At 60.6% G+C, this 57,418-nt stretch carries 51 protein-coding genes and 2 tRNA genes (1 of these 53 cut by a window edge); 27 read left to right on the top strand and 26 right to left on the bottom strand.

What is annotated here, in order from left to right; all coding sequences use genetic code 11:
* From glnA to ntrC, 5 genes are all read left to right on the top strand, one after another.
* Positions 1–653, top strand: the 3' portion of a protein-coding gene (glnA, locus tag AC1Q6I_RS25325) for a glutamate--ammonia ligase (protein ID WP_024072899.1). 754 nt of this gene lie to the left of the window's left edge; the window shows 653 of its 1,407 coding nt (coding positions 755–1,407); the start codon falls outside the window, past its left edge; the stop codon is at positions 651–653.
* Between the two features lie 119 nt (positions 654–772).
* Positions 773–1,312 carry a chorismate mutase gene (locus AC1Q6I_RS25320; protein ID WP_102625462.1) on the top strand — a complete coding sequence of 180 codons (540 nt, stop codon included), beginning with the start codon at positions 773–775 and terminating at the stop codon, positions 1,310–1,312.
* 98 nt (positions 1,313–1,410) lie between these two features.
* Positions 1,411–1,836, top strand: coding sequence for a cupin domain-containing protein (locus AC1Q6I_RS25315; protein WP_069075086.1), 426 nt, complete (start codon positions 1,411–1,413; stop codon positions 1,834–1,836).
* 295 nt (positions 1,837–2,131) lie between these two features.
* Positions 2,132–3,217, top strand: coding sequence for a nitrogen regulation protein NR(II) (gene glnL, locus AC1Q6I_RS25310; RefSeq protein WP_024072896.1), 1,086 nt, complete (start codon positions 2,132–2,134; stop codon positions 3,215–3,217).
* Positions 3,214–4,650: a nitrogen regulation protein NR(I) gene (gene ntrC, locus AC1Q6I_RS25305; RefSeq protein WP_024072895.1), complete on the top strand. Its 1,437-nt coding sequence runs from the start codon at positions 3,214–3,216 to the stop codon at positions 4,648–4,650. Before glnL ends, ntrC begins: the two co-directional genes overlap by 4 nt.
* Before the next feature lie 618 nt (positions 4,651–5,268).
* Here the strand turns inward: ntrC and AC1Q6I_RS25300 are convergent.
* The gene (locus tag AC1Q6I_RS25300; protein WP_102625378.1) at positions 5,269–5,709 is read right to left on the bottom strand and encodes a hypothetical protein; all 441 of its coding nucleotides are present in this window, start codon (positions 5,707–5,709) and stop codon (positions 5,269–5,271) included.
* On the opposite strand from AC1Q6I_RS25300, the gene AC1Q6I_RS25295 reads away from it, so the two are divergent.
* Positions 5,708–6,163, top strand: a complete 456-nt coding sequence (locus tag AC1Q6I_RS25295) for a tRNA (cytidine(34)-2'-O)-methyltransferase (RefSeq protein ID WP_010563141.1) — start codon at positions 5,708–5,710, stop codon at positions 6,161–6,163. The two genes, AC1Q6I_RS25300 and AC1Q6I_RS25295, sit on opposite strands and share 2 nt — an antisense overlap.
* A gap of 126 nt (positions 6,164–6,289) precedes the next feature.
* On the opposite strand, the gene secB is transcribed toward AC1Q6I_RS25295, so the two are convergent.
* Genes secB through AC1Q6I_RS25280 form a run of 3 tightly spaced genes read right to left on the bottom strand, consistent with a single transcriptional unit; the run spans position 6,290 to position 7,481 of the window.
* The gene (secB, locus tag AC1Q6I_RS25290; RefSeq protein ID WP_024072893.1) at positions 6,290–6,769 is read right to left on the bottom strand and encodes a protein-export chaperone SecB; all 480 of its coding nucleotides are present in this window, start codon (positions 6,767–6,769) and stop codon (positions 6,290–6,292) included.
* Between the two features lie 42 nt (positions 6,770–6,811).
* Positions 6,812–7,066, bottom strand: coding sequence for a glutaredoxin 3 (gene grxC / locus AC1Q6I_RS25285; RefSeq protein ID WP_024072892.1), 255 nt, complete (start codon positions 7,064–7,066; stop codon positions 6,812–6,814).
* A gap of 1 nt (position 7,067) precedes the next feature.
* Positions 7,068–7,481: a rhodanese-like domain-containing protein gene (locus AC1Q6I_RS25280; protein WP_041160819.1), complete on the bottom strand. Its 414-nt coding sequence runs from the start codon at positions 7,479–7,481 to the stop codon at positions 7,068–7,070.
* A gap of 151 nt (positions 7,482–7,632) precedes the next feature.
* Between AC1Q6I_RS25280 and gpmI the strand changes: the two genes are divergently transcribed.
* The 4 genes from gpmI (at position 7,633) to AC1Q6I_RS25260 (ending at position 12,835) form a co-directional block, all read left to right on the top strand.
* Positions 7,633–9,159 carry a 2,3-bisphosphoglycerate-independent phosphoglycerate mutase gene (gene gpmI / locus AC1Q6I_RS25275; protein ID WP_024072890.1) on the top strand — a complete coding sequence of 509 codons (1,527 nt, stop codon included), beginning with the start codon at positions 7,633–7,635 and terminating at the stop codon, positions 9,157–9,159.
* A gap of 258 nt (positions 9,160–9,417) precedes the next feature.
* Positions 9,418–10,713 (top strand): murein hydrolase activator EnvC family protein, encoded by a 1,296-nt coding sequence (locus AC1Q6I_RS25270; protein WP_024072889.1) that lies wholly within the window; start codon positions 9,418–9,420, stop codon positions 10,711–10,713.
* Positions 10,714–10,743: 30 nt separating this feature from the next.
* Complete coding sequence (locus AC1Q6I_RS25265) at positions 10,744–12,060, top strand: S41 family peptidase (RefSeq protein ID WP_024072888.1); 1,317 nt, start codon at positions 10,744–10,746, stop codon at positions 12,058–12,060.
* A 1-nt stretch (position 12,061) separates the two neighbouring features.
* Positions 12,062–12,835 (top strand): divergent polysaccharide deacetylase family protein, encoded by a 774-nt coding sequence (locus AC1Q6I_RS25260; RefSeq protein ID WP_102625377.1) that lies wholly within the window; start codon positions 12,062–12,064, stop codon positions 12,833–12,835.
* A gap of 237 nt (positions 12,836–13,072) precedes the next feature.
* On the opposite strand, the gene AC1Q6I_RS25255 is transcribed toward AC1Q6I_RS25260, so the two are convergent.
* The 7 genes from AC1Q6I_RS25255 to AC1Q6I_RS25225 all read right to left on the bottom strand — a co-directional run bounded on the left by AC1Q6I_RS25255 (position 13,073) and on the right by AC1Q6I_RS25225 (position 18,962).
* A complete protein-coding gene (locus AC1Q6I_RS25255; protein WP_102625376.1) occupies positions 13,073–13,828 on the bottom strand; it encodes a substrate-binding periplasmic protein in 756 nt (251 codons plus the stop codon).
* A gap of 66 nt (positions 13,829–13,894) precedes the next feature.
* Positions 13,895–14,665 carry an imidazole glycerol phosphate synthase subunit HisF gene (gene hisF / locus AC1Q6I_RS25250; protein WP_003171107.1) on the bottom strand — a complete coding sequence of 257 codons (771 nt, stop codon included), beginning with the start codon at positions 14,663–14,665 and terminating at the stop codon, positions 13,895–13,897.
* Between the two features lie 9 nt (positions 14,666–14,674).
* Positions 14,675–15,412 carry a 1-(5-phosphoribosyl)-5-[(5-phosphoribosylamino)methylideneamino]imidazole-4-carboxamide isomerase gene (gene hisA, locus AC1Q6I_RS25245; protein WP_016972250.1) on the bottom strand — a complete coding sequence of 246 codons (738 nt, stop codon included), beginning with the start codon at positions 15,410–15,412 and terminating at the stop codon, positions 14,675–14,677.
* A 39-nt stretch (positions 15,413–15,451) separates the two neighbouring features.
* Positions 15,452–15,709, bottom strand: coding sequence for a DUF2164 domain-containing protein (locus AC1Q6I_RS25240; protein WP_024072885.1), 258 nt, complete (start codon positions 15,707–15,709; stop codon positions 15,452–15,454).
* Positions 15,710–16,348, bottom strand: a complete 639-nt coding sequence (gene hisH / locus AC1Q6I_RS25235) for an imidazole glycerol phosphate synthase subunit HisH (protein ID WP_024072884.1) — start codon at positions 16,346–16,348, stop codon at positions 15,710–15,712.
* Positions 16,348–16,941: an imidazoleglycerol-phosphate dehydratase HisB gene (gene hisB / locus AC1Q6I_RS25230; RefSeq protein ID WP_017849940.1), complete on the bottom strand. Its 594-nt coding sequence runs from the start codon at positions 16,939–16,941 to the stop codon at positions 16,348–16,350. The genes hisH and hisB overlap by 1 nt, the downstream gene beginning before the upstream one ends.
* Before the next feature lie 359 nt (positions 16,942–17,300).
* Positions 17,301–18,962 carry an OFA family MFS transporter gene (locus AC1Q6I_RS25225; RefSeq protein ID WP_041160817.1) on the bottom strand — a complete coding sequence of 554 codons (1,662 nt, stop codon included), beginning with the start codon at positions 18,960–18,962 and terminating at the stop codon, positions 17,301–17,303.
* A 324-nt stretch (positions 18,963–19,286) separates the two neighbouring features.
* Between AC1Q6I_RS25225 and AC1Q6I_RS25220 the strand changes: the two genes are divergently transcribed.
* The 4 genes from AC1Q6I_RS25220 (at position 19,287) to AC1Q6I_RS25205 (ending at position 23,009) form a co-directional block, all read left to right on the top strand.
* Positions 19,287–21,497 carry an AsmA family protein gene (locus tag AC1Q6I_RS25220; RefSeq protein ID WP_069075091.1) on the top strand — a complete coding sequence of 737 codons (2,211 nt, stop codon included), beginning with the start codon at positions 19,287–19,289 and terminating at the stop codon, positions 21,495–21,497.
* The gene (gene mutY / locus AC1Q6I_RS25215) at positions 21,494–22,561 is read left to right on the top strand and encodes an A/G-specific adenine glycosylase (RefSeq protein ID WP_102625375.1); all 1,068 of its coding nucleotides are present in this window, start codon (positions 21,494–21,496) and stop codon (positions 22,559–22,561) included. Before AC1Q6I_RS25220 ends, mutY begins: the two co-directional genes overlap by 4 nt.
* A complete protein-coding gene (locus AC1Q6I_RS25210; RefSeq protein ID WP_024072880.1) occupies positions 22,558–22,830 on the top strand; it encodes an oxidative damage protection protein in 273 nt (90 codons plus the stop codon). The genes mutY and AC1Q6I_RS25210 overlap by 4 nt, the downstream gene beginning before the upstream one ends.
* 103 nt (positions 22,831–22,933) lie before the next feature.
* Positions 22,934–23,009 (top strand) — tRNA-Phe (locus tag AC1Q6I_RS25205).
* 130 nt (positions 23,010–23,139) lie between these two features.
* Here AC1Q6I_RS25205 and AC1Q6I_RS25200 read toward each other — a convergent pair.
* The 3 genes from AC1Q6I_RS25200 to AC1Q6I_RS25190 form a co-directional block, all read right to left on the bottom strand.
* Entirely contained in the window at positions 23,140–23,442 is a 303-nt protein-coding gene (locus AC1Q6I_RS25200) for a hypothetical protein (RefSeq protein WP_223817908.1), read from the bottom strand.
* A gap of 114 nt (positions 23,443–23,556) precedes the next feature.
* Positions 23,557–25,164, bottom strand: a complete 1,608-nt coding sequence (locus tag AC1Q6I_RS25195; RefSeq protein WP_102625374.1) for an ArnT family glycosyltransferase — start codon at positions 25,162–25,164, stop codon at positions 23,557–23,559.
* Between the two features lie 86 nt (positions 25,165–25,250).
* Positions 25,251–26,216 (bottom strand): arsenic resistance protein, encoded by a 966-nt coding sequence (locus AC1Q6I_RS25190; RefSeq protein ID WP_102625373.1) that lies wholly within the window; start codon positions 26,214–26,216, stop codon positions 25,251–25,253.
* A gap of 139 nt (positions 26,217–26,355) precedes the next feature.
* On the opposite strand from AC1Q6I_RS25190, the gene AC1Q6I_RS25185 reads away from it, so the two are divergent.
* The gene (locus AC1Q6I_RS25185) at positions 26,356–27,327 is read left to right on the top strand and encodes an alpha/beta hydrolase family protein (RefSeq protein ID WP_102625372.1); all 972 of its coding nucleotides are present in this window, start codon (positions 26,356–26,358) and stop codon (positions 27,325–27,327) included.
* Between the two features lie 17 nt (positions 27,328–27,344).
* Positions 27,345–27,758 (top strand): hypothetical protein, encoded by a 414-nt coding sequence (locus AC1Q6I_RS25180; protein WP_102625371.1) that lies wholly within the window; start codon positions 27,345–27,347, stop codon positions 27,756–27,758.
* A 194-nt stretch (positions 27,759–27,952) separates the two neighbouring features.
* On the opposite strand, the gene gabP is transcribed toward AC1Q6I_RS25180, so the two are convergent.
* Positions 27,953–29,344 (bottom strand): GABA permease, encoded by a 1,392-nt coding sequence (gabP, locus tag AC1Q6I_RS25175; protein ID WP_024072850.1) that lies wholly within the window; start codon positions 29,342–29,344, stop codon positions 27,953–27,955.
* Positions 29,345–29,898: 554 nt separating this feature from the next.
* Between gabP and AC1Q6I_RS25170 the strand changes: the two genes are divergently transcribed.
* The 5 genes from AC1Q6I_RS25170 (at position 29,899) to AC1Q6I_RS25150 (ending at position 34,104) form a co-directional block, all read left to right on the top strand.
* Complete coding sequence (locus AC1Q6I_RS25170) at positions 29,899–30,672, top strand: ABC transporter ATP-binding protein (RefSeq protein WP_024072849.1); 774 nt, start codon at positions 29,899–29,901, stop codon at positions 30,670–30,672.
* A 13-nt stretch (positions 30,673–30,685) separates the two neighbouring features.
* A complete protein-coding gene (locus AC1Q6I_RS25165) occupies positions 30,686–31,438 on the top strand; it encodes an ABC transporter substrate-binding protein (RefSeq protein ID WP_024072848.1) in 753 nt (250 codons plus the stop codon).
* Positions 31,439–31,512: 74 nt separating this feature from the next.
* Entirely contained in the window at positions 31,513–32,208 is a 696-nt protein-coding gene (locus AC1Q6I_RS25160; protein WP_024072847.1) for an ABC transporter permease, read from the top strand.
* Between the two features lie 38 nt (positions 32,209–32,246).
* Complete coding sequence (locus AC1Q6I_RS25155; protein WP_041161076.1) at positions 32,247–32,936, top strand: ABC transporter permease; 690 nt, start codon at positions 32,247–32,249, stop codon at positions 32,934–32,936.
* Entirely contained in the window at positions 32,917–34,104 is a 1,188-nt protein-coding gene (locus AC1Q6I_RS25150; protein ID WP_102625134.1) for a methyltransferase, read from the top strand. Before AC1Q6I_RS25155 ends, AC1Q6I_RS25150 begins: the two co-directional genes overlap by 20 nt.
* 241 nt (positions 34,105–34,345) lie before the next feature.
* Here AC1Q6I_RS25150 and bcsQ (AC1Q6I_RS25145) read toward each other — a convergent pair whose 3' ends face one another.
* The 11 genes from bcsQ (AC1Q6I_RS25145) to AC1Q6I_RS25095 form a co-directional block, all read right to left on the bottom strand.
* A complete protein-coding gene (bcsQ, locus tag AC1Q6I_RS25145; protein WP_069075098.1) occupies positions 34,346–35,278 on the bottom strand; it encodes a cellulose biosynthesis protein BcsQ in 933 nt (310 codons plus the stop codon).
* 177 nt (positions 35,279–35,455) lie between these two features.
* Entirely contained in the window at positions 35,456–36,580 is a 1,125-nt protein-coding gene (locus AC1Q6I_RS25140) for an alginate O-acetyltransferase AlgX-related protein (RefSeq protein WP_024072843.1), read from the bottom strand.
* A 12-nt stretch (positions 36,581–36,592) separates the two neighbouring features.
* Positions 36,593–38,008 carry an MBOAT family O-acyltransferase gene (locus tag AC1Q6I_RS25135; RefSeq protein WP_102625133.1) on the bottom strand — a complete coding sequence of 472 codons (1,416 nt, stop codon included), beginning with the start codon at positions 38,006–38,008 and terminating at the stop codon, positions 36,593–36,595.
* 17 nt (positions 38,009–38,025) lie between these two features.
* Positions 38,026–38,691 (bottom strand): alginate O-acetyltransferase AlgF, encoded by a 666-nt coding sequence (locus AC1Q6I_RS25130; protein ID WP_102625132.1) that lies wholly within the window; start codon positions 38,689–38,691, stop codon positions 38,026–38,028.
* Positions 38,691–39,356, bottom strand: a complete 666-nt coding sequence (locus tag AC1Q6I_RS25125; RefSeq protein WP_024072840.1) for an SGNH/GDSL hydrolase family protein — start codon at positions 39,354–39,356, stop codon at positions 38,691–38,693. Before AC1Q6I_RS25125 ends, AC1Q6I_RS25130 begins: the two co-directional genes overlap by 1 nt.
* Before the next feature lie 17 nt (positions 39,357–39,373).
* Positions 39,374–43,213 carry a cellulose biosynthesis protein BcsC gene (locus tag AC1Q6I_RS25120; RefSeq protein ID WP_024072839.1) on the bottom strand — a complete coding sequence of 1,280 codons (3,840 nt, stop codon included), beginning with the start codon at positions 43,211–43,213 and terminating at the stop codon, positions 39,374–39,376.
* Complete coding sequence (gene bcsZ, locus AC1Q6I_RS25115) at positions 43,195–44,391, bottom strand: cellulose synthase complex periplasmic endoglucanase BcsZ (protein WP_024072838.1); 1,197 nt, start codon at positions 44,389–44,391, stop codon at positions 43,195–43,197. Before bcsZ ends, AC1Q6I_RS25120 begins: the two co-directional genes overlap by 19 nt.
* Positions 44,388–46,655 carry a cellulose biosynthesis cyclic di-GMP-binding regulatory protein BcsB gene (gene bcsB / locus AC1Q6I_RS25110; RefSeq protein WP_102625131.1) on the bottom strand — a complete coding sequence of 756 codons (2,268 nt, stop codon included), beginning with the start codon at positions 46,653–46,655 and terminating at the stop codon, positions 44,388–44,390. The genes bcsZ and bcsB overlap by 4 nt, the downstream gene beginning before the upstream one ends.
* Positions 46,652–48,871 (bottom strand): UDP-forming cellulose synthase catalytic subunit, encoded by a 2,220-nt coding sequence (gene bcsA, locus AC1Q6I_RS25105; RefSeq protein ID WP_024072836.1) that lies wholly within the window; start codon positions 48,869–48,871, stop codon positions 46,652–46,654. Before bcsA ends, bcsB begins: the two co-directional genes overlap by 4 nt.
* The gene (gene bcsQ / locus AC1Q6I_RS25100) at positions 48,868–49,890 is read right to left on the bottom strand and encodes a cellulose biosynthesis protein BcsQ (protein WP_024072835.1); all 1,023 of its coding nucleotides are present in this window, start codon (positions 49,888–49,890) and stop codon (positions 48,868–48,870) included. Before bcsQ (AC1Q6I_RS25100) ends, bcsA begins: the two co-directional genes overlap by 4 nt.
* A 636-nt stretch (positions 49,891–50,526) precedes the next feature.
* Positions 50,527–50,928, bottom strand: coding sequence for a hypothetical protein (locus tag AC1Q6I_RS25095; protein WP_069075103.1), 402 nt, complete (start codon positions 50,926–50,928; stop codon positions 50,527–50,529).
* Between the two features lie 165 nt (positions 50,929–51,093).
* On the opposite strand from AC1Q6I_RS25095, the gene AC1Q6I_RS25090 reads away from it, so the two are divergent.
* The 6 genes from AC1Q6I_RS25090 (at position 51,094) to AC1Q6I_RS25065 (ending at position 57,293) form a co-directional block, all read left to right on the top strand.
* A tRNA-Thr gene (locus tag AC1Q6I_RS25090) sits at positions 51,094–51,169 on the top strand.
* Positions 51,170–51,341: 172 nt separating this feature from the next.
* Positions 51,342–52,664 carry a tyrosine-type recombinase/integrase gene (locus AC1Q6I_RS25085; protein WP_102625130.1) on the top strand — a complete coding sequence of 441 codons (1,323 nt, stop codon included), beginning with the start codon at positions 51,342–51,344 and terminating at the stop codon, positions 52,662–52,664.
* Positions 52,665–53,573: 909 nt separating this feature from the next.
* A complete protein-coding gene (locus tag AC1Q6I_RS25080) occupies positions 53,574–54,554 on the top strand; it encodes an integrase domain-containing protein (RefSeq protein ID WP_102625129.1) in 981 nt (326 codons plus the stop codon).
* 518 nt (positions 54,555–55,072) lie between these two features.
* A complete protein-coding gene (locus AC1Q6I_RS25075; protein ID WP_102625127.1) occupies positions 55,073–55,702 on the top strand; it encodes a Cap15 family cyclic dinucleotide receptor domain-containing protein in 630 nt (209 codons plus the stop codon).
* The gene (locus tag AC1Q6I_RS25070) at positions 55,699–56,826 is read left to right on the top strand and encodes a nucleotidyltransferase family protein (RefSeq protein ID WP_102625126.1); all 1,128 of its coding nucleotides are present in this window, start codon (positions 55,699–55,701) and stop codon (positions 56,824–56,826) included. Before AC1Q6I_RS25075 ends, AC1Q6I_RS25070 begins: the two co-directional genes overlap by 4 nt.
* The gene (locus tag AC1Q6I_RS25065) at positions 56,823–57,293 is read left to right on the top strand and encodes a diadenylate cyclase (protein ID WP_146015763.1); all 471 of its coding nucleotides are present in this window, start codon (positions 56,823–56,825) and stop codon (positions 57,291–57,293) included. Before AC1Q6I_RS25070 ends, AC1Q6I_RS25065 begins: the two co-directional genes overlap by 4 nt.
* Positions 57,294–57,418 lie beyond the last annotated feature (125 nt).

Genomic DNA, 57,418 nt, shown 5'->3' with positions numbered 1-57,418 from the left:
CCGCGACCTTCATGCCTAAGCCTCTGTACGGCGATAACGGCTCGGGTATGCACGTTCACCTGTCCATCGCTAAAGAAGGCAAGAACACCTTCGCTGGCGAAGGTTATGCCGGCCTGTCCGACACCGCCCTGTACTTCATCGGCGGTATCATCAAGCACGGTAAGGCCCTGAACGGCTTCACCAACCCGTCGACCAACTCCTACAAGCGTCTGGTTCCAGGCTTCGAAGCGCCGGTCATGCTGGCCTACTCGGCACGCAACCGTTCCGCCTCGATCCGTATTCCTTACGTGTCCAGCCCGCGCGCTCGCCGTATCGAAGCCCGCTTCCCGGATCCAGCAGCCAACCCATACCTGGCCTTCGCTGCCCTGGTCATGGCTGGCCTGGACGGTATCCAGAACAAGATCCACCCTGGCGACGCCGCCGACAAAAACTTGTACGACCTGCCGCCTGAAGAGGCCAAAGAGATCCCACAAGTGTGCGGCAGCCTGAAAGAAGCCCTGGAAGAGCTGGACAAGGGCCGTGCGTTCCTGACCAAAGGCGGCGTATTCAGCGACGACTTCATCGATGCCTACATCGAGCTGAAAAGCGAAGAAGAAATCAAAGTACGCACCTTCGTACACCCACTGGAATACGAGCTGTACTACAGCTGCTGATCCGGTAGCGCTGCTTGACGCAGCGTGATGAAAGAGGCCTCCTTCGGGAGGTCTTTTTTTGCCCGAATTTTATTAAACATGTGGGAGAGGGCTCGCCCCCTCCCACAAGGAGATCAGCCTTGAAACGTCGACTTGTATTTGCCCTGCTGTTCGTCACTACCAGTGCGAGCGCCGCGCCAGCCAGCCTTGAGCCATTGCTCAACAGCATCGCCGAACGCCTGGCCATCGCCGACCAGGTCGCCCTGAGCAAATGGGACAGCAAAAAGCCCGTAGAGGACAAGAAGCGCGAACAGGAGGTCATCGCCAGCGTCATCGCCCAGGCACCCAACTACAAACTGGCGCCCGCCGCCGCCGAGCAATTTTTCTCAGCGCAGATAGAAGCGAACAAACTGGTGCAGTACACCCACCTGTCCGACTGGCAGTTCCAGGGCAAGGCACCCGATGACCCGCGCCCCGACCTGGTGAAGCAGATTCGCCCGCAGCTGGATCAATTGCAAAAACGCCTGCTGCAAGAACTGGCGGACTTCACCCCGCAACGCACCGACCCAAGGTGCCCGCAGTGGCTGGCCGAGGCGGTGCATGAGCCGTTGAACGAGCCGTTGCAGCAACTGGCGATGATTCGCGCCACTGCCGAGCTGTGTATCCACACAGGCGAATAACAGATGACACCCACATCATTTTAGGCCCCTTCCGGCATTCGTCCCCCGGACAGCGATCGTAGCCTGACCGGCCACTCAGCGAACGGATGAAACCGACCATGGAAGCCCTCAAATGCTTGATCGCAACAGCGGCGTGTTTGGCTGCGCTAGGCTGCAGCAGCCAGCCCAAAGACGCCGTACAGATCGAAAAGGAAACCCTGCTGCAGAGCAGCGCATCATGGGACGGAACACCTTACGAGGCTTACCCCTCCGGCCCGCCGGAACTTACGCTGTTGCGACTCAAGATCCCGGCGAATACACAGCTGCCCTGGCACAGCCACCCCATGCCGAACGCAGCGTATATCCTCTCGGGCGAGTTGATCGTTGAAACCCGTAAAGGCGGGCGGGCTCTCACCCTGACTCAAGGGCAAACCCTGGCCGAGATGGTGGGCACTGTCCATCGCGGCAGAACCGGAAGCACCCCAGTGGAGCTACTGGTGTTTTACGCCGGCACCATGGGCATGCCTCTGTCCCAGCCGCATTGATAAAGTCCTGCCACCGAGATCGCTCTCGAACCTGCGCGAGAACGATCTCTCATCACTTCCTGAACAACCTTCACAAAACCGCACTATATTGGTGCGACAACTTGCACCCTACCCACCTGCCCAGCCCATTTTGGTTCGAAACTTCCCGTTGAAGCTGGCAGAACGCCACAGTTTCGAGCCTTAAATCCTTATTTCAGGGGTTTAACGCTTCTTTTCGGAGCCTTGGTTTGGTTTTTGCATTTTCCTTGTATCAGCGTGTGCCTCAAGCCCGCGCCTTGCTCCAAAAGAGGTCCTGATGACCATCAGTGATGCACTGCACCGTTTGTTACTCGACAACCTGACGACCGCGACCATCCTGCTCAACGACGACTTGCGTCTTGAGTACATGAACCCGGCGGCGGAGATGCTCCTGGCCATCAGCGGCCAGCGCAGCCATGGGCAGTTCATCAGCGAATTGTTCACCGAGTCGGCCGAAGCCTTGAGTTCATTGCGCCAGGCGGTGGAGCAGGCACACCCATTCACCAAGCGCGAGGCGATGCTCACGGCCCTGACCGGCCAAACCCTGACCGTCGACTACGCCGTGACCCCGATCCTGAGCAACGGCGCCACCCTGCTGCTGCTTGAAGTGCATCCCCGCGACCGCCTGCTGCGCATCACCAAAGAAGAAGCCCAGCTGTCCAAGCAGGAAACCAGCAAGATGCTGGTCCGCGGCCTGGCCCATGAGATCAAGAACCCGTTGGGCGGGATTCGCGGTGCCGCGCAGTTGCTGGCCCGCGAGCTGCCGGACGAGCACCTCAAGGACTACACCAACGTCATCATTGAAGAGGCCGACCGCCTGCGCAACCTGGTGGACCGCATGCTCGGCTCCAACAAACTGCCGTCGCTGGCGATGACCAACGTGCACGAGGTGCTTGAGCGCGTCTGCCAGCTGGTCGAAGCCGAAAGCCAGGGCTGCATCACCCTGGTGCGCGACTACGACCCGAGCATTCCCGACGTATTGATCGACCGCGAACAGATGATCCAGGCCGTGCTCAATATCGTGCGCAACGCCATGCAAGCCATCAGCAGCCAGAACGAGCTGCGCCTGGGCCGCATCAGCCTGCGCACCCGCGCCCTGCGCCAGTTCACCATCGGCCACGTGCGCCATCGCCTGGTAACCAAGGTCGAGATCATCGACAACGGCCCGGGCATTCCTGCGGAACTGCAGGAAACCATCTTCTTTCCAATGGTCAGCGGCCGCCCGGACGGTACCGGGCTGGGCCTGGCCATTACCCAGAACATCATCAGCCAGCACCAGGGTCTGATCGAATGTGAGAGCCATCCCGGCCACACCACGTTCTCGATCTTTCTGCCTCTGGAACAAGGAGCCCCATCGACATGAGCCGTAGTGAAACTGTGTGGATCGTCGATGACGACCGTTCTATCCGCTGGGTCCTCGAGAAAGCCTTGCAACAGGAAGGCATGACCACCCAGAGCTTCGACAGCGCTGACGGGGTGATGAGCCGCCTGGCGCGCCAGCAGCCCGACGTGATCATCTCCGACATCCGCATGCCCGGCGCCAGTGGCCTGGACCTGCTGGCGCGGATTCGCGAACAGCACCCGCGCCTGCCGGTAATCATCATGACGGCGCACTCGGACCTGGACAGCGCTGTCGCGTCCTACCAGGGCGGTGCGTTTGAATACCTGCCCAAGCCGTTCGACGTGGACGAGGCGGTGGCGCTGGTCAAGCGCGCCAACCAGCACGCCCAGGAACAACAGAACCAGGAAGCGCCGCCGGCGCTGACCCGCACCCCGGAAATCATCGGCGAAGCGCCGGCGATGCAGGAAGTGTTTCGCGCCATCGGGCGCTTGAGCCACTCCAACATCACCGTGCTGATCAATGGCGAGTCGGGTACCGGTAAAGAACTGGTGGCCCACGCCCTGCACCGTCACAGCCCAAGGTCGGCCTCGCCGTTTATCGCACTGAACATGGCGGCGATTCCGAAGGACTTGATGGAGTCCGAGCTGTTCGGCCATGAGAAAGGCGCGTTCACTGGCGCGGCCAACCTGCGTCGCGGCCGCTTTGAGCAAGCCGATGGCGGTACGTTGTTCCTCGATGAGATCGGCGATATGCCGGCCGATACCCAGACCCGCCTGCTGCGGGTACTGGCGGACGGCGAATTCTATCGCGTGGGCGGGCATACGCCGGTCAAGGTCGATGTGCGCATCATCGCCGCGACTCACCAGAACCTGGAAACCCTGGTGCATGCGGGCAAGTTCCGCGAGGACTTGTTCCACCGCTTGAACGTGATCCGTATCCACATTCCCCGGATGTCGGACCGTCGCGAAGATATCCCGACCCTCGCTCGCCACTTCCTCAGCCGCGCCGCCCAGGAGCTGGCCGTGGAGCCGAAGCTGCTGAAAACCGAGACCGAGGAATACCTGAAGAACCTGCCGTGGCCAGGCAACGTGCGCCAGCTGGAGAACACCTGCCGCTGGATCACGGTGATGGCATCCGGGCGCGAGGTGCATATCAGCGACCTGCCGCCGGAGCTGTTGAGCCTGCCGCAGGACTCGGCCCCAGTGACCAACTGGGAACAAGCCCTGCGCCAATGGGCCGACCAGGCCCTGGCACGCGGCCAGTCAAACCTGCTGGACAGCGCCGTACCGGCGTTCGAGCGGATCATGATCGAAACGGCCCTCAAGCACACCGCTGGTCGCCGCCGCGATGCCGCCGTGCTGCTGGGCTGGGGCCGCAATACCCTGACTCGCAAGATCAAGGAACTGGGGATGAAGGTGGATGGTGGTGACGACGACGACGGCGATGAGGGCTGAGTCTCAGATCCACTGAAAATCCAATGTGGGAGGGGGCTTGCCCCCGATAGCGGTGGATCAGTCACATAGATGTCGACTGACACTCCGCCGTCGGGGGCAAGCCCCCTCCCACATTTGGACCTCCAAAGGCTTCAGAACCGTGCACCGCTTCAATGCACCATGAACCGGCATCGGGCATGGATCCAACGCCTGAAACCGCAGAACCGCTGAAAAAAACCTGAACCCCGAAAACACCAAAGCCCCGTATTCCGGGGCTTTGCGCTTTCTGAAGATTTTTTTTGGCGCCACTTCGCGACTCTGGCACGCGCCCTGCAATATCCCTTGTACAACCCAGTTTCGGGGACCTTGGTACAGGCAGGCCGAGAATCCCCTCTTTACACCCGGGGTGCTTGATGCGAACCGCATCGCGCTCCACACCGCTTTGGGGAACCTCGGTACAGGCAGGCCGGGGATTCCCTCTTTAACACCGAAGCCCTTGAGGCTTCACCCCGTTTTGGGAGCCCTGGTACAGGCAGGCCGGGAACTCCCTTCTTTACACCCGGGGCTTATGTGGCACAGCGCCCATAGCCCCAGCCCGTTTTGGGGACCTTGGTACAGGCAGGCCGGGGATTCCCTCTTTTATTGCTCTTGGAGATGGATCTCCAGCCGCCAGCGGCCTTCAGCCTTCTCCCCCGACCATTCCCCGCGCAACGGCCGAGCCGCCACCAGGTTCAGCAGCAGGCCAGCATCGGTCTTGCGTATGCGCCAGTTCACATCCTTGTCATTGACCTTGAGTTGCCCACCGGCCGCCTTGCCCTGCGCGTCGAACAACAGCCCCACGGTGCCATCGACCTGCTCGCCGTGCAGCTTGGGCTCGCTGTTAAACCACACCACCACGCCATCCGCCGCGGGCTCGACCTGCAGCAACTCGACCGGGTCGGGGGTGGTCAGGCGACCGATCATCAGGCCCACCATCAGGCCGACAATCGCCAACGAGCCCAAAACCCTCGGCAATAGCTTCGGCCTGGGATCCTCTTCGAGGGTAGAATGCAGCGCATCTTTGCCTTCGGAGCCGTGCATGTTTCACGTCATCCTTTTTCAACCAGAAATTCCGCCGAATACCGGCAACGTTATCAGGCTGTGCGCCAACAGTGGCTGCCACCTGCATTTGATCGAGCCCCTGGGCTTTGACATGGACGACAAGCGCCTGCGCCGCGCCGGGCTGGATTACCACGAGTACGCCACCTTGCAGCGCCACGCCGACCTGGCCAGCTGCCTGGAAAGCCTGGGCCACCCACGGCTGTTCGCGTTTACCACCAAGGGCTCGCGGCCGTTCCATGATGCCAGTTTTGCCGAAGGCGACGCCTTCCTGTTCGGCCCGGAAAGCCGTGGCCTGCCGGCCGAGGTACTCGATGCCCTGCCTGACGGGCATCGCCTGCGCTTGCCGATGCGCGAAGGTTGCCGCAGCCTGAACCTGTCGAACACCGTGGCCGTTGCCGTCTACGAAGGCTGGCGCCAACTCGGCTTCAAGTAACACACACAGCAAATGTGGGAGGGGGCTTGCCCCCGATAGCGGTGGATCAGTCACATAGATGTCGACTGACACTCCGCCATCGGGGGCAAGCCCCCTCCCACATTGGGTTCTGCGTCGGGTTCGAGATTACTGAACCGTCGACGCGCCTTCCTGTTGCATGCGCTGCAGCTCTTGAGCGTACAGGGCATCGAAGTTCACCGGAGCCAGCATCAGCGCAGGGAACGAACCACGGGTAACCAGGCTGTCCAGGGTCTCGCGGGCATACGGGAACAGGATGTTCGGGCAGAACGCACCCAGGGTGTGGCTCATGGACGCCTCGTCCAGGCCCTGGATCAGGAAGATACCGGCCTGTTGCACTTCAGCGATGAAGGCCACTTCTTCGCCATTCTTGACGGTGACCGACAAGGTCAGCACGACTTCGTGGAAGTCGCCTTCCAGTGCCTTTTGACGGGTGTTCAGGTCCAGGGCAACGCTTGGGGTCCATTCCTGGCGGAAGATAGCCGGGCTTTTCGGCGCTTCGAACGACAGGTCACGCACGTAGATGCGCTGCAGCGAGAACTGTGGGCCTTGGGCTTCTGCTGCTTCGGTATTCTGTTGGTCAGTCATCGCAGATCCTTCTTGATCTTGGGGTCTTTTAGGGGTTGGGAGTCAGACGTGCAGCAGCGCATCGAGTTTACCGGAGCGCTCCAGGGCGAACAGGTCATCGCATCCACCGACGTGCCGGGTGCCGATCCAGATCTGCGGAACGGACGTGCGCCCCGCCTTCTGGGCCATTTCGGCACGCACCTGGGGCTTGCCGTCGACCTTGATCTCTTCGAAGGCAACACCCTTTTTCTCCAGCAAAGCCTTGGCTCGCATGCAGTAAGGGCACCAATCGCTGGAATAGACGACAACCTGGCTCATATCACTTCACCAGCGGCAGGTTATCGGCGCGCCAGCTGCTGATACCACCAGACAGCTTGGCCGCAGTGAAACCGGTCTTGAGCATTTCGCGGGCGTGGGTGCCGGCGTGCTGGCCTTGGGCGTCGACCAGGATGATGGTCTTGGCCTTGTGTTTTTCCAGCTCGGCCAGGCGCGCAATCAGCTTGTCCTGCGGAATGTTCAGGGCGCCGACGATATGGCCGGTGGCAAAATCCTTGGCCGGGCGGATATCCACGACAATCGCCTCATCCTTGTTGACCAGCGCGGTCAGCTCCGACGTGCTCAGGCTGCGGCCACCGCGGCTCATCTCGTGAGCGATCAGCAGCGCCAGCAGGATGACGAAGGCACCCGCGAGCAGATAGTGGGCAGTGGCAAATGCAATCAGGTGATCAACCATCAAGGAGGTTCCAGGGCGTTAAAATGGCGGTAAGTATACACAGCCGCCAGGGGGGGCCAACCCCCGTAAAGCGGTGACGTGGTCGGAACTTCGCTTTAAACTGCCACTCCCTTTTCAATCCCCTTCACTAATTACCGCCGCGAGAGGATCTATGACTACTACGCCTAAACCTTTGGTCCTGATAATTCTCGATGGCTTCGGACACAGTGAAAGCCACCACGACAACGCCGTGTACTCGGCGCGCAAGCCGGTCCTGGACCGCCTGACCGCCACCGTCCCCAACGGCCTGATCTCCGGTTCCGGCATGGACGTGGGCCTGCCGGACGGCCAAATGGGCAACTCGGAAGTCGGCCACATGAACCTGGGCGCCGGACGAGTGGTCTATCAGGACTTCACGCGCGTGACCAAAGCGATCCGCGATGGCGAGTTCTTCGAGAACCCGACTATCTGCGCGGCCGTGGATAAAGCCGTCGCCGCCGGCAAAGCGGTGCACTTCATGGGCCTGCTGTCCGACGGTGGCGTACATAGCCATCAGGACCACCTGGTGGCCATGGCCGAACTGGCCTTCAAGCGGGGCGCCGACAAGATCTACCTGCACGCCTTCCTCGACGGCCGCGACACCCCGCCGAAGAGCGCGCAGTCGTCCATTGAGCTGCTGGACGCCACCTTCGCCGCCCTGGGCAAAGGCCGCATCGCCAGCCTGGTCGGCCGCTACTTCGCCATGGACCGCGACAACCGTTGGGACCGCGTGGCCCAGGCCTACAACCTGATCGTCGACGGCCAGGCCGAATTCAACGCCGCCACCGCCCAGGAGGGCCTTGAAGCCGCCTACGCCCGTGGCGAGAGCGATGAGTTCGTCAAAGCCACCACCATCGGCGAGCCGGTGAAAGTCGAAGACGGCGACGCCGTGGTCTTCATGAACTTCCGCGCCGACCGCGCCCGCGAGCTGAGCCGTGTGTTTGTCGAAGACGGTTTCAAGGAGTTCGAGCGTGCGCGCCAGCCAAAAGTCCAATATGTCGGCCTGACCCAATACGCCGCCAGCATCCCCGCCCCCGCAGCCTTTGCCGCAGGCAGCCTGGACAACGTGCTGGGCGACTACCTGGCGAAAAACGGCAAGACCCAGCTGCGCATCGCCGAAACCGAGAAGTATGCCCACGTGACCTTCTTCTTCTCCGGCGGTCGCGAAGAACCGTTCCCCGGCGAAGAGCGCATCCTGATCCCGTCGCCTAAAGTCGCCACCTACGACCTGCAACCGGAAATGAGCGCACCGCAAGTCACCGACAAGATCGTCGACGCCATCGACCACCAGCGGTATGACGTGATCGTGGTCAACTACGCCAACGGTGACATGGTCGGCCACAGCGGCAACCTGGAAGCCGCGATCAAGGCCGTGGAATGCCTGGACCAGTGCGTCGGCCGCATCGTCGATGCGCTGGAAAAGGTCGGCGGCGAAGCGCTGATCACCGCCGACCACGGTAACTGCGAGCAGATGTCCGACGAATCCACCGGGCAGGCCCACACGGCCCATACCACCGAGCCGGTGCCGTTCATCTACGTCGGCAAGCGCGACTTCAAAGTGCGTAACGGCGGCGTGCTGGCGGATGTGGCACCGACAATGTTGATGCTGATGGGGTTGGAGAAGCCGAAAGAGATGACCGGCACTTCGATTCTGGTCTGATTCTCAGAATCACCGAAAAATAGTGTGGGAGGGGGCTTGCCCCCGATTACGGTAGATCAGCTGACACCTATGTGGCTGATACACCGCTATCGGGGGCAAGCCCCCTCCCACATTGGATCTTCCGCGTTTGGTAGATGTCTTTTTGCCATACCAGCGCCACTCGGCACCTATCTTGCCCGGAAGCCTGAATTGGGCGTTTTTTTTGCAGCGCTTGGCGGGCATACTAGGCCGTCCCTTTCCGTGGTGTCGCCCGCCTCTATGCTTCGCGCCTTGATTACCCTCGCTCTTGTCTGCCTGCTCCAACCGGCGTTTGCCGATGAGCGCGCGCAAACCCAACAACAGTTGGACGCTACGCGTCAGGACATTACCGAGCTGAAAAAACTGCTCGGCAAGCTCCAGGAAGAAAAATCCGGGGTGCAGAAAGACCTGCGCGGCACGGAAACCGAGATGGGCAAGCTGGAGAAACAGGTCCAGGAGCTGCAAAAAGAATTAAAGAAGAGCGAGTCGGAACTGGAGCGACTCGACGCTGAGAAAAAAAAACTCCAGAGCGCACGCGTTGAACAGCAACGTCTGATCGCGATCCAGGCCCGCGCCGCCTACCAGAGCGGCCGCCAGGAGTACCTCAAGCTGCTGCTCAACCAGCAGAACCCGGAAAAGTTCGCGCGCACCCTCACCTACTACGACTACGTGAGCCAGGCACGCCTGGCGCAATTGAAGGGTTTCAACGAGACCCTGCGCCAACTGGCCAATGTCGAACAGGAAATCGCCGACCAGCAGTCGCAGTTGCTCGACCAGAAAAGCGCCCTCGACGTCCAGCGCGACCAGTTGGACAAGGTCCGCAAGGAACGCCAGCTGGCCCTGGCCAAGCTCAACGAAGACGTAAAGGCCCGCGACGCCAAGCTGCAAGCTCGCGAGCAGGACCAGGCCGACCTGGCCAAGGTACTCAAGACCATCGAAGAAACCCTGGCCCGCCAGGCACGTGAGGCCGAGGAAGCGCGCCAGAAAGCGCTGATCGCCCAGCAGGAAGCCGAAAAAAAGCGCCAGCGTGAGGCCGAACTGGCAGCCACGACGGACGCTCCGGCCCCCCGCAAGCCCGCGCACGCAGCACCTGGCCCGCTGGTTTCCAGCGCCGGCGAATCCTTCGGCGGCCCTTTTGCTTCCGCGCGCGGCAAACTTCCATGGCCGGTTGATGGTCGACTACTGGCACGCTTTGGGGAAACCCGTGGCGACGACACCCGCGCCAAGTGGGACGGGGTGATGATCAGCGCCGCTGCTGGCAGCCAGGTCCATGCCGTACACGGTGGCCGCGTGGTGTTTGCCGATTGGCTGCGTGGCGCCGGTTTGTTGGTGATTCTCGACCACGGTAATGGCTATTTGAGCCTTTATGGCCACAATCAGACTTTACTCAAGTCGGCAGGTGATGTTGTAAAAGCCGGTGAATCCATCTCCACTGTCGGTAACAGTGGCGGCCAGGACACCCCGGCGCTGTACTTCGCTATTCGTCAGCAGGGTCGCCCGAGCGATCCCGCACAATGGTGCCGCTCCCAAGGATAGGGGCGCATCTACACTAGGAGTTCGTTCGACATGCTGCATTTGTCCCGCCTCACTTCGCTGGCCCTGACGATCGCCCTGGTGATCGGCGCGCCTCTGGCTTTTGCCGACCAGGCCGCACCGGCTGCACCTGCCGCCACGGCCGCGACCACCAAGGCGCCGTTGCCGCTGGACGAGCTGCGCACCTTTGCCGAGGTCATGGACCGGATCAAGGCCGCCTATGTCGAACCCGTAGACGACAAGACCCTGCTGGAGAATGCCATCAAGGGCATGCTCAGCAACCTCGACCCACACTCCGCCTACCTCGGCCCGGAAGATTTCGCCGAGCTGCAGGAAAGCACCAGCGGCGAATTCGGCGGCCTGGGCATCGAAGTCGGCGCCGAGGACGGCCAGATCAAGGTCGTCTCCCCGATTGACGACACCCCAGCGTCCAAGGCCGGTATCCAGGCCGGCGACTTGATCGTCAAGATCAACGGCCAGCCGACCCGCGGCCAGACCATGACCGAAGCCGTCGACAAGATGCGCGGCAAAATCGGCCAGAAAATCACCCTGACCCTGGTGCGCGACGGCGGTGCCCCGTTCGACGTGACCCTGGCCCGCGCGACCATCACGGTCAAGAGCGTGAAGAGCCAGTTGCTGGAGTCAGGCTACGGCTACATCCGTATTACCCAGTTCCAGGTCAAGACCGGCGACGAAGTGGCCAAGGCCCTGGCCAAACTGCGCAAGGACAACGGCAAGAAGCTCAACGGCATCGTGCTCGACCTGCGCAACAACCCAGGTGGCGTGCTGCAGGCGGCGGTGGAAGTGGTCGACCACTTCATCACCAAGGGCCTGATCGTCTACACCAAGGGCCGCATCGCCAATTCCGAGTTGCGCTTCTCGGCTACCGGCAACGACCTCAGCGAAAACGTACCGCTGGCCGTGCTGATCAACGGCGGCAGCGCCTCGGCCTCGGAAATCGTTGCCGGTGCCCTGCAGGACCAGAAGCGCGGCGTGCTGATGGGCACGACCAGCTTCGGCAAAGGCTCGGTGCAAACCGTGCTGCCGCTGAACAACGAGCGTGCGCTGAAGATCACCACTGCGCTGTACTACACGCCAAACGGTCGCTCGATCCAGGCCCAGGGCATCGTGCCGGACATCGAAGTGCGCAAGGCCAAGATCACCAACGAGGTCGACAGCGAGTACTACAAGGAAGCGGACCTGCAAGGCCACCTGGGCAATGGCAACGGCGGCGCCGACCAGCCAACCGGCAGCGGCTCCAAAGCCAAGCCGATGCCGCAGGACGATGACTACCAATTGGCCCAGGCGCTGAGCCTGCTCAAGGGCCTGAGCATTACGCGCAGCCGTTGATATGCGCTTTGCCCTGATCATCGCTGCGCTATGCAGCCTGGCAGGGGTCGCTCACGCGACTCCCGCCAGCGAGCCGCACAAAGCCTACCTGACCCTCATCATCGACGACCTCGGGCAAAACCTGGCCCGGGATCGTCGCGTGCTGGCCCTGCCTGGGCCGGTGACCACCGCAATCATGCCCGACACGCCCCACGCCGCCGAATTCGCCCGCGAAGCGCACAAGGCCGGCAAGATCGTGATCCTGCACATGCCCATGGACCCGGCCACCGGTCCGTTCGCCTGGCACCCCGACCTGCCTATCGAAGAGCTCGGCAAGCGCCTGGACGCTGCGTTCCAGGCCGTGCCCTACACCGCCGGTATCAACAACCACATGGGCAGTCGAATGACCGCACAGCCCGCGGCGATGGCCTGGTTGATGGCCGACCTGCAACGACGCAACAAATTCTTTGTCGACAGCCGCACCAGCGCGCAGACCGTCGCCGCCGCCGAGGCACAGAAAATTGGCCTGGCCCATGTCTCGCGGGATGTCTTCCTCGACGACGAGCGCACCGAAGCCGCAATCACCACGCAACTGCAAACCGCGATCAAGCTGGCGCATAAACAGGGTTCGGCAGTGATGATCGGTCATCCGTACCCGCAGACCCTGGCGGTACTGGAACGCGAGCTGCCCAAGCTCAAGGCCCAGGGCGTCGACTGGATCGATATCAAGTTGATGATCAGTGTGCGCAGTAACCAGGCCATGGGTGGTCACGGTAAGAACGGCATCTATCGCTAAGGATCTGATACCTCTGTGGCGATTCGACAAGCCCTGATGCCGTTCAGTTAAGCGTATATCGCCTTCTGTAGGAGCGAGGGGGACGCCTAGTTCTTGCTCGCGAAAAACGTCAACGATAACGTGGGCTCCCTGAATGAACGCGGCGCCTGTGAGTTTTTCGCGAGCAAGCTCGCTCCTACAAAAAAAGCCTTAATTGAACGGCATTAGGGCTTGCTACAAAAAAGAGTCGACGGAAGGCTAGAGGTACTTCGCCATGATCTGGTCGACCACGCCCTCCTTGCGCAGTTGGTCCAACGCCGCCTGCAGCTTCGCCACGGTCTCATCCGGCACATCCTTGTTCAGCGCAAGATAGAGCTGGGCGCTGTTGAAGCGCAGCACCGTCTTGAGCCCGGCCACCCCCACCTGGCGTGCCAGGTAACGCCCGGCGGGATCGCCGGTCGCCCAAAGGTCGATCTGGCCATCCATGAGCTTTTGCGCATTGTCCTGGTCGCGCAGCACCACCAGCGGGGTCAAGCCCTGCTTCTCCAGCGTCTGGGCAATCGCATCACCTTTATAGGCGCCGATCTTGTAGCGGCGCGCCTGCTCAAGGTCGGCAAGCTGGATCTTACTGTCGGCCTTGGCCAGCAGCACCCAGTCGTCCGGGCCAATGGGGCCGACCCATTTGAACAGCGCTTCGCGATCCGGCAGGCGCGCCATGACAAATACGCCGTAGCCGGGTTTCTCCAGGGCGAGCTTGTAGATTCGCTCCCAGGGGAAACTCAGGGTGAGGTTGTAGGAAATGCCGGCGCGCTTGAAGGTTTCTCGCACGATGTCCACGGCGATGCCTTCGATGTTCTCTTCCTTGGCGAAGTTCTTGCCGTTTTTCGCCATGTTGTAGGGCGGGAAATTTTCCGTCAGCAGCACCAGGGAGGTATCAGACGGTTCTTCGGCGTGAGCTGCACTCACCATAAAAATGGAGGTGCTGGCGAGGGCAAGCAGCAGGGTCTTGAACATGAAGGCTACCGGAATCCATGGCAAGCGCAGAGAGTGCCGCGCGCCCGCCATGGTGTCCAGCAGCGTTTAGCGAACGACGATACCGCGCGCCGCCATGTAGGCCTTGGCCTCGGGGACGGTGTATTCACCAAAGTGGAAAATACTCGCCGCCAGCACCGCGCTGGCGTGGCCTTCGATCACGCCATCGGCCAGGTGTTGCAGGTTACCGACGCCGCCGGAGGCGATCACCGGGATACCCAGCGCATCACTGATCGCTCGGGTCACGCCCAGGTCGAAGCCGTTTTTCATGCCGTCCTGGTCCATGCTGGTCAGCAGGATTTCACCGGCGCCCAGGCCTTCCATCTTCATCGCCCACTCCACTGCGTCCAGCCCGGTTGGCTTGCGCCCGCCGTGGGTGAAGATCTCCCAGCGCGGGGTTTCGCCGGGGCCGGAGACTTTCTTGGCGTCGATGGCCACCACGATGCATTGCGAGCCAAAGTGCTGCGCGGCTTCGCCGACGAACTCCGGGTTGAACACGGCCGCGGTGTTGATCGAGACCTTGTCCGCGCCGGCATTGAGCAGGTTGCGGATGTCTTGCACGGTGCGCACGCCACCGCCCACGGTCAGCGGGATAAACACCTGGCTGGCCATGCGTTCGACGGTGTGCAACGTGGTATCGCGGCCGTCGACGCTGGCGGTGATGTCGAGAAAGGTAATCTCGTCGGCACCTTGCTCATCGTAGCGGCGAGCGATTTCCACCGGATCGCCGGCGTCACGAATGTTCTCGAACTTGACGCCCTTGACCACGCGACCGTTGTCGACGTCCAGGCAAGGGATGATGCGTTTGGCCAGCGCCATGGTCAGTCCTCAGCCGTTGTAGGCATCGCAGTAAGCCTGGGCTTCGGCGACGTCCAGGGTGCCTTCGTAGATCGCGCGACCGGTAATGGCGCCGATGATCCCAGGAGCCTTGGCGTCCAGCAGCGACTTGATGTCGCCCAGGTTGTGAATACCGCCGGAAGCAATCACCGGAATCTTCGTCGCCGCCGCCAGTGCCGCAGTGAACGGTACGTTACAGCCCTGCATCATGCCGTCTTTGGCGATGTCGGTATAAACGATGGCGGACACACCGTCGGCCTCGAACTGCCTGGCCAGGTCGATGACTTGCACGGTGCTGATTTCAGCCCAGCCGTCGGTGGCGACGAAACCGTCCTTGGCGTCCAGGCCGACGATCACCTTGCCAGGGAATGCGCGGCAGGCTTCGGCGACGAACGCCGGGTCTTTCACCGCCTTGGTGCCGATGATCACGTAGCTCACGCCCGCTTTCACGTAGTGCTCGATGGTTTCCAGGGAGCGGATACCGCCGCCGATCTGGATCGGCAGGTTCGGGTAGCGCTTGGCGATCGCGGTGACCACCTCGCCATTGACCGGCTGGCCTTCGAAGGCGCCGTTCAAGTCCACCAGATGCAGACGACGGCAGCCCCCTTCCACCCATTTGGCAGCCATGCTCACCGGGTCATCGGAGAACACGGTGGAGTCTTCCATACGGCCTTGGCGCAGACGTACGCAGGCGCCGTCCTTGAGATCGATAGCGGGGATAATCAGCATCTGGCAAACCTTATTCGATATTCAGCAATGCTTGGGAAATCAGGGTTTCTCAAGCGACCACAGGTCGCTTTCGATGCTTTCGAACCTTTCTTTAAGGAGCGTCTGCGTATCGAAAATCGCCCTGTTGTAATAATGCGGAGCCACTTCGGTGGTGAACAACTCAAGAATCTCGGCGACCTCGAACGAGCCCAGCTTGAGCTCGAAGCGATCCTCCATGAAGCGCTTGATCTTGTCGGTGGCCTCACGCTCCTGTTCAGGCGTGAGGTTCAAGATCGGCTGCTTCGGTTTCCTGGCCATTTACCAGCGCCCATCCCAGGCGGCGAAGTTCTGCAGCAATTGCAGGCCATGGGTATGGCTCTTCTCCGGGTGGAACTGCACGGCAAAACGCGAACCTTCGGCCAACGCAGCGGCGAAGTCGACGCCGTAGTGCCCACCCCCCACCACCTGGCGCGGGTTACCGGCGGCGATGTAGTAGCTGTGCACGAAGTAGAAACGCGCCATGTCCGGAATGTCGTGCCACAGCGGGTGATGCACCGCCTGGCTGACTTCGTTCCAGCCCATGTGCGGGACTTTCAGGTGGGCGCCGTCTTCGTGCAGGTCCTTGCCGAAGAACTTCACCTGGCCGGGAAACAGGCCGATGCAGTCGACGCCGTCGTTCTCTTCACTGCTGTCGAGCAAGGCTTGCATGCCCACGCAGATGCCGAGGAACGGGCGATCCTGACTGACTTCGCGTACCAGGCTGTCAAAGCCCAGGCGGCGAATTTCAGCCATGCAATCGCGAATCGCGCCAACGCCCGGGAATACCACGCGGTCGGCTTCGCGAATCACATTGGCGTCGCTGGTGATCAGCACCTTGCCGGCCCCGACGTGCTCGAGGGCCTTGGCCACCGAGTGCAGGTTACCCATGCCGTAATCGATAACCGCGACCGTCTGCATTACAGGACGCCCTTGGTCGAGGGCATTTGCCCGGCCATACGCTCATCCAGCTCCACCGCCATGCGCAGCGCGCGGCCGAAAGCCTTGAACACGGTTTCGATCTGGTGGTGGGTGTTGGTGCCGCGCAGGTTGTCGATGTGCAGGCTCACGAGCGCATGGTTGACGAAGCCCTGGAAGAATTCCTGGAACAGGTCGACGTCGAAGCCGCCCACGGTGGCGCGGGTGTAGGGCACGTGCATCTGCAGGCCTGGGCGGCCGGAGAAGTCGATGACCACGCGCGACAGCGCTTCGTCCAGCGGGACATAGGCGTGGCCGTAGCGACGGATGCCTTTTTTGTCGCCAATGGCCTTGGCAAACGCCTGGCCGAGGGTGATGCCTACGTCTTCCACCGTGTGGTGGTCGTCGATATGCAGGTCGCCCTTGCTGACGATATCCAGGTCGATCAGCCCGTGACGGGCGATCTGGTCCAGCATGTGCTCAAGAAAAGGTACACCGATATCAAATCGGGCCTTTCCGGTGCCATCCAGGTTGATCGAGGCTTTGATCTGGGTTTCCAGAGTGTCGCGCTCGACGGACGCCTTACGTTCGGCCATCACCAGCTCCGCAAAATCATTGGGCGAAAAAGGCAGCCATTATAGGGGCGCGGGCGCTAAACAGAAACATCGAAGGGGATAAGACTGATGGAGTGTCGGGGATAGACATGTGCATACAAGCAAGAGCGGGCTTATGTGTCGAAGCGGGCTTAGTGTCTAAGCGGGCTTGTCGTGGCGAGCGGGCTTGCCCCGCGTTGGGCTGCGCAGCAGCCCCAAAATGTACCAACGCGTTCTGACGGGAAGAACGCGTTGGTTTTATTGGGGCTGCTGCGCAGCCCAACGCGGGGCAAGCCCGCTCGCCACAACCCCCAACACGCCTGTGGTCCCAACACGCCTGGGACCACAAGGCATGCGCGGTGTCAGTGGAACAGCACCGCCGTCTTCTGCAGGGTCACCCACACACCCCATGCCAACGGAATACCCACCACCAACCAGGCCGCAACAGCCAGCGGCTTGCTGCCGGCGGAGGCTTTCCACTCCAGCACGGTCGTGGCATCAGCACCTTTGTCATGACCCAGCGCCTGTTCGGCAGCCAGCTCGGCATCGGTCATGAAGTACTTGTCAGCCACCGGACGCACCAGCATGTTGCAGATGAACCCCAGCACCAGCAGACCCGCCAGGATGTACAAGGTGATGTCGTAGGCCGCAGCGCGTTCAACGCCGATGCTCAACTGGTATTCACGCAGGTAGTTGACCAGCACCGGGCCCAACACGCCCGCCGCCGCCCAGGCAGTCAGCAGGCGACCGTGGATCGCGCCGACCATCTGGGTACCGAACAGGTCGGCCAGGTACGCCGGAACCGTCGCAAAACCACCGCCGTACATCGACAGGATGATGCAGAACGCCGCCACGAACAGCGCCACGTTACCCAGGTGCCCCAGGTTCGGGATCAGCGCGTACAGGGCAAAGCCCAGGGCGAAGAACACGAAGTAGGTGTTTTTACGGCCCAGGTAGTCGGAGAACGACGCCCAGAAGAACCGGCCACCAATGTTGAACAGGCTCAACAGCCCAGTGAAGCCCGCAGCAATGGCCGCGATCGACGCCAGTTGCCCCGCATCCAGCTGGCCAAACGGTACATCCACACCCAGCAGCTTGCCGCCAAACACTTCCTGCAGCAGCGGCGAAGCCATGCCCAGGATGCCGATACCGGCGGAGACGTTCAGGCACAGCACCAGCCATACCAGGCGGAATTGCGGGGTTTTCCAGGCCACGTTCACATGCACGTGACGATGGGTGATCATCGAGTTGCTGGCTTTTTTCGCCGGTGCGGTCCAGCCCTCAGGCTTCCAGCCGGTCGGCGGAACACGGTACGACAGTGCGCCACCGATCATGAAGACGAAGTAGATCGCCGCCATCACCAGGAAGCTTTGCCACACGCCCACGCTGGTCGGCGAAGCAAAGTGCCCCATCAACGCAGCGGCCAGCGGCGCGCCAACCATGGCGCCACCGCCGAAGCCCATGATCGCCATGCCGGTCGCCATGCCGCGCTTGTCCGGGAACCACTTGATCAGGGTGGACACGGGCGAGATATAGCCCAGGCCCAGGCCGATACCGCCAATAACCCCGGAACCGATCCACATCAGCCAGATCTGGTGGGTGTAGATCCCCAGCGCCGAGATCAACAGGCCGCCGCACCAGCACAGCGCCGATACAACACCCGCCTTGCGTGGCCCGGCATGTTCCAGCCAGCCGCCCCAGATCGCTGCCGAGCAGCCCAGGAAGATGAAGAACAGGGTGTAGATCCAGCCCAGCATGGAGATGGGCCAATCGCATTGGGACGAGAAGACTTGGGCGATAAAGCTCATGTCCGGCGCACAGGCAACAGGTGCGGTGATACCCAGCGCCTTGGAGAGTGGCAGCCAGAACACCGAGAAGCCGTAGGCCATGCCGATGCACAAGTGAATGGCCAGGGCGGCCGGTGGAACCAGCCAGCGGTTGAAACCGGGCTTGGCGATGATGCGTTCCTTGGACAGGAACGCAGGCTGTGCGGCAGTAATACTCGCCGCCATGCTAGTACTCATTGGTGTTTCCCCCAGTTGTTAGTATGTGTTCGTCAGGCGCTCTCTCCCTCGGCCTTGCACGCAAAGCGTGGCCGTTTTGTTGAGTAGAGCTCCATTTAGGCGCGACCTTAAGTCGCAGAAGGCGAACGAACGTGCAGAGATTAGCATCAGTGGACGCCATAAAAACCAAAGTGCCACTACGTTTTTCGGATTTTTTGCACTTTTTGACGTCAAAATTCCGTTTTCCTGGCCCTAGATACAATGTAACGATCTGTGAACTGACGCCGGTCGTCGGGCGTTATACTCTGCGGCTACATTTTGAAATCGACATACAAGGACTCGCCCATGAAAGCGTTCGGCAAAATCCTGGGTCTGGTACTTCTCGGGTTGTTGCTGATCATTGTGGCTCTCGGCTTTGCCCTGACCCATCTCTTCGATCCCAACGACTATAAAGACGAGATTCGCCAGATTGCCCGCGACAAGGCCCACATCGAGCTGACGCTCAATGGCGATATCGGTTGGAGCCTGTTCCCGTGGCTGGGCCTGGAGTTGCACGAAGCCAGCGTCGCGACCCTGACCAACCCGACCCAACCGTTCGCTGACCTGCAGATGCTCGGCCTGTCGGTACGCGTGCTGCCGTTGCTGCGCCGCGAGGTGCAGATGAGCGATGTGCGTGTCGAGGGCCTCAATCTACGCCTGAACCGTGACAAGCAGGGCCATGGCAACTGGGAAGACATCGGTAAGACCGCGCCGGAGGCAGGTACCGCCACCCCTGCCCCAGTGGAGCAGTCTGCCGAGCACGAACCGGAAAAACCGCCAAAACCGATCCGTCTCGATATCGACAGCCTGACGATCAACAACGCCCGCATCGAATACAACGATGAGCAGACCGGCAAGCAGTTCAGCGCCGAAAGCATCCAGCTGAGCGCCGGTGCCGTGCACGAAGGGGCAAGCATTCCGCTGAAACTCACGGCCTTTTTCGGCAGTAACCAGCCGGTGATGCGCGTCAAGACCGAGCTCAACGGCAACCTGCGCATTCAACGCGCCCTCAAGCGCTACCAGTTCGAAGACATGAAACTCAGCGGCGAAGCCACCGGTGAACCGCTGCAAGGCAAGACCGTGACCTTCTCCACCCAGGGTCAACTGCTGGTGGACCTGGCGGCCAACATTGCCGAGTGGACCAACCTGAAACTCTCGGCCAACCAGCTGCGCGCACTCGGCGAGCTGAAGGTCAACGACCTCGACAAGACACCGCAGATCAGTGGCGCACTGTCCATCGCCCAGTTTGACCTGGCCACGTTCCTCGACAGCATCGGCAACCCGCTGCCGCACATGGCCGAGGGCAGCCTGAGCAAGGTCGAACTGGTCAGCCGCCTCAAGGGCACGCCGACCAGCATGGCGCTGGAAGACCTGAACCTGAAACTCGACGGCAGCACCTTTACCGGTCGCATCGCGGTGGACGATTTCGCCAAGCAGTCACTGCGCGTGCAACTGAAGGGCGACACGTTCAACGCCGACAACTACCTGCCGGCCAAGTCCGACGCCGCCAAAGGCGCCGCCGCTGCACGCCAGGCCGAAGTCCAGAACAGCGAAGCCGGCGCGATGGCCGCCGGTGGCACCACACCGCTGCCGGACGCCCCGACCAAGGGCGCCTGGAGCACCGACAAGCTGCTGCCACTGACCCGCCTGCGCACCCTGGATGTGAATGCCGACCTCACCTTTGGGCAACTGACCCTGAGCAAGCTGCCAATCCAGAACGCGGCACTGAAGGCCACCGGCCTCGACGGCCAGCTCAAGCTCGACACCCTGAGCGGCGGCCTCTACAACGGCACCTTCCAGGCCAACGGCACCCTCGATGTGCGCCAGGATATTCCGGTACTGGCGCTGCAGAGCCGCATCAAGCAGGTGCCGGTCGAACGCATCCTGCAAGCCCAAGGGCAAAATCCGCCGGTGAAAGGCCTGGTCACCCTCGACAGCAACCTCAGCGGCCGCGGCAACAGCCAAAAGGCCCTGATCGACAGCCTCAACGGCACCGCCAGCTTCGTGATCAACAATGGCGTGTTGCTCAACGCCAACCTTGAACAGCAGTTGTGCACCGGTATTGCCCTGCTCAACCGCAAGACCTTGAACAGCGAGCCACGCGGCAAGGACACACCGTTCGAGGAGCTGAAGGGCAACCTGAGCTTCCGCAATGGCGTAGCCAATAACCCTGACCTGAAAGTGCGTATCCCAGGCCTCACGGTGAACGGCAACGGTGACATCGACCTGCGTGTGCTCGGCATGGATTATCGGGTGGGCATCATCGTCGAAGGCGACCAACGCGAAGTACCGGACCCGGCGTGTGAAGTGGGCGCCAACTTCCAGGGCATCGAAGTTCCGTTACGTTGCCGTGGCCCGCTGGAACTGGGCGCCAAGGCATGCCGCCTGGACAAGGATGGCCTGGGCCAGGTCGCCATCAAGGCTGCCGGCAACCGCCTCAACGAGAAGCTGGAAGAGAAGCTCGACAAGGTTAACCCGCAACTCAAAGATGCGTTGAAAGGCCTGTTCAAACGATGAGAAACGAGCAGTTTTCGCAGGCGGTGCTGAATTGGTACGACCGCCACGGTCGCCATGACCTGCCCTGGCAACAGGGCATCACCCCTTACCGGGTGTGGGTCTCGGAGATCATGTTGCAACAGACCCAGGTCAGCACCGTGCTCAACTACTTCGACCGTTTCATGGCTTCGCTGCCAACCGTCGAAGCCCTGGCCGCCGCCCCGGAAGACGAAGTGCTGCACCTGTGGACCGGCCTGGGCTACTACACCCGGGCACGCAACCTGCAAAAGACCGCGAAGATCGTCGTGGCCGAGTACGGCGGCGAGTTTCCCCGCGATGTCGAAAAACTCACCGGGCTGCCCGGTATCGGCCTGTCCACGGCCGGTGCAATTGCCAGCCTGAGCATGGGCCTGCGCGCACCGATCCTCGACGGCAACGTCAAGCGCGTCCTGGCGCGCTATACCGCTCAGGAGGGCTACCCCGGCGACCCGAAGGTCGCCAAGCAACTCTGGGCCACCGCCGAGCGCTTCACCCCGCAGACCCGCGTCAACGCCTACACCCAGGCGATGATGGACATGGGCGCAACCCTCTGCACCCGCAGCAAGCCCAGTTGCCTGTTATGCCCGCTGGAAAAAGGCTGCGAAGCCCACATGCTCGGCCTGGAGACACGCTACCCGATCCCCAAGCCACGCAAGGCCATCCCCCAGAAGCGCACGCTGATGCCAATGCTGGCGAACGCCGAGGGCGCGATCCTGCTTTACCGTCGTCCGTCCACGGGCCTGTGGGGCGGTTTGTGGAGCTTGCCGGAGCTGGACGACCTCGACGACCTCGAACACCTCGCCCACCAGCATGCGCTGGCCTTGGGCACGCAACAGGCACTGCCGGGGCTGATCCACACCTTCAGCCACTTCCAGCTGGCCATCGAACCCTGGCTGGTCCAGGTCGAGGAATCCGCCCATCACGTGGCCGAGGCCGACTGGCTCTGGTATAACCTCGCCACCCCGCCGCGCCTGGGCCTTGCCGCCCCGGTGAAAAAACTGCTGAAGCGCGCGGCTGAAGTATTGAACGCAGGAGAGTCGTCATGACCCGCACCGTAATGTGCCGCAAGTACAAAGAAGAACTGCCCGGCCTGGAACGCCCTCCATACCCAGGCGCCAAAGGCCAGGACGTGTTCGATCATGTTTCCGCCAAAGCCTGGGCCGACTGGCAAAAACACCAGACCCTGCTGATCAACGAAAAACGCCTGAACATGATGAACGCCGAAGACCGCAAATACCTGCAAGGTGAGATGGACAAGTATTTTTCCGGCGAGGATTACGCCAAGGCCGACGGCTACGTGCCTCCTGCTCAATAATTGATCAAAAACCGGGGTCGGCACGTAAGCGACGGTAATAATTAAATATTTTTTGAAAACTTGCTTGACGACCCCCTGAAAAACCCGTTTAATGCGCCCCGTTGCCCAGATAGCTCAGTCGGTAGAGCAGGGGATTGAAAATCCCCGTGTCGGCGGTTCGATTCCGTCTCTGGGCACCACTATTAAGTTTCAGGTGGTGCAACTATCATCTGGAACACACAAAAAACCCGCCTGGTGCGGGTTTTTTGTTGCCTTGGATTTGGCGCCTTGATCAAGGGCGATTCAACATCGCCCCTGCCACTCGGTCACTCAACGCCGATCCCACATCAGCGTCACCACCGCCGCCCTCTCTTGGTCCGACACCTGGAAGCCGCGCTCCTCGACCCGATTTAACCAGTCCTGCGCCGACAACTTCTCGCCAAAGCGCACCAGGCGCCCGTAGCGCTTGAACACGCCCTGCAACATGATAATCATCGAGGGGTAACTGCAGCCGCCGTCGAAACAGATGCTCAGTAAGCCAAGCCGCGAGCGGCCGATCACGTGACCGCCACCCGCGAGGGAGGTCGCACCGGGTGATTGAGCGCCGGGCCGCTTGAAGTCCATTTCCATCATTTCCTTGATCCGCACGTTACAACGATTACAAAAACGGTAAAGCCAGATAGGCGTTATATGACCCGCCGGTCATTTACCCGGCAAACATACACCAACACGCTCTAAATCGCCTGTTCACTTGAGCAGAAACACCAGCAACGGGTTGTCGTTCAAGCGCCCGTTGTACATCGGAGTCAAATGCTCCACTGGCGTTCCCTGCAGCAGCGCGGTTTCCTTACGCGCCACTATCACCCACGCCGGCCGAGGCAGTTCGCCCAACCGTTGCATCTCATTGCGCCCAACGAACAGCGGTTGCTCGTCGTGGTCCAGGTTCATCATGTAGCGCACCGCCCAGGTGTCCCGACCGAGATTGACGAACACCAATGGCCCAGGCTCCGTCGCACGCAGCGCTTCCACCTGGCTGACAAACTGCCGGGTGTCGAACTGCAGGTCCTTGGCCGGCTCCACCACCGTCACCAGCAACAACCACTGCGCCGCGAGTGCAATCGCACTGAGCGACACCAGTCGCGCACTGCGACGCCAGGCAAGCAACGCCGCCACCTGCAAAAGCACCAGGGCGCCAATCAGCAGAGGCAACGAAACGTTAGGCCAGTAACCGTGTTTCTGCCACCCATAGCGGCACACAAACACCACAACCCCACCCAACGCCGGCAGCGCCACGACGAGCCCTTCGTAGCATCGACGTATGCCCGCAAACCAGCCCTGCGCGTGGAGCAGCCCATAGGCCGCGACAGCGGCGAACATTGGCACCATGGGCAAGATGTAATAGGCACGCTTGAAGTGCGGCACCGACAGCCCGAGCAAAATCATCAGGCCGCAGGCCGCAAGCCGTATCGCCAGTTGCACATTCTCATCGCATTGGCGCTGCGCCCAGCGATGTCGCAACGCAACCATCGTGGCCAACGCCAGGGGCACCACGGGGAAGTAGCGGTACAAACTCAACTGGAAATAGAAATAGAACGGCTCACCGGTTTCGTCGAGGCGCCCACCGACCTGCATCCTGAACACTTCATCGGCAAAGGCATCGCCACCGCTGATCCGCGCCAGCTTCATCAGCAACCACCAGCACGCCGCCAACAGCACCAGGCCAACCATACCGTGCACCAGCACCTGCCTGACCCGCTCGCCGGGACGGCCCAACGCCCAATACACGCAGACCACGCCGCAGACCTCGATCAACCCTAACGGCCCGCGAATCGCAAAGCCCAGGACGAACAGCGGGAACACCGCCAATTGCCTGAGGCGCGAACCGAGGCGTTCCCCACTGTGCAGCAGATAGAAACTGCCGACGCATAACAGCGCTACCATCTGGTCCAGGCAGACCGAGCGCGACTTTTCCAGCAGCTGAGTGGTGAGCAAGGTCAGCAGCACCGTGAGCAGCGCCCAGTTGCGGCCGTAAGGCACCAGCAAGCGATAGATCAGGGCAACCACACCCGCCGAGGCCAGCGCCGTCGGCAGGACATTTGCCAGATGGTTCGGCGCGTCGAACAAGCGCGCAAATACAAAACTGAAGAATGTCGCGGTACCAGGGTAGTCGGCGTAGGGCTGCCCATAGGTCGTAGGGAAAAGACTCGCGCCATGGCGAAACATCTCCTGCAGGAACAACGCCCAGCGCCCATCAAAACCCTGGGGCTGCTGATCCCAGATACCCAGGGTGAACAGCAACAAAGCCATCAGAAAAATGCCCAGGGACTCCAGGCGAAAGCGGTAGCGTTGATCCATCGGTTGACCTGTCAGGTAGGGAGCGCGGACCTATGGTGCCGAACCCGCCCCTGAATAGCGCCTGAACAACCTGAAGATTGCCGCTTCTAGCGACTCGCAGGCCACACCCACTTCGGGATCAGCCGGACGTAGACCAACTCACCCACCAGCTCCACCAGGGTCTGCAGGATCACCACGGTCGCCGCCACCCCACGCACGTCTTCGGGCAGCGCCAGCGCCAAGGGCAGCACCACCAGCGAGTTGCGCGTCGATGCACTGAACGTCACCGCCCGCGCCGTGACCGCGGGCAACGCGAACAACCGCGCGGCCACCGCCCCCATCAGGGGCGCCAGCAGCAAAAAGCCGATATACACCGGCAGTACCGGGAGCAGCAGGTTGATATCCCGCACCACCGAGGTGATTTGCGAGGCGATCACCACGAACAACACCAGTGCCATCGCCGGCACCGGCAACCACGCCCAGGCATTGCTCCAAGCGTTGACCGGCGATGATCGCCGCGCCAGGGAGGTGGTGATCACCGCCAGGATCATCGGCACCACGATCAACAACAGGAACGCCTCGACAAACGGCCATGCCTGCACCACCACGTCGGCCTGCGCCCCCAGCATAAAACCCAGGTACACCGGCAATAGCACCAACTGCAACAGCAACAGCAACGGCGTCGCCGCCAGCATCAAGCGTGAATCGCCCTTACCGATATGGGTAAACACCACCACGTAGTCGATACACGGCGTCAGCAACACCAGCAATGCGCCCACCAGCAACGCCGGGCGCTCCACCAGGCCACGGGTCAACCCCCACACCAGCAACGGCACGAGGATGAAATTGGCCAGCAGCAACGCTGCCAGAAAGCGCTTGTGACCCAGGCTCTGGCGCAGATCCAGAAACGGGATTTGCAGGAACATCGCATACATCAGCACCGCGATGGCGGGCGTAACCAGCACGCCAAGGCCATGGGCCAACGAAGGCGCGAGCAGGCCGAAAGCGGCAGCCAGCAGGACGGCGACGAAGTAGACCGGGACCTGATTGTGCTCGAGGGTGTCGCGGGTCATGAAAACACTCAGTGTAAATCGCAAAGGCGTGAGCCTATGCTTCTACTGGCGCGAGGTCGAGGGAAGAGGCGTTGTACTGCTCGATGCAATCAATAATTTCGGTACTAAAAACAATAATCCAGGCAGGGGCTTTGAAACGATGAACTTGAATGACGCCTCTTCAATAGAACGTGCAACTACACCCAGAAATAGCCAACGCGAATCCTTCAAAGAATCCGCCGCCGACGGCTACCCCCTCGCAGGCTCCACCTGGCGCCACCCGCGTACCGATCTCGAACGACCGGTCGTCATCATCAATGCCGCCACCTCCGTACGTTGCCGCCACTACTCACGTTTCGCCGATTACCTGTTCGCCAACGGCTTCGACGTGATCACCTACGACTATCGCGGCATCGGCGAGTCCCGCCTCGGTTCGTTGCGCGGTTTCAAGGCGTCATGGTCGGATTGGGGCACGCGGGATTTCGAAGCGATCCTGCGGCGGGCACAGCGCGAGTTTCCAGGCCAACCGATTGATGTGGTCGGCCACAGCTTTGGTGGCTGTGCGGCGGGGTTGGCTGCATCCGGCGCGGTGATCCGGCGAATCGTCACCGTGGGCGCGCAGTTCGCCTACTGGCGCGATTACGCAGCCGCCGGGCGCTGGCAGATGTTTGCCAAGTGGCATGTGGTGATGCCGCTGGTGACGGCACTCTGTGGGTATTTCCCCGGCAAGCGGTTGGGCTGGCTGGAGGATACGCCGGCAGGCGTGGTGCGCGACTGGAGCACGCCAACGCCCAGGTATGAGACGCGGCCCAGCGGGCGTGCCCTGGCCGACTTGCCATTCAGTCGTGTGACGGCGCAGATGTTGGCGATCAGCATCACTGACGACCCGTTCGGCACCGTGGCGGCGATTGAGCGCTTGCTGGGCTATTTCGCAAACAGTGAGCGCACCCATCTGCGCATCGCTCCACAAGACATCGGCGAAAAACAGGTCGGGCATTTCGCGTTCTTTCGCGGCGAGTATCAGGACCGATTGTGGCCGATCGCATTGGCCTGGCTTCAAAACGGCCAATTAGCGCCAGATACCCTTGGGATTTCCTCCAACCTGCGCTTCAATACCCCACCCAGATCCTGACCCAAGGACGTGAGCCCATGGCCTCGCCGAACAAGCAGCAAAAACGTGCCCACCGGGCCAAGGCCAAGGCCAAGCAGAACCGTACCCAGCGCGCCGTCGCGACCAAGCCGGATGCGTTTGCCGGGGATGATGAGCGGATTGACCTTGAGTCGGTGGATTTGACCGAGCTGTTCGTGGCGATGCGTACCGCCGGCGAGACCAGCCAGCAGGCACTGTGTGCGGTGTTCCTGGCCCACCCACTGCTCGCACTGGTGCTGGAACAGGAAGGCGAAGAAGAAGCCACCGACTTTATCCTGGCGGCGCTGATCGAGTATCGGCAGTGGGCCACGGACAGCGAGGATGAAGCTGCCGCCCTGGCGTGGATCGAGTCGCCGCAGTTCCAGGCCGACTACGTCGCCGCCTCCCAGGCCCTCACCAACGCCCAAGACTGACGCTCGCCTTCTGTAGGAGCGAGCTTGCTCGCGAAAAACTCACAGGCGCCGCGTTGATTCAGGAAACACGCGTTATCGTTGAGGTTTTTCGCGAGCAAGCTCGCTCCTACAAAAAAGCCTTAACTGGCTGGCATTCGGGCAAGCCCCCTCCCACATCTGAACTGCGGCGCAATCAAGCACCGCATTCCATCACATCAATTCAGCACCACCGCGCCGACTCTCTGCGCCTTGCGACGGCTCGACACCAACAACCCCGCCGCCACTACCAGCAAGCTCAAGACCCCAGTCGCTATGATTTCCACGCGATGGGCCTCTTGGAACAGCATGATGGTCAGCGTGCCCACGATGAACACCATCACCGCGTAGGTCAGGCCCGGGAACAGCCACATCTTGAAGACGATCTTCTCGCCCGCCGCCGTGCGCTTCTGGCGCATGCGCAGTTGCGACACCGCGATCACCAGGTACACCAGCAGCGCGATGGCGCCGGAGCTGGCCAGCAGGAATTCGAACACTGCCGCTGGGGCCACGTAGTTGGCGAACACCGCCAGGAACGCTGCGCCCGTGGACAGCATCACCGCCCAGTAAGGCGTACCGCTTTTGTTGGTGCGCTTGGACACAGCCGGTGCATCACCACGACGCCCCAGGGAGAACAGCATGCGCGAGGCGGTGTACAACGCCGAGTTCAGGCAGCTGGTCACGGCGACCAATACCACCAGGTCGACGATCAGCTTGGCATTCGGGATGCCCATGCGCTCCAGCACGGTCTGGTAGGAACCTACGGCCGCCAGGCTCGGATCATTCCAAGGCACCAGGGAAACCACGATGAAGATCGACAGCAGGTAGAACAAACCAATCCGCCAGATCACCGAGTTGGTGGCCTTGGTGATTTGCTGGCCTGGGTTCTTCGATTCAGCCGCCGCAATGGTGACGATCTCGGTGCCCATGAAGGAGAACATGGTGGTCAGGATCGCCGCCAATACCGCGCCCATGCCATTGGGCATGAAGCCCTGGGTATCGAACAGGTGGGACACGCCGCTGACCTGGCTGGTCGGCAAAAAGCCGAAGATCGCGGCCAGGCCGAGAATCACAAAGCCCACGATCGCCACGACTTTGATCAACGCGAACCAGAACTCGAACTCGCCGTAGTGCTTCACGCTGAACAGGTTGGTCGCCGTCAGCAGCAAGGTAATGATCAGGGTAAACGCCCAGATGGCCACGTTAGGGAACCAGGCGTTGAGAATGGTGGCGGCGGCGTTGGCTTCCAAAGGAATCACCAAGACCCAGAACCACCAGTACAGCCAGCCAATGGTGAAACCGGCCCAATGACCGATTGCCCGGTCGGCGTAGGTGGAGAACGAACCGGTGTCCGGTGACGCCACGGCCATCTCGGCCAGCATGCGCATGACCAGCACCACCAGCGTACCGGCAGCGGCGTAGGCCAGCAGCACCGCAGGGCCGGCGGCAGCTATCGCGTGGCCGGAGCCGACAAACAAACCGGCGCCAATAACGCCGGCAATCGACAACATCGTGACGTGACGCGGTTTGAGCCCCTGTTCGAGGTCATTGGAGCTTTGCGTACTACTCATTGACACACCTTTGCGAGGAATTGCGAAAACGGTTCGCCCGGTCTGCAGTCTTTCTTGTGAAAAGAAACCAACAAGGCGTTCTTTATTTTTTACGCAAGATTTGCGCCAAAATGTTACAAAGCCGCAATTGACGCGGGCTGTAGGACAATTCATTAACCGTTGCAAGTCATTGAGAATGCTGGCATTCCGCTACAGCGTTACCGAGCGACCCACTTTCCAGAGCAGCGCGTGCACCACAAACACACACGTAAAGTCCGCGACGCTCCATAAAAGTGCCATCAGGCGCCGTTTACCCGGTTAACCCTTCCAACACCCGGCCAAAGCTGGCACCATCGCGCCCTTTTTACGTAAAGCCTGTGGATTTTCGGGATCAAACGGTTGTTCGGTTGTTGATGGCGCGACACGCTGCTGTGCCGATGCGACACCCTGCCGCAGAGCCCCGGTTAACCGTCCGCAGCGCTGTTGGCTGTCATCCAGACGCTATGCTAGCTTGGCGCCTCGCCAGGAAGGCGGCCCAACAGCGTCGAACGCAATGAACACAATGAGGACCGCACATGGCTGAGGCCACGCCCGCGCTTGAAATCCGCAACTTGCATAAACGCTATGGTGAGCTGGAGGTACTCAAAGGTATCTCGCTGACCGCTCGCGACGGCGATGTGATCTCGATCCTGGGTTCCTCCGGTTCCGGCAAGTCCACGTTCCTGCGCTGCATCAACCTGCTGGAGAACCCGCACCAGGGGCAGATCCTGGTGGCTGGCGAAGAGCTCAAGCTCAAGGCCGCGAAAAACGGCGAACTGATGGCCGCCGACGGCAAGCAGATCAACCGCCTGCGCAGCGAAATCGGTTTTGTGTTTCAAAACTTTAACCTGTGGCCACACATGAGCATCCTCGACAACATCATCGAGGCCCCTCGCCGTGTGCTCGGCCAGAGCAAGGCCGAAGCCATCGAAGTCGCCGAAGCCCTGCTGGCCAAGGTCGGCATCGGTGACAAACGCCATGCCTACCCCGCGCAACTGTCCGGCGGCCAGCAACAACGGGCGGCCATCGCCCGCACCCTGGCCATGCAGCCCAAGGTCATCCTGTTCGATGAGCCCACGTCGGCCCTTGACCCGGAAATGGTCCAGGAAGTACTTAATGTGATCCGCGCGCTGGCCGAAGAGGGCCGCACCATGCTGCTGGTCACCCATGAAATGGGCTTTGCCCGCCAGGTGTCCAGTGAAGTGGTATTCCTGCACCAGGGCCTGGTCGAAGAGCAAGGATCGCCACAGCAGGTGTTTGATAACCCGCTTTCGGCGCGCTGCAAACAATTCATGTCCAGCAACCGTTAACGGAGCAACCTGCATGCAGAACTATAAAAAATTCCTTCTGGCCGCGGCCGTTTCGATGGCGTTCAGCGCCACGGCCATGGCAGAAACCTTGAAAATGGGGATCGAAGCGGCCTACCCGCCGTTCAACAATAAAGACGCCAGCGGCAACGTCGTGGGCTTCGACAAAGACATCGGCGATGCCCTGTGCGCCAAGATGAAAGTCGAGAAGTGCGAAGTGTATGTCTCCGACTGGGACGGCATCATCCCGGCCCTGAACGCCAAGAAATTCGACTTCCTGGTGTCCTCGCTGTCGATCACCGATGAACGCAAGCAGGCCGTCGACTTCACCGACCCGTACTACTCCAACAAGCTGCAGTTCATTGCTCCTAAAGCCACGGCGGACTTCAAGACCGACGCGGCCTACCTCAAAGGCAAGATCATCGGTGCACAACGCGCGACGTTGGCCGGTAGCTACCTGGAAGACAAGCTGCCTGACACCACCGCCAAGCTCTACGACACCCAGGAAAACGCCTACCTCGACCTGACCTCCGGCCGCCTGGACGGGATCCTCGCCGACAAGTACGTGCAGTACGAATGGCTCAAGAGCAAAGACGGTTCGGCCTATGAGTTCAAGGGCGACCCGGTTGTAGAAAGCGACAAGATCGGTATCGCCGTACGCAAGGGTGACCCACTGCGCGAACGCCTGAACAAAGCCCTGGCAGAGATCAAGGCAGACGGCACCTACAAGAAGATCAACGACAAGTACTTCCCGTTCAGCATCGAATGATCTGATCGGCCTGCCCGGCGCGCGCCTTTGAGCGCGCCGGCTTTCAGCTTTGCCTGCCGCGATATGAAAACACCATGAATTTCGATCTCTACGGATTCGGCCCCGCCCTCGCCGCCGGGGCGCTGATGACCGTCAAGTTGGCGCTCACGGCCCTGTGCCTGGGGTTGGTGCTCGGCCTGGCCGGTGCCTTGGCCAAGACCTCCCCCTACAAGTCGCTGCAATGGCTGGGCGGTGCGTACTCAACCATCGTCCGCGGTATTCCCGAACTGCTGTGGGTACTGCTGATTTATTTCGGCACGGTCAACCTGATGCGCGCCCTCGGGGAGATGCTGGGTAACCCCGACCTGTCCCTCAGCGCCTTTGCCGCCGGGGTCATCGCCCTGGGCCTGTGCTTTGGCGCGTATGCCACGGAAGTGTTCCGCGGCGCGATCCTCGCCATTCCCAAGGGCCATCGTGAAGCCGGTGTCGCCCTGGGGCTGTCGAAATTTCGCATCTTCACCCGCTTGATCATGCCGCAAATGTGGCGCATCGCCCTGCCGGGCCTGGGCAACCTGTTCATGATCCTGATGAAAGACACTGCGTTGGTCTCGGTCATCGGCCTTGAAGAAATCATGCGCCACGCGCAGATCGGCGTGACCGTCACCAAGCAGCCGTTCACCTTCTTCATGGTCGCCGCCTTCATGTACCTGGGCCTCACCGTACTGGCCATGACCGGCATGCACTTCCTGGAAAAACGCGCCAGCCGTGGCTTTACAAGGAGCACCCAATGAGCGGCGACTACAGCTGGCTGTCCCATTTCGACCTGGGCCTGAACTGGGCCGTGATCATCAAATGGCTGCCCAAACTGGCCCAGGGCGCGACCCTGACCCTGGAGCTGGTGGCCATCGCGGTGATCGCCGGCCTGTTGCTGGCGATCCCTTTGGGCATTGCCCGTTCCTCGCGGCGCTGGTACGTGCGCACCCTGCCCTATTGCTACATTTTCTTCTTCCGCGGTACGCCGCTGCTGGTGCAATTGTTTCTGGTCTACTACGGCCTGGCGCAGTTCGATGCCGTGCGCAACAGCTTCATGTGGCCTTACCTGCGCGATCCGTTCTGGTGTGCCACCGCCACCATGACCCTGCACACCGCCGCCTATATCGCCGAGATCCTGCGCGGTGCGATCCAGGCCATCCCGCCTGGCGAGATCGAAGCCGCGCGCGCCCTGGGCATGTCCAAGCCCAAGACGCTGTTCTACATCATCCTGCCCCGCGCCTCGCGCATCGGCCTGCCGGCCTACAGCAACGAAGTGATCCTGATGCTCAAGGCCAGCGCCCTGGCCAGTACCGTCACCTTGCTGGAACTGACCGGCATGGCGCGTACCATCATCGCGCGCACCTACCTGCCGGTTGAGATCTTCTTCGCGGCCGGGCTGTTCTACCTGTTGATGGCCTACCTGCTGGTACGCGGCTTCAAACTGCTGGAACGCTGGCTGCGCGTCGATGCCTGCCAGGGACGTTGAGACACGTTTCCAGGCGCTGGATGCGTTCCTGGTCGAGCACCAAGGGCTGTGGCGACCACGGCCCTTCACGCACTCCCGGCTACCCTGGGAAACCCAGCATCCGCAACTCGCCCAATGGTTGCGCCAGCGCTCGTTGGCCGATGCCGAAAGCAGCCATAACCAGCCCCACGACCTGCCCGCCCCCGCACCTTTTCCACAGCTGGCCGCGCAAGCCCTGCGCCTCAGTGCTGTGGATAAGTTACCGACCCAGCCCCTGGCAGCCGCGCGCCATCGCTTGAATGTCGACGTCCCCGGGCGTAAATGGCAGCAGATCGAAGCGTTCGGCGCCGCGCTGCACTTTGCGCAGACGCCGACCCATTGGCTGGACTGGTGCGCCGGCAAAGGCCATCTCGGGCGCCGCCTGCTGCAACCTGGCCAACAGCTGACCTGCCTGGAATACGATCCGGCGTTGATCGCCTCCGGCCAAGCCTTGAGCGATCGCCATCGGTTGCCGGTCACCCATCGCCTGCAAGACGTAATGGCAACCGTAGCGATCAACCCCGACCACACCCCCGTCGCCCTGCACGCCTGTGGCGACCTGCATGTGCGCCTGCTGCACGCGGCCAGCGCCGCCGGCTGCAAACAACTGGCGCTGGCACCGTGTTGTTATAACCGCATCAACGCCGAGCGCTACCAGGCGCTGTCCGGCGCCGGCCGTGCGTCGCGGCTGCAACTGTCGGTCGAGGACCTCGGCCTGCCGCTGAGCGAAACCGTCACCGCCGGTGCCCGCGTGCGCGTGCAACGGGATACGTCGATGGCCCGGCGCCTGGGGTTCGATCAGTTGCAACGTCAATTACGCGGCTGCGACGAGTATTTGCCCACGCCCTCGCTGCCCGCCAGCTGGCTCGACCAACCCTTCGCCGACTACTGCCGGGAGCTGGCGAGTCTCAAAGGGTTATCCACAGGCGAGCAGGATTGGCTCGCACTGGAGGCCGACGGTTGGCGACGCCTGGCTGAGGTCAGGAACCTGGAATTGCTGCGTGGTCTGTTTCGGCGCCCGCTGGAGCTCTGGCTGGTACTGGATCGGGCATTGTTTCTGGCCGAGAAAGGCTACAGGGTCGAGGTAGGCAGCTTCTGCGAATCGACACTGACGCCGCGCAACCTGATGGTGCTTGCCGAGCGCGATTAAAGGGCAAAATTGTCGCACCCCAGCCTGTGGATAACTCTGTTGATGGAATCTTTACAGAAGCTGTAGCCAACAACGCTACCGGCAAAAAGCCATGCTGCTCATTTTTTACCCACGGCATAAACCACCCGCAAAACAGGCAGTTGCAGCGTGATGAGAACGGCTCCACAAAACGTGTATTGGGTGACAGCGGCCACTGCCCAATTGTGCATAAGCATCTGGTGATAGGCGTATAAACCGCGCTTTACCGCAGCTTTCTGCAGGCGATCAACCACCGGCAAAGGTCGTTGATATCGTCGCTCGCCAGGCCCGCCGCCAGGCTGTCCAACGGGTCTGCGCCGAAGGCCAGGGCTTCGCTGATCGCCATGTCGCGATGCACCTCCCACGGCGCCTTGTTCAACCGTTGCTTGAACGCCTCGACCATGTCCAGGCTGAACGCGTTGTCTTCATCGAGCTGGTTGATCACGAAGTGCACCTGCGGCGGGCGCTCACGCTCCAGGTGCGGCGCCAACAGCGCCTGCAATTGATCCAGTGTTCCCAAAGATGCCGCGTCAGCCTGGGCGATGACCAACACCACATCGGCCACGTTCAGCGCCTGGTGCACGTACACGTTATTTCCGGCAGGGGTATCGATGACCACCGTATGGCGTGCGCTCAGGTCCAGGGGGGCGAGGTGTTGCGCCAGCCAGTCGGGTTCATCCTTGAGCCAGCGCTGCAGCTTTTCCTGTTGCTGTGTATCGCTGTCGCCAAAGGGAATGACCCGACTACCGGCAAAACCCGGCTGCTGGAGAGTCTCCCACTGCGCATGTTGCAGGCTGGCCACGCCGATGCCCGGCGCAGTCGGGCTGACCCCGAAGTGAAGCCGCAGGGCGTTTTGCGGGTCCAGGTCCAGCGCGACCACCGGTTCGCCGTGGCGCTGCAGGCCACTGCTCAAGGCGGTGGCCAGGGTGCTGCGGCCCACACCCCCATTCACCGATACCAGCGCCACCACGCTCGGGCGCGGCGCCGCGCCGGCTACCGCCTGGGTTTGTTCATTGGCGCGGGGAGACTGGCCGGAGAACGGTGTGCCGTCATCGACCGGGATGCTGCCGAAAAAGTGCAGCCGCGCATGCTGCCCTTGGGGGTCTCGGCTCACGTCCTGGCCGAGAAGAACGAGAAGACTGTCGGTGAAGCTCATCGCACATTCCTCCTCACGGCGAAGCTTAAAGACGTGAAAAAGGTCAGCTGATACGACTGCTTACCGCAGGTCTTTTTGTCGTCGCCTTAGTGCCCGCAGTCTGCTTCAAGCCAGCAACAGTGTCATTATTTTGCTGTAGGAGCTGGCTATTTTTTAGACAAGTGGCAAAAAGTCAATTTACTGACTAATCGTCACCGGGTCGTACGGCGTCTGCAGGTCGCGCTCCGGGATCTCCCAAATCAGCAACTTGGGCGGGGTTTGCTTAAACGCCGGGCTGTCGAAATACGCCTTGGCCGCACCGGAGAATTCGCCACCGTCCTTGCTGAAGTTGCCTACCGGCGCATTCAGGGCCTTTTGCAGGAAGCCCACAAAGTTGGAGTTGCGCGAGAACGAGGTGCCGATCAGCGCCACATTCGGCAGGCTGGCATCGCCGAACAGGTCGTCGGCATTGCTGGTGGCGCCACCGCTTTCATGGGCGGAACTGGCCGCGACCGACTCGCCCGGTGGCTGCAATTTCGGCGGCAGCCAGTCGAGGCCGGCCAGGCGCACCAGGTCGCCCGGGCGCACGGCGAGCGGTGCCTGGGTGATCGTGAAGGTTTGTTCCGGCGTGGCCTTGATACCGCGCTGCTGAATGCGCTGGGCCAGGGCCTGGGCCCCTGCGTTGGCGCCGATTTCGCTCCAGTGGGTATCGGTGCGCAGGTATGCCTGCGGGCCCAGGGGCTTGAGCGTGTCAGTCAGGTCCAGCGCGGAGACGCCGGCAGCCTGCAACGCGGCAGTCCAGGCCTGGACACGGCCATCGAGCACGGCTGGGCGGTACAGGCCGCAACGCTGTGCGGCCGCGATGCGGCTCTTGTCCGGCACCACCACCACTTGCAGGTCGATCCCTTTTTTGCCCAGTTGCTGTTGCAGGTCGATCACGGCCTGGGCCTTGGTCTGTGCATTGGCGTCGGCATGGCGGTTGATGCGCAGTTCATCGCTGATAAACAACCAGCCCGGGCATCCCTGGCGCACGCGCGGCCCGGTATCGCCGAAGGCCAGCCAACTGGAGCCACGCTCCAGGTTGGCGGCCTGGATCGCCATCGGTGCCTTGGCCAGTTCCTTGGCGAAACGGTGGGTCACGTCGCCATGCAGCAGCATGTCGGTGTCCACCTTGGCCGGCACGAAGCTGATCGGGCCCTTCACCATCAGCCAGGCGCAAGACAGAAGCCCCGCCGCCAGGAAGGGCACCAGCACCCAGGCCGCCAGGGGGCTGGTACGAACGGCCAATTCGCTCGGTGGAGTCGGTGCGGTAGGAGCGGGCATGGTCGGGCTTCCTTAGAACTGAAAGTACAGAAACGGTACGGCGTCGCGGCTGGCAATCAGCGCGAACGACAACACAAACCCGGCCACCGGCCACAGCGAAGCCGCCACCAAAAACCACGGCTGAGTACCAAAGCGTTGCTCGCAGCGCACCTGCCAGATCGGCGCGATGATGCATACCAGGCCCAGCAAGGCCGCCATGCCATGGGCCGGGCGCAGGGCGACCGCCATTGCGTCACCCAGGGCGATGCCGTGCATGCCGAACTGGCCGGCATACATGGTCAGTGCCGAATGGAAGTCCGGCGCGCGGAACAAGGTCCAGGCCAGGCACACAAACAGCAACGTCAGGACGTGGGACAACACCGGCGGAATACTCGGCAAGCTCGAACGCGACCAGGCGCGGTCCACGCACAGCGCTACCCCGTGGGCCGAACCCCACAACAGGTAGTTCCAGCTATCGCCGCCGTGCCACAAACCGGCAATCGCCATGGTCAGGAACAGGTTGCGATAAGTACGCCACACACCGTCACGGTTACCGCCCAGGGCGATGTACAGGTAGTCGCGCAACCAGCTGGACAACGACAGGTGCCAACGGCGCCAGAAGTCCTGGATGCTGCTGGCCAGATACGGCCGGTTAAAGTTTTCCGGGAAGTGGAAACCCAGCATCAGGCCCAGGCCGATGGCCATGGCGCTGTAGCCGGCGAAGTCGAAGAACAGTTGCAGCGAATAGGCCAGGCAACCGATCCACGCATCCACCAGGCTCGGGTTTTCCAGGTGGAAGGCAATGTCCACCAACGGCGACAAGGTGTCGGCCACCAGCACTTTCATGCCCATGCCGATCATGAAGCGCCGCGCGCCGAGGGAGAAATTCGGCCAGTTGAAATACCGCTGGTTCAGCTCGCGACGGACCCAGTCGTAACGAATGATCGGGCCGGCAATCGAGTGGCCGAACATCGAGATATAGGTGGCGTAATTGATGAAGCTGCGCTCCACCGGCACCGTATGCCGGTGTACGTCCACCAGGTAAGAAATCGCCTGCAATACGATGAACGACAAGCCGGCTGGCAACGCCACGCGCTGCCAGTCCAGTGGCATGGCGCCGTACCAGGTGATCACCTCACTCACGGTGCCCGCCACGATGTTGGCGTACTTGTACCAACACAGCACCGCCGTGTTGAACACGATCAACGCGATCAACAGGCGCACCCGGCCTTTGCCATCCTCGCGGGAGCGGTCCACCAGCAAGCCGCCGACCCATGCCACCACGGTCAAGACCATGTGCAGGAACAGGAACAGTGGGCTCAACCAGCCGTAGAACAGCCAGCTGCCGATCAACAGGATGACGTTGCGCCAGCTCGGACGAGCCAGGGCATAAATCAACAGGAAGGCCGGCAGGAACAGCGTGAGGAATTCGAGTGAGGCAAAGACCATAGTGGTGTCGGGCCCGATCAGTTAGCGAGTGCGTCAGAGGCGAACAGCAACTTCGAACCTGCAGCCGAAGGAACAGCCAGCACGCTATAGCGCTCGCCAGCCTTGAGGGTGAACGACAAAAGCTGGCCAACCGGCGCGCCGGCGCATTTGAGCTGCACCGACAGTTCCACCGGGTTGATCATGCGCCGCTGCAACGAACCTTCGGCGACCTGCTTGAACAGCTCGGCTTTTTGCGCCACGGCTTCCAGGCTCGCGTCGGCGCACGTGGCGTCGGCGTTGATAAAGGCCAGGGAGGCCTTGAGCGCGTTGAAGTCGTCCGGCTGTTCGCGCACCACCAATTGGCGCGTGGCGCCCTTGGCGTCGACCAGCGCCACCACGGTGGCGAATTCGCCTGGGGCGACGGTCACCGACAGGTCGGCGTCCTTGCCATCGCGGCTCAACACGCCCTTGATCGGCTTGTCACCGCCCACCACCGGCAGGAAGGACGAGACCAACTTGTCGCCATTCAACACCAGGCTGGCCTTGGAGCCGGCGGCCACCAGCTTCAGTTCGCTGCCGGTGCCGTTGGCAAACCGCAGGAACGCTGCGTCTTGCTCCGGGCCGGTGGGATACAACGGGATGTCGGCGCTGTAGGCGCTGACGCTGGCGAGCAAGGCCGCCAGACCCAGGGTCATCCGTTTCATTATTTGCTTCCTTTACCGTAGGCCGATGGCGGCAGGTCACCCAACGCAGTACCAATAGCCTTGGCCCACTTCTGGTAACCGTCGATGGTGAAGTGCTGGCCGTCGGTGGTGATCCACTCGCCCGGCTTGGAGAAGGTCAACGAGTCGATGTAGGTGCACGGCGCCACGTTACTGGCCAGGAACGACGACATCAGCTTGGTGCGGGTGTCGTCCTTCTTGTACTGGGAACCGACCTTGCCCCATGGCGGGCCGACCCACACGCACTTGGTGCCAGTCTCGGTGATCGCCTTGGTCAGCGAGGTCACGCTTTTCCAGGCCCAGGCTTTGGGGAACACCGGGTTGGTGTAGGAACCCATGGTGTCGCCGATGATCAGCACCACCACATCGGGTTTGTCCTTGGCGATCAGGTCTTTGATCGGCGTGGTGCTCATGGCGTTCTTGCCGTAGATCACCGCTTTGCCGGTGGGCATGCGTTCGCCGCCGCACTCGACTTTTTTCGGCACGACCCAATCCGCCGCACCCGCGCCACAGGCGCCGATGGAGTGAACCACCGCACCTTGCTTGGTCAGGTTGTCTTGCAGCGGGTTGAGCAACGAATCGGGAAAGCTCATATGACTTTCGCCCAGTACCAGCATGGTTAGGCCGGCAATCGCAGAAACAGGCATGAATGACTCCGATTTAATCAATTGGAATAGGGGGAACGGTACGGGCTGACCGGCAATGGCATCGGCCCGCTCAGGTCCTCGAACAAGTAGCGCAAGTAAGCATTACCGGCGTACTGGCGGTAGTCCTGGGCGTTATCAAGACCGATTTCGCCACCCAGGTAGAACCGCGAGCTCAGACGATATTCGGCAGCAGCGTTGAAGCTGTAGCCGACGCCGGTTTTGCTGGAGCTTTCGTACTTGGGATTACCCCTGGACGCCTGAAGTGTGCTGTCGCCAGGGAAATAATCCGTGCCATCTTGCGCGATATGCTGCAAGCCCACCGAACTTTTTACCTGGTAGCTGAAGCGGTCAAAGCTTTGTGCCCAACGAATCGGCACACCCAGGGAGAAGAAACGCTGCGGGCTGAAGTAACCGCCGTTGCCGTAGGTGTAGAAGTCCTGGTTTTCCTTGAAGGTCATCGCCGAGCCGCTGATCCCCAGGGTCAACGTGTCCCGCGGGTTGTTGCGCAGGTACCAGTAGATACCGCTGCCCAGTTCCAGGCGGGTGTTGTCTTCGACGTTATTGCCCAGCAGTTCATGCAGCGACGCGTAACCGTAGACGCCCAGCTTCTGGTTGTCGTAGCTCAACTCGCCACGGCCGCCGTTGGCGGTGACGCCGCCCCACTTGTTGCCCTCGCCGTCTTCGGAACCGGCAAAGGAGGTGACACTGTCAGTGACCGGACGCCGCGAAATGTTCGCGCCATAGCGGAAGTTCGGATTGGCTTCAAACGGACGCGACACACTCACGCCACCCACGAGGGTGTTGTAGAGGAAGCCCAACGGGCTCACACCGACATCAGCCTTAACGCCTTCATCCGGGTTTTCAAATGCCACGGCCAGGCCTACACCGCTGTCGCTCTGGGAACCCGCCGGGGTCGTGGAGCCTTTGCCGAAGCGCGACAACGCATCGCTACCGACGCTACCCGCACTCACGTGCACCGGCGTCACGCGCAACGCCACGGTGTTGTCACCCACCGGCATCCGCGCCTCAAACGGCGCTTCCACGTCGGTGATCTTGCTCAAGCCTTTCTCACCGTTGTTGCTGCGCACGCTCAAACCCTGCACCACATAACCGGTACGGTCACGCAGGATCGTATCCAACGCGCGCCGCGCCGGGCTCAGCTCGGGGCTGTCGATGGAGGCGATGTTCGAGGGCGGCACAAACGGCTCGCTCAAGTCGTTGGACGTCGCGCTGGCAAACGCGCTGGACGTCACGGTCTTGGTCGGCGCATCGATCGGCGGCGGTACAGCGCCGGCGACAGTCAGGTCGGTGACCTGGCGACGCTGGCCCGGCAGGCCCACGAAGGGGTTATACGACTTGCTTTGAGTGTCGGCCTGGGCCACCTGGGTCTTGGCCTTCATGGCGTTTTCAATCGCCAGGGCCTTGCGCAGCAGTTCAGCGGCTTCGCTGTTCTTGCCCAAGCCCTGGTAGATACGCGCGGCGGAGGTGAGGATCTCCGGGTTGGCCGGTTCCAACGCCAGGGCCTTGTTGCTGGCCGATTGCGCCAAGTCACGGTCGTTGCCTTTCAAGGCAATATCCGCCAGGCCCATTTGCAGGCGCGCATTGTTCGGGTTCTGCTGGATCAGCGGCGCATACAGCTCCATGGCCTTCTTGCCGTTGCCGCTGGCGGCATACATGCGCGCCAGGGCGCCGACGCCCAAGGCGTCGTTGGGACGCTGGGCCAGGGCCGGCGAGAGCATGTCGTAGGCCGCCACCAGGTCGTTCTTCTCGCGCAGGGCATCGGCCTGCTTGACCCGGTACAGGTAGATCAAATCGTCGTAGCGCTGGCGACCGATCTCGGTCAATGGCTGGCCTTGCACTTCGCGCAGGATCTCGCCCGCCTCGCTGTACTTGTTGGCCTTGAGCAGCACGTTGGCGTACAGCAGTTTCTGGTCGACCGTCGGGTTGGGGTTGTTCTCCACCACCTTCTGCATCATGTCCAGGCCGTACTGCGCGGCACCGACTTCCACATAAGCGGCGGCCAGCACGGCCACGCGCTCAGGCTTTTGCCGCGTCAGCGGTTCGGAGCGACCCAGCAGTGCCAGGGCTTCGGGGCGCTGGCCACGGCGAGCGGTTTCGATGGCGATGTCGGTCTGCTGGTGCAGCGCGATATCGATCGCCAGCTCGTTCATGTCAGCGGTGCGTTGGGCGGTCGGGATACGGCCCAAGGTGGTCTCGGCTTGCTTCCACTCGCTCAACTCGGCCGACAACAAGGTGCTGGTGTACAGCGCGTCCGGCTGGTTGGGCTGGGTCTTGAGCAGACCGTCGATCAAGGCACGGGCGTTGCGGATCTGGCCGTCGCGCAGGTACATGCGGGCCAGGGCAAAGCGGGTCCAGGGGTTTTCCGGGTCGGCATCGAGGGCCTGGCGGTAGGCGGCCTGCGCGGCCTTCACATCGCCGCGCTGTTCGGCCAGCTTGCCGACCTGGGTGGCGCGCAGTGCGTTGATTTTCACGCTTGGCGCGAACTTGGCGCGCTGGGCGGGCGACACCGAGTCGATCAGCTTCAAGGCTTCGTCCGGCTGGCCCGATTGGGACAGTACGTTGATCAAGCCACTCAGTGCATCCGGGTCGCCAGGGTGACGGGCCAGCACCTTGCGGTAGCCGGCTTCGGCGGCGTCGAACTGATTGTCCTGGGCCTGGAAACCCGCCAGGGCGACGGCGGCGCCGGGTTGACCGGGGTTCAGGCGTTCGGCCTGGGCCACCAGGTCACGGGCCTGGGCGCCACGGCCGGCGCGCTGGGCGTCGCGGCTCTGGCTGATCAGGTTCCAGTAACGCACGTCATTGAGCGCCGTTTGCCACGCCGCACCACCCGGTAAACGGGTGGCCTGTACCAGGTAGTTTTCCGCTTCGCTGTAACGCTCTTGCTGTTGACGCAACACGCCCATGCCACCGAGGGCATCGACGTCATTGGACTTCTCGGCCAAGCGCGCGGCCAGCAGCGGCTCGGCGGTTTTCAGGTCGCCAGCGTCCAGGGCCTTGAACGCCTTGGTCATCTGCGGATCGCGCTGCCAGGTACCGCCATTTTTGCCTTGGGCAATGCCTTTGTTCATCAGCGCGCGGATCTCGGTGTCATCCGGGTGCGCAGTGAGGAACTGCTGGAACAACGCCACCTGGTCGGGCTTGGGCGGGCCGAGCCAGATCAGCGCGAAGCGCCAGGTTTCATCGGCGTTACCGCCCACGTCGTTGTTCGGTGCCAGCTTGGCCAGCGCGCGAATACCGTCGGCACGGGTGGCCGGGTTACGCGCCAGGTGCTTGGCCAGGAACAGCGCGACGATCGGGTCGTTCGGCCGCTCACGGGACAAGCGCTGCAGGCCGGCGATCGCTTCATTGGTGCCCTTGGCGGTGAAGCCCAGGGTGTTGTAGTACTCGCGGGCAATCAGGCCCTGGGGCTGGCGGCCCTGGAAAATCTGGCGGTACAAGGCCACGGCCTTTTCGCGCTCGTCATCGGGCTCACCCAGTTCACGGGCCTGCTCCAGCAACTTGGCGTTGTCGGGCTTGTTGACGGTGATGTCTTGCTCCAACTGCAATGCCTGGCGCGGGACCGGGCTCAGCGCTTGCAAGCGGGCCAGGTATTTCTGCGCCTCGGCCGGGCGGTTCTGTTGCACCTGGATCAGGCCGATGCCGTACAGCGCATCCGGCTGGTCCGGGCTCAGGCTCAGCAGTTTTTGCCACGTCTCAAGGGCGCGCTCAGGGTTTTTCTTCGACTGCCAGTAGTAGCCCTGCTCGATCAGCAGGGACTGGGGGTCGCTGGTTTCGGCCAGGCTGGCACTGGAGGCCAGGGCGGCGAGAATCGCAATGGCTAGCGTGTGACGGCGCATGCTGCCTCCCAGGATAGTTTGACCGTACCGTCTTGTTCAAAACGGTACTTCTGATCGGCAAAGCCCTGGCTGAACAGGCTGAGCATGTAGTCGTAGTAGATTGGCTGCGCGCTGTCAGGTGCCGACGGGGCCAGGGCTTTGTTGAGCGCGTCGTCGACCTTGGCCTTTTGCAGTTGTGCCAGGGCGGTTTCGCCACGGGCCTGGAAGAAGGCAATGGTCGATGCCGAGAAGCTGAGCGGCGAGTAGCCGTTGTTCTTCTCCACTTCGCCGGTGGTGACGTGGATTTTCTCCGGCGGGAAGCCGGTGGCCGCCGCAGCCGTCGCCCGGGACATACCGCCCAGGGACTTGAGCATGCCCGCCGCCAGTGGATCGCTCTTGGCGGTCATGCCGGCCCACATGTAGGTGCGGATCGCGTCGTAGCTGCCCAGGTCATCGGAGAACGGGTCGACCACAAACAGCCCGGTGTTGGCGCTGGTGGCGCGGTAGCCGACCCAGTTGGCCGCCAGGCCATGGGGGTTGCTGGCGGTATCGGCGAGCATCCGCGCGTTGCTTTCGGCCACTTCGTTCCAGCCGGCGTTCGGGCGCTCCTTATGGAAGCGACGCAGTTGCGCCAGCACCTGGTAGCTCGGGTTGAAACGCCACAAGCCACCGCCATGCACGTAGCCGACCGGCCCTGGCAACAGCATCTTGCCCAGGCCCGGCACGCGCACGATCAGGTTGCGTTCGACGTTGGCCAGCAACAATTGCGCGTCTGCGCGGTACTGCGGGGCATTCCATACGCGGGCCGCTTCGAGCAGCGAGTAGGCCATCCACAGGTCAGCGTCGCTGGCGGAGTTAGGGTCGATGATGCCCCAGGTGCTATCAGGCTTTTTGCCCCATAACCAACCCGGCAGGTTCTGACCGATATCGGCCCCCGACATGTTGGCCTTGGTCCAGGTCCAGAGCTTGTCAAAGCCTGCGCGGTCGTTACCGACGAGGGCGAAGAACATCGCGTACGACTGCCCTTCCGAACTGCTCTCGGTGGGTTTCATCGACGAGTTCAGCACGCGACCGTCATCCTGCACGAAGCGTTTGGCGTAGTTCTGCCACAGCGGCCAGTCGCAGGTCTGCGCTTGCGCAGCGCCTGCAAACATCACCGAGCCCAGCGCTATCAGGGCCATGCTACGCAGCGGGCTCATGCCAACCGCCGTTTTGCACGGGCACGCAGCGACAGGTAGATCAGGCTGGTCACCACGGCGAGGCCGAGGAAGGTGATCAACAGCATCCAGCCCAGGTTCTGCGAGAGTTGCCACTGCATGAACTTGAAGTAGTTGAGCTTGCCGACGTAGTACTGCTCGTCCGCCACCAGCGAGCTGATTTGCGTGCCTTGTACCACCGCCAGGCTGCCCTGGATCGAGTCTTTGTAGTTGTCACCGCCGATCAACGCGGAGGTGGCTTCCAGCAGGCCCTGAGGCTGGTTGCTGGCGATCAGCACCACGCTGCGGCCAGCCTTGAGCGGCGATTGGAAACCCGCCAGCCAGGTGCTGCTGCTCAAGCTGTTGAAGGTGATCCCGGTATTGGCGGTGTGGGTGTTAGCCGCAGGGTCCGGGCTGACCCAGCTGCGTACATAACGCGGCAGGTCAGACAGCAGGAACTGGTGTTGCTCGCCATCGCTGGTTGCCGGCAGGTATTGCTGCCACTGCTTGAGCAACGGTTGGTTGCCTGCGGTGGCGAGTACCAGCAAGTCTTTGTCGGCAACGCTTTGCACGTCCTTGGCCTGCACCACTTTGACGGCGGTCGCCGGGTAACCGGTGGCTTCGCCGAAGCGGCCGAGCACGGTCAGGTACGCGGTGAGTTCGTCGGTGCCGTAGTTGTCGGGCATGACCACAGCCGATTCCGACAAGTCAGCCAGGCGGGTGAACGGGAAGCCGGAGTCGTTGAACACGCCCAGGTTCGGCATGGCGATAAAGTGCTGGTAGCCGGTGACATCGAGGGTGGAATCCGGGTCGATGGAACCGCGCATGTTGTCGACGATGATGTCGCGGCATTCGCCTTCTTTGATGTAGTCGTACATAAAGCGCAATTGCAGCTTGGACTTGGGCGACGCCGAGCTGATCGGCAACAGGGTCGTCACTTCACGCGGCAGGCTTTCGTCTTTCTTCAGCTGGTCGAGCAGGGTTTGACCACCGCCGAGGTTGCTCACCGACGGCAAGGCCACGGACTTCATGAACTGGTCATTCAGGCCGATCAGCAGCGACGAGTTGGTCGACACCTGCTGCGGCGTGTAGCGGTATTTGACCTTGAGCGGCACACCCTCTTCACGCCAGTTGAACAGGTCGGGCGGCAGGCGCAGGTCGACGCTGATGGCGCCGGGGTTGTAGCCCGACACGCTGAGTTTCTGCTGCTCAACCAACTCGCCCAGGCGCACCGGGCGGTTGCTCGGCAGCCAGTTCGGCGCGTCGTACGGACGGCGTGGCGCGAGGCTGTCGAGCTTGGTGATGACCACACTGTTGCCGGCCAATACCGGGTTGCCCAAGGCGACCGCCGTGGCGGCGCGCTTGAGCTCTGCGCCATCGCGACCGGTCACGATCAGCAGCTTGCCGTTGGCATCGTTGGGGTTGGCGAGCAAGGTCAGGGTCGGGCCGGTCGGCTTGGCCACGGCGATACCGTGTACATCCATTGCATCGGTGGTTTGCACCAGTAGGATCGCGTTGCCCTTGGCCGGCAGGTCACCGAGGGTGGTAGGGAAGGTCGCGCCACGGTAGCTGGCGAGGCCGCCAATCCACGAGGACAAGGTGCCGGCAGCTTCCAGCGCGGCGCTGTCCGGGGTGGTCGCGAACACGAACGGCAGGCTGACCTGGCGCGCATCACGTTTGTCGAAGAACGGCAGCGGCAATACAGCCAGGTCGTCCTTGAGCACGATCGGCTCGACCTGCACTTTCAACTCACTGCTGTTGCTGATTTTTGCCCACAGGCTGCTGTGCAAGGGGTCTTCGCAGGACATCGTGTAGTGGCCGATGAACTGCAGGCTCAGACGGTTGAACTCGGTGATCAACTTCGGCGGGATCTGCACCAATTGTTCTTGCTGGGTGCCCGCGCCTTCTTTAGGCAACGGCAGGCTGGCGGCGACTTCGCCGTTGACCAGCACGTTGATCTGCGACAGGTCCGCCAACAGTGCCGGCGAGTAGCTGTACTTGAGCAACAACTGCGCGCCCTTCACCACTTCATCGGCACGGATGTCGAAGTTGACGCTGTCGGACGACTCCACGCCTTGCAGGTTCATGGTGTCGCGACGGCCCAGTTGCTTGAGCGTCAGGCTGTAGCCGGTGTCGGTGCTTTGTACCGGTACCGTGGTGACGGCTTGCTCGGCAGCTTGCGCCAGCGAATTCAGGCCCATCAGCGAGGCGATCATCAGCGCGAGTGCACGGCGCGGATGAGGACGAGAGAACATATTCGAGGTCATGGCTTGTCCATCAGCGTATCGAGCGGTTGTGTAGGGGTGCGGCGCAAGGCCAGACGCAATTCGTGCAGGGTGGCGCGGCCGAGGGTGAACAGGCCGCCGATGCCAATGGCGCCGACTTCACGCAGGGCTGCCAGCGGGGTGTCGGGCTGGCCGGCTCCCCAACTGGCGGCCCAGGTGTCGGCACGCGAGAACGTCAGGCGAACCAGTTCGCTTTGCTGGCGCAGGCTGAGGGGTTCGAACTGGGCACCGATCTGCGCGCCCTTGCTGAACACCACCCGCGCTTCAAACAGGCTGTCCTGGCCGTTGCGCGACAGCACCAGTTGCACACGCTCACCCTGGGTGATCGAGTGGCCGTCGCTGAGCATCAGGCCGAAGCCATTTTGCGAAAAGTCCTGGGTGACGCCATCGAGCACGCGGCCATCGGCGCAAATGATGCTCACCGGCAGCTTGGCGCTGACGCGCGGCTCGGAACGCACTTGGCGCGCCTCGGACGCTACGGCCACGGCGGCGCTGGTGATGATCAGGTTGTAGAGGGTCCAGGTCAGGTTGATCGCCACCGTCACGGCCGTGGACGCATCGCCCCAGACCAACTGATGGATACCGAAGCCCAAGCCGATCAGGTTCACCGCCAACAGCACCAGGTAGGGCCGGGCGAGTTTCCAGTCGAAGAACTGCTTGTCGATGATGCCGCCCTTGTCGGTGACATTGAAACCACCGGCCTTGGGGTTGACCAGCGCCACCAGCACCGGCGGCAGGATGTACCAGGCCAGTACGGTCTCGTACACCTCGTTCCAGAACGAGTGACGGAAACGCCCCTGGATACGTGAGTTGGTCAGGCTGGAATGCACCAAGTGCGGCAACACGTAGGCGACGATCATCAGCGCCGAGGCGTGGAAGATTTCCGCGCCGAAAATCAAATAGGCCAGCGGCGCGGTGAGGAACACCAGGCGCGGCAGGCCATAAAAGAAGTGCAGCATGGCGTTGGCGTAGCAGATGCGCTGGCCCCACTTGAGGCCCTTGCCCAGCAGCGGGTTGTCGGTGCGGAAAATCTGCGCCATGCCCCGTGCCCAGCGAATCCGCTGGTTGATGTGGCGCGACAGGCTCTCGGTGGCCAGGCCCGCGGCCTGCGGGATCGCCAGGTAAGCGGTGTTGTAGCCCAGGCGGTTGAGCTTGAGCGCGGTGTGGGCGTCTTCGGTCACGGTCTCGACCGCCACGCCGCCGATTTCCAGGAGCGGCTTACGGCGAATCACCGCACACGAGCCGCAAAAGAAGGTGGCGTTCCACAGGTCGTTGCCGTCCTGCACCAGGCCGTAGAACAGCTCACCCTCGTTAGGCACGGCGCGGAAGGTGTCGAGGTTCTTTTCGAACGGGTCCGGCGAGAAGAAGAAGTGCGGCGTTTGCAGCATCGCCAGCTTCGGATCTTTAAGGAACCAGCCCAGGCTCACTTGCAGGAAGGAGCGCGTCGGCACGTGGTCGGCGTCGAACAGGGCGACGTATTCGCCGTCGGTGACCTTCAGCGCTTCGTTGAGGTTACCGGCCTTGGCGTGGAAGTTATTGTCGCGGCGGATGTAGTTCACACCGACCTTGCGGCAGAAGTCGCGGAACTCATCACGGCGGCCGTCATCGAGCACGTGGACGCGCAGCTTGTCCTTGGGCCAGTCCATCGCCTGGGCGGCGAAGATGGTCAGCTTGACGATGCTCAGGGCTTCATTATAGGTGGGGATAAACACGTCGACCGTCGGCCACTCTTCCGGCTCGGTGGTCAACCATACCGGCGTGCGGCGCAGCGGCCAGGCGGTTTGCACGTAGCCGAAGATCAGCACGATCAGCGCGTAGAACTCGGCCGCGACCAGGCCGTAGCCGAAGAACATGTCGAGCCAGGTTTCAAAACCCAGGGTGGAGGTCAGGCGCCAGAACATGTAGCGCAGCGACGCCACCAACGACAGCACCACCAAAGCCAGGATCGCCAGGCGCCCCGGGATCTTGCGCAGCACCAGCACCACGACGAAGCACACGGCGGCGAACAGGCATTGGCTGTAGAGGTCCAGCGGCGCGCTGATAATGCTCAGCAACAACAAGGCGCCGAGCACGCAACTGGTAACGACCAGTACCGTGCGCAGCGCCGCAGGCCAGCGATTGAAGCGCGCGATGGCGCCATTTAGGCGCTGTTCAGCGCGCCCTTCGACGAAGGGCGTGGAGAGCGTATTGTCGGTCATGGAAGGTCCGAGTCGATGCGTTCGAGCAAGGCGCGGCACAGAGCGTGGACGTCCTGGCTGCCGATACTGTTGACGGTTGGGTCGAGGGGATCACGCCCGTAGGCCTGGGCTTCGCTGAACGACAGATCACGATGCACTGTGCCCAGCAGGGCATTGCCCAGGCGCGTCTTGAACACCTCGACCATGTCCACGCTGAAACGGTGGGCAGCGTCCAACTGGTTGATCACATAAAAGGACTGTGGCGGCTTCTCGCGCTGGAGGTAGGGCGCGAGCATCGCGTCCATCTGCGCCAGGGTGCTGAACGACGCCACATCCGGCTGCACCACCACCAGCACCGCGTCGGCGACCGACAGGGCCTGGCTGAAGTACACCGTGTTGCCGGCAGGGACGTCGATAACCACGATGTCCTGGCCGCTCAATTTAAGACCGGCCAAGCGTTGGCTCAGCCACTGCTCATCCTGGCCCAGCCAGCGATTCAGGCTCTGCTGTTGTTCGTAGTCAGTGCCCCCGAACGCCACCAGGCGGCAACCGGCAAAACCGAATTCCGGCAAGGCTTCCCAGCTTTGGTTATGCAGGCTGGTGGCGCCCACGCCAGGCATGTCGAGACCCAGGCACAGGTGATGACGCAGGGCGTTTTGCGGGTCCAGGTCCAGCGCCAGCGCCGGCCGCCCCTGGCGCTGCAAACTGCTGGCAAGCGCCGCGGCCAAGGTGCTACGGCCGACACCGCCTTTGACCGAGACCACCACCACGACTTTCGGTGTGGGCTGCGCCGAAGACACTTCAGGGCGCAGATGGTCGGCTTCGCCGTGGTTCAGCTCTTCCAGCAGGCGCAGCAGCGGCGCCGACGGGGCTTCATCCACAAGCGCCGCAGCGACAGGCAGGGGCTTAACAAGCGCCGGGCTTTCCAGGACCTCTACATCGTCCTCAATGAACTCATGGACAAATTCGATTTCGCGGTAGCCATTTGGGTTGGCACCCAGCTTGTTGAATAGTTTTGAAATGTCATCTGCTCGACTCACTCACTGCCCCTCCCCACCTGATTTGCGCTTTAAAGGCGATAAAAAGGTCAGCAAAGAGCTGACCTTGTATTTTTCTAGTTATGTGGTGTGAGGCGCATTCTGTGATATCACATTGATGGTGTCAGTATTTTGATGCTTTTTGCTCTTAATTATCCGACGAACGGCGTGGCGCCATTTTTATGACGATTTACCGGATAAAAACGTATTATCTGTAAGAACATGAACTTGCACTGATTTATCCGGCTTCTTGTTGTCCGACCGGTCAAGAACGGCACAAATCTGACATAGCCTTCAACAATTAATCAGTTGCCTCACACTGTCTCGAAAATTTGCCTACACGGTTAAGTAATTAAACCCACCGTTCATATCGCGCGACAGAATACTCAAACCCCTGCCGGATTCAAGGCAAAACCCGCCGGGCGGTCGCTGGCAAAGTCGCACCCGCCTTACCCCTGCACAGATACCCCCAGCGCCGACACACAGCGAAGCAAAACCCGCGCCGCCAGACCCACAACCGCCATCGGCCGGGCCGTCAATCAGCCCTGCCTTTATTCACCCCGAGCAGCACGCCCAAAACGGCCCACCCCAGTGCAACCGCGATAACGGCGCGCCCGCCTTTAGCGCAAGCCGCAGCGGTTAACGCAGTCGCCGCTCCGTAAACGCGTAATCCTCCTGACAATCCCCGGAAGGCCCCGCCGCCACACTCACGTAACGCACCGTATCCGCGTCCACCAGCTGATAGGTGTACACATCCGGCATACGCACCCCATCCGTGCGCAACTCATTCTTGCCATTCACCGCCGACCACGTGCCCTGCTCTGTCTGAATCGCCTGCGTCTGCTGTACATCGCGGAAGAAAGTAATGGTGAAACGCCCATCAGGCTTGAGGTGGGTGGTCCACGACAGGAACTGGCATTTATCGGTTTGCGTGCGCAAGCCCTTCCAAGTACCAACCAAGGCCGGGTCATAGGCGGGCTTCTGAGTTGAACAGGCGCCGAGGGCAATGGTGAGGAGGATGAGGGAGAGAGTCCGTTTCATGTGGAGCTTCCTTTTAGGTGGAAAGGCTTGCGACTGCGCCTGGCAGTGGAGGATGAATCCTACTGACATGGGGAAGAAAAAGGGATCGCGGCAAGGTTTGTAAAAATAGTCAGAATTCAGGGGTTTACAGATGCTTGCCAATCGCTATAATCGTCGCCCTAACACGCCGGTATAGCTCAGTTGGTAGAGCAACTGACTTGTAATCAGTAGGTCCCGGGTTCGACTCCTGGTGCCGGCACCATACAAGGTTCCAGAGAAGGCTTTCAAAATCTCTGGAACCCCCAAAAAACCCGCCTTCTGGCGGGTTTTTTCGTTTTGGGGTTCCATCGGTTTCCGTCAGAAACTGGTGGATTCCAACCGTTTTAAGGGTAGAGTTTGGGATACAGGTCACTTCGATAAAAGGGAGTACCCTTATGTCGCGCACCACAGCTCCGCTCTCCGACGCAGCTTGCCGCTTGGCAAAACCTACAGACCGCGCCTACAAGCTTTTCGACGGCGATGGCCTCTATCTCCTAGTCCAACCCAATGGCCGCAAAGGCTGGCGGCTCCGTTACGTCAAACCTGACGGACGGGAAGGACTGACCTCGTTCGGCAACTACCCCGTCATTGGCCTCGCCGATGCGCGCCGCAAGCGCTTAGAAGTCAAGCGAATGCTAGCGGATGGCGTTGATCCTATAGAGACCAAGCACCAAGCCAAGGCGGAAGCCGTAATCAAAGGCAGAACCTTTGAAAGCGTTGCGCTCGACTGGCATACGGAAATGTCGGCCAAGTGGGCACCAGGCCATTCCAAGACTGTGATGAGCCGCCTCAAAACCCACGTGTTCCCGCTGATCGGCGCCCGCGCCATAGTCGACCTCGACACCCATGACCTCATGCAGCCCTTGGAAACGATCAAGAAGCGCGGAACGATAGACGTAGCTTTAAGGGTACAAAACTACCTGCAGAGCATCATGCGCGAGGCAAAACGCCTCCGACTTATCACCGCCAACCCTGCTTACGACCTCGAAGGCTTGATCAAAGCCCCGCGGGTGGTACATCGCCCCGCTCTACCCTTATCGCGACTGCCGGAACTACAGCAACGGATCGACACCTATAAAGGCCGCGCACTTACCCGCCTGACGGTGATGCTATCGCTGCATGTGTTTGTACGATCCAGCGAACTGCGTTTCGCCCGCTGGAGCGAGTTCGACCTCAAGCGCGGTACCTGGGAGATACCGGACACTCGACCCGCGTTGGAGGGAGTACCCTTTTCCACAAGGGGTACGAAGATGGCAGGGGATATCCATTTAGTACCCTTATCGCCGCAAGCAGTGGCGCTACTCGAAAAAATCCATGCACTCACAGGCAAATTCGCATTGGTCTTCGCAGGGGATGCCAAACCCTGGAAGCCCATGTCCGAAAATACCGTTAACAACGCGCTTCGGACGATGGGATACGACACCAAAACCGATATCTGCGGGCATGGATTTCGTTCGATGGCCTGCAGCGCACTGATCGAGTCAGGATTGTGGTCGGAGACAGCCATTGAACGGCAGATGAGCCACAAGGAGCGCAACAACGTCCGCGCCGCTTACATCCACAAGGCCGAGTTCATCGAGGAGCGCAGGCTGATCATGAACTGGTGGAGCCGGTACCTGGAGGCCAACCGGCAGGAGCATGTCACTCCACACGAATTCGCGAACCAGACAGGAGCGAACGTCACTCGCCTAAAAGCAAAACGTGGCGCAACCGAGTAAGCGCTCGGTCTTCATATCTCAGCGATCCGCTTGTCCACGCGGGTCCATCCAAACAGGGCTGCAAAGCCGCCCTGCTTGGATGGACCTCACTTAAAAAATCTAAAGCCCACACAACTGTCTGTGGAAAACCACTGATTTCCACCGGTGGATAATTTCATCCACAGCCGCAGAACTCCCGAAAATTGGAGTCTTGACCCGAATTATCCACAGGCGTAGAAAAGATCGGGCAAAGCGCTGTCGTCGACAGCAACCCAGGTAGCCAGAACCTTTAAGGCTACGCCACACCGTGGTGGTTCACCCAAAGTGCGATTAGCGTCCGGCGGCTCGCACGATCACAGCGATGTGATGGATGCCTACTTTTACCAGTGTGCCCACTGCGGCAACTTCCCCCTTTCATAGCTGCCTTGCAGCAACCTATCCGCTTGGCCATTTCCTTGCGCCAACCTGCGCCCGTCTCTTTCTCCCGGAAAGAGACGGGCGCTCCTACCACTGCTGCAGCCCACCTCGTACAAGGCTTTGCGGCATTCCCCCTTGTGACAATTGGCGTGACAAACACCGAAGTCACCAGCAACAGCGATGCAGATGATGGTGCCGCAGCCCACGGAATGGACTGCACCTGACTGACAGTCAGGCATGCCCCGGTCATCGCTTCACTGCCTTCACCCGACTCAGGATCTCGCGGCACTGGTCTCGTCAGCCAGTGCAGCCTCCACCCGCCCACTTCCTCGGAAGTGCTCAGGAGGCCAGATCATGAGATGCCCAAGCTCCCGGTCGTAAGGAGCCGCCAGTCCCACGTTAGTGGACAACCCTCACAGGTCGCAGGGGCCTTGATCCCTGATAACACTCAACATTCGTGGCGGGATGACGTGGGGAAAGTTTCAAAGATTTGGCTTCGACAGGAGTTTGATCATGGCATTGGTAGGTAGAAGGGATGGGCGGAATTTTGGATATGGACGGCAACTGAGTTATGCCGGGCCACAGGCGTTGCGCGATCTGTTTGGCGGCGGGCATTACGGCACAGTCAAGGCGCACAGTGATCGCTGGCAGGCGTTTGTTCGTTGGTGTCGGTCGGAGGATGGGCCGGGGTTTAACGATGCGCGACAAATTGATCGGCAGACCTTGGTGGACTACGCCGAACATCTGCGACAGCAAGTTGAACATGGTGAGATTGCCATCGCGACTGCGCAAAACCGGTTGTCCAGCGTGAACCGGACCCTCGCCGCACTGCGCGGTGATCAGTATGTGAAGGTATCGAGTCCGAGCAAGGCGCTGGGCATGCAGCGCACAACCGTCCGAATATCAACACCGCAAGGCCAGGCTCTTGAACAGGTTAAGGGGGTCGTGAACGCGCTGTGCGAACACCAACTGCCGCGCGCCGCAGCCATTGTGCTATTGGCCCGAGCCACCGGCATGCGCTTGCGCGAGGCCGTCTTGGCCGACCTGCCACGCTTGAAACGTGAAGCCGAACAATTCGGCAAGATTAACATTCAGGACGGCACCAAAGGTGGCCGCGGCGGTGCAACAGCACCTCGTAGGATCAGGGTGGACGACCATATTCGTGAAGCACTCATGCACGCCGAAAAGGTCTCGCCCGGCGGTAGCCGCAACCTGCTTGCACCGGACGAAAGCTACCTCGATTTTCAACGGGAAATCGTCCGCCCCGCACGGGACATCCTCCATAAGCACAACCTCAAAGGCTTCCACGAATTGCGTGCAGCCTATGCGTGCGAACGCTATAAACAGATCACCCACCACCTAGCGCCCATCAACGGTGGCAGGTGCAGGCGGCTCGATCCGCGCCTTGATCGAGAGGCAAGATTACAAATCAGCTATGAGCTGGGACACGGTCGAATCGATGTGGTCTCGGCATACATCGGTGGTCGAGCATGAGTAAACCCATCGACATGGAGCTTTTCCTAGCGGGAGTTCTAACCGGGTCGCATGCCAGTCGCGAGCGCCACCTACGCCAGGCAAAAGCCATTCAAACAGCGATCTCTGATCGCTGGCACCGAGATAGCCCATGGACATGGAGGCGAAAGCATCTCATTTGGTATCTGACACAAGCACTGCGACATCATAAAAAATCAACAGTGACCTACTATAGGTTGACGCTGAAGCTGATCATCACACGCTTAGATAAACCCTGGGTTATCTAGGTACAACTGCCCACCCTTCAGCCATCCGCTGACTTCCACCAATAAAAATAGTGTGTTGTTTCACATAGCTGAATTATTCTTGTCTGCGTGCAGCAGTAGGAGAGGAAAACCTCCAAAAAAGGCACTATCCATGTGAGCATGGCACTACCACCCCCAAGCATAGGATCTAAAGCGCCACAATCACTAACACATAAAAATCGTAACATTTTGTAATATTGGCTTTATCCACTAAGCCAAAAGGATGAGGGGTTTATGGATCACGAATACTCATTACTAGGCGGCGTGAACCGTGCACAAATAGGGAGATATATAAGCATTGCAGCCGCAGCAATTTCAGGCGCTATAGTTTTTCTCGTTTTGTCAGCAATAGATATTGCCAAGAAATTCGGCCTGCCAGCCAACCTTCCTCCAACTGTACTTTCGCTAATTAGTGCGGGCACAGTATTTACCGTGCTATATATGATATTCAATAAATATGCATGGTACTGGAAATATTTTTCTATATTTTTAAAAGTTCCAAACCTCAAAGGATCTTGGGACTGTAAAGGCTCATCACTTTCAGTGGATGGCGAAGAGATATACTCATGGGATGCTGAAGTTACGATTTTACAAAGTTGGGACAAAATACGAATCAGACTTAAAACCTCTCAATCTGGATCTAACAGTATTACGGCGGCTATAGTGCATGACGAGGCCGAAGGCTTTAGGCTGCTCTACAACTACAAAAATGACCCGAAGCTAGGCGAGCCGGAGTTACATAGCCACATTGGCTTTGCAGACATACTCTTCAGCAAAACATTAGATACAGCGGAGGGTGAATACTACAACGGTTATGGCCGGCAAAGCTTCGGAAAACTAAAACTTACTAGGAGCAAAAAATGACAGATATCAATCAGCGTTTATCTAGATTACGTGCTCGTAGAAACGGGACCGATCGCTTCGACCATATAGCACAAGACGCAAAGGATTTCATCAATAACAAAAGTAGAACAGCTGAAGCATGGGAACGCAGAAGCAAAGACAAACCTTCAACAACTTATGCTCTTGGTGCTATGCAGCCAGTTGACGCAGATTACACGAGAATCAGTTTAGAAACAGCTGAAAGAGTGCGCAACCAACTATCTACTCGCTTACAGACCGTCGGCATCCCTACTGAATATCGACTTCAAGGATCTGTTCCACTTGATGTCCATATTAGAGGTGTAAGCGACGTGGACTTGCTTACATTAAGGACCGATTTCTTTACATTCGATCCGGCAGGCATAGTTAGCATACGCGGTGGATATAACCTCTCATCTCGCAACTCAAAAGAGGTCCTGATTGAGCTACGAGCGCATAGCGAACGACAATTGAAGCTTGCATTTCCCGCAGTGAACATTGATTCATCCGGCGGTAAAGCCATCAAGCTTACCGGAGGATCACTTCCACGCCCCGTAGATGTAATTTCATCGCACTGGTTCAACACCACAGCCTATCAAAGCAGTAACACCGAACATGATAGAGCCGTAACAATTTATGATAAGGCGGCCGATATCACAATCGATAACTGGCCATTTACCCACATTAAATTGGTCAAAGACCTATGTGATACAACCGGAGGCGGTCTGAGAAAGGCCATAAGGCTTTGTAAAAGTGTGAAGGCAGATATCGAGGAAGACGGGAGAAAAGTTAACCTGTCAAGCTTCGACATTACAGCATGTATGTACCATGCCGATATGCAACAGTTTAGAAATGGCGTGGTATATGAGCTCGCGATACTGGCTGAGGCGCAGCGATTCCTGGACATTCTTTGGCAGGACAAAGCGTTCGCAAGGACGTTACGAGTCCCGGACAAATCAAGACTAATTTTTGATGACGAGAAAAAATTTGAAGGACTCCTTGCACTTTCCGCCGCAATGGATGAACTACTGATACAAGTAGCAAAGGAGAATAGTTTCCTTTTGGTTCTTAAAGAAAAACCTGGACATGCCGAGAGCCGGAATGTCTTGACGTCTATTTATGTGTGAAAATCTCTATGATAGACGCAAGCATTATTAAGCTACTTGAGTCGATATCCAAAAATTCCGGTTCATCATTCACCGGCCTGGGTATTATTTTTTATCGTGAATTAAACGCTTTACCCATATCTGCACTTGGAGATGAAAGTCTTTTTCAGACTAAACTTCCAATCGTTGGAGAGGACGCTATTGCACAGACATTAATGAAAATATCTCAAAAAGAATCTGACTGGCATGACGGCTTCCACCTTATTGAATACCCAGCCTTCAAACTAACGCACATTTGTCAGTACGTGGCTCCTAGTTTAGATCTGTTTAGCGAGCCATATCCAGGCGCTTTACCGGTTGGTGCTCGCCACAAATCAGCGATGGCGATGTCAAAAATAACATTCGTAGAGTGCACTGCTCTAATCAGCAGCACCAACTTTATAGAAATATTCTCGGATGGAGCCCGAAACTTAACATGCAGAACTTAACCTTATCCTCTAACGAATTATCGTCACTTAAAAAAATCTTTGGCACGCTAAGGAAACTCTGAAAAAAACTTTCTGATTTGGCAAAATACCGCGACCCCACCCACCGAGTTTCCCGATGAAGCAGA

This window comes from Pseudomonas sp. MPR-R2A5 (assembly GCF_058793055.1).
The sequence above is the reverse complement of the archived record's forward strand: the minus strand, read 5'-3'. Positions and strand labels throughout refer to the sequence as shown.

Coding starts and splice junctions, on each gene's coding strand:
- AC1Q6I_RS25130 (WP_102625132.1), bottom strand. CDS start 38,691: ATGAAACGGATGACCCTGGGTCTGGCGGCCTTGCTCGCCAGCGTCAGC.
- AC1Q6I_RS25220 (WP_069075091.1), top strand. CDS start 19,287: ATGAAAGCGTTCGGCAAAATCCTGGGTCTGGTACTTCTCGGGTTGTTG.
- hisF (WP_003171107.1), bottom strand. CDS start 14,665: ATGGCGCTGGCCAAACGCATCATCCCTTGCCTGGACGTCGACAACGGT.
- hisH (WP_024072884.1), bottom strand. CDS start 16,348: ATGCAGACGGTCGCGGTTATCGATTACGGCATGGGTAACCTGCACTCG.
- AC1Q6I_RS25170 (WP_024072849.1), top strand. CDS start 29,899: ATGGCTGAGGCCACGCCCGCGCTTGAAATCCGCAACTTGCATAAACGC.
- AC1Q6I_RS25270 (WP_024072889.1), top strand. CDS start 9,418: ATGCTTCGCGCCTTGATTACCCTCGCTCTTGTCTGCCTGCTCCAACCG.
- AC1Q6I_RS25150 (WP_102625134.1), top strand. CDS start 32,917: ATGCCTGCCAGGGACGTTGAGACACGTTTCCAGGCGCTGGATGCGTTC.
- bcsA (WP_024072836.1), bottom strand. CDS start 48,871: ATGACCGACAATACGCTCTCCACGCCCTTCGTCGAAGGGCGCGCTGAA.
- AC1Q6I_RS25195 (WP_102625374.1), bottom strand. CDS start 25,164: ATGGATCAACGCTACCGCTTTCGCCTGGAGTCCCTGGGCATTTTTCTG.
- AC1Q6I_RS25240 (WP_024072885.1), bottom strand. CDS start 15,709: ATGGCCAGGAAACCGAAGCAGCCGATCTTGAACCTCACGCCTGAACAG.
- AC1Q6I_RS25210 (WP_024072880.1), top strand. CDS start 22,558: ATGACCCGCACCGTAATGTGCCGCAAGTACAAAGAAGAACTGCCCGGC.
- AC1Q6I_RS25180 (WP_102625371.1), top strand. CDS start 27,345: ATGGCCTCGCCGAACAAGCAGCAAAAACGTGCCCACCGGGCCAAGGCC.
- AC1Q6I_RS25260 (WP_102625377.1), top strand. CDS start 12,062: ATGCGCTTTGCCCTGATCATCGCTGCGCTATGCAGCCTGGCAGGGGTC.
- hisB (WP_017849940.1), bottom strand. CDS start 16,941: ATGGCCGAACGTAAGGCGTCCGTCGAGCGCGACACTCTGGAAACCCAG.
- AC1Q6I_RS25075 (WP_102625127.1), top strand. CDS start 55,073: ATGGATCACGAATACTCATTACTAGGCGGCGTGAACCGTGCACAAATA.
- AC1Q6I_RS25255 (WP_102625376.1), bottom strand. CDS start 13,828: ATGTTCAAGACCCTGCTGCTTGCCCTCGCCAGCACCTCCATTTTTATG.
- AC1Q6I_RS25160 (WP_024072847.1), top strand. CDS start 31,513: ATGAATTTCGATCTCTACGGATTCGGCCCCGCCCTCGCCGCCGGGGCG.
- AC1Q6I_RS25200 (WP_223817908.1), bottom strand. CDS start 23,442: ATGATGGAAATGGACTTCAAGCGGCCCGGCGCTCAATCACCCGGTGCG.
- AC1Q6I_RS25070 (WP_102625126.1), top strand. CDS start 55,699: ATGACAGATATCAATCAGCGTTTATCTAGATTACGTGCTCGTAGAAAC.
- gabP (WP_024072850.1), bottom strand. CDS start 29,344: ATGAGTAGTACGCAAAGCTCCAATGACCTCGAACAGGGGCTCAAACCG.
- AC1Q6I_RS25265 (WP_024072888.1), top strand. CDS start 10,744: ATGCTGCATTTGTCCCGCCTCACTTCGCTGGCCCTGACGATCGCCCTG.
- gpmI (WP_024072890.1), top strand. CDS start 7,633: ATGACTACTACGCCTAAACCTTTGGTCCTGATAATTCTCGATGGCTTC.
- secB (WP_024072893.1), bottom strand. CDS start 6,769: ATGACTGACCAACAGAATACCGAAGCAGCAGAAGCCCAAGGCCCACAG.
- AC1Q6I_RS25190 (WP_102625373.1), bottom strand. CDS start 26,216: ATGACCCGCGACACCCTCGAGCACAATCAGGTCCCGGTCTACTTCGTC.
- mutY (WP_102625375.1), top strand. CDS start 21,494: ATGAGAAACGAGCAGTTTTCGCAGGCGGTGCTGAATTGGTACGACCGC.
- ntrC (WP_024072895.1), top strand. CDS start 3,214: ATGAGCCGTAGTGAAACTGTGTGGATCGTCGATGACGACCGTTCTATC.
- AC1Q6I_RS25295 (WP_010563141.1), top strand. CDS start 5,708: ATGTTTCACGTCATCCTTTTTCAACCAGAAATTCCGCCGAATACCGGC.
- grxC (WP_024072892.1), bottom strand. CDS start 7,066: ATGAGCCAGGTTGTCGTCTATTCCAGCGATTGGTGCCCTTACTGCATG.
- AC1Q6I_RS25185 (WP_102625372.1), top strand. CDS start 26,356: ATGAACTTGAATGACGCCTCTTCAATAGAACGTGCAACTACACCCAGA.
- hisA (WP_016972250.1), bottom strand. CDS start 15,412: ATGCTGATTATCCCCGCTATCGATCTCAAGGACGGCGCCTGCGTACGT.
- AC1Q6I_RS25300 (WP_102625378.1), bottom strand. CDS start 5,709: ATGCACGGCTCCGAAGGCAAAGATGCGCTGCATTCTACCCTCGAAGAG.
- AC1Q6I_RS25085 (WP_102625130.1), top strand. CDS start 51,342: ATGTCGCGCACCACAGCTCCGCTCTCCGACGCAGCTTGCCGCTTGGCA.
- AC1Q6I_RS25225 (WP_041160817.1), bottom strand. CDS start 18,962: ATGAGTACTAGCATGGCGGCGAGTATTACTGCCGCACAGCCTGCGTTC.
- bcsQ (WP_069075098.1), bottom strand. CDS start 35,278: ATGAGCTTCACCGACAGTCTTCTCGTTCTTCTCGGCCAGGACGTGAGC.
- AC1Q6I_RS25120 (WP_024072839.1), bottom strand. CDS start 43,213: ATGCGCCGTCACACGCTAGCCATTGCGATTCTCGCCGCCCTGGCCTCC.
- AC1Q6I_RS25125 (WP_024072840.1), bottom strand. CDS start 39,356: ATGCCTGTTTCTGCGATTGCCGGCCTAACCATGCTGGTACTGGGCGAA.
- AC1Q6I_RS25135 (WP_102625133.1), bottom strand. CDS start 38,008: ATGGTCTTTGCCTCACTCGAATTCCTCACGCTGTTCCTGCCGGCCTTC.
- AC1Q6I_RS25095 (WP_069075103.1), bottom strand. CDS start 50,928: ATGAAACGGACTCTCTCCCTCATCCTCCTCACCATTGCCCTCGGCGCC.
- AC1Q6I_RS25165 (WP_024072848.1), top strand. CDS start 30,686: ATGCAGAACTATAAAAAATTCCTTCTGGCCGCGGCCGTTTCGATGGCG.
- AC1Q6I_RS25280 (WP_041160819.1), bottom strand. CDS start 7,481: ATGGTTGATCACCTGATTGCATTTGCCACTGCCCACTATCTGCTCGCG.
- AC1Q6I_RS25080 (WP_102625129.1), top strand. CDS start 53,574: ATGGCATTGGTAGGTAGAAGGGATGGGCGGAATTTTGGATATGGACGG.
- bcsB (WP_102625131.1), bottom strand. CDS start 46,655: ATGACCTCGAATATGTTCTCTCGTCCTCATCCGCGCCGTGCACTCGCG.
- glnL (WP_024072896.1), top strand. CDS start 2,132: ATGACCATCAGTGATGCACTGCACCGTTTGTTACTCGACAACCTGACG.
- bcsZ (WP_024072838.1), bottom strand. CDS start 44,391: ATGAGCCCGCTGCGTAGCATGGCCCTGATAGCGCTGGGCTCGGTGATG.
- AC1Q6I_RS25315 (WP_069075086.1), top strand. CDS start 1,411: ATGGAAGCCCTCAAATGCTTGATCGCAACAGCGGCGTGTTTGGCTGCG.
- AC1Q6I_RS25140 (WP_024072843.1), bottom strand. CDS start 36,580: ATGCCCGCTCCTACCGCACCGACTCCACCGAGCGAATTGGCCGTTCGT.